The sequence below is a fragment of the Curtobacterium sp. MCBD17_030 genome, from assembly GCF_003224255.1.
In the GTDB taxonomy this organism is placed as follows: Bacteria; Actinomycetota; Actinomycetes; order Actinomycetales; family Microbacteriaceae; genus Curtobacterium.
The window spans coordinates 1-49,824 of record NZ_QKLI01000023.1 but is presented as its reverse complement, the minus strand read 5'-3'; the positions used below and the strand labels follow the sequence as shown (position 1 = coordinate 49,824).

Genomic DNA, 49,824 nt, shown 5'->3' with positions numbered 1-49,824 from the left:
CCGGGGGGGCGTCGGGCGCCCCGCCGCCCGACGCCCCCCCGGCCCCGGCAGCGCGGCTGGCCCGGCAGCGCGGCTGGCCCGGCAGCGCGGCTGGCCCGGCAGCGCGGCTGGGTCCACGCACAACAGGAACCGGCCCGCACCACGACATCCCGTGGTGCGGGCCGGTTCCTGTTGTGCGGGTCCGGCTGGAGCCGCGCAAGCGCGCAGCGCCAAGCGCGCAGCGCAGCGCCGACCGCGCAGCGCCGCCTGGCGTCAGCCCAGCTTCTTCGCGAACTCGTCCGGCAGACGCTGCAGCGCCCACTCGATCGCCGCGGTCGTCCCGAGCGAGAACGCCGTGGAGACGTCCGAGTCGTCGATGACGATGGAATGCCCCGCCTCGACCGAGGGCACCTTCTGGAACAGCGGGTCCGAGGACGCCTTCGACGCGTCGACGTAGATCGGCAGCACGACGGTCAGGTCGGCGTCGAGCAGGTCGAGGTTCTCGTTCGACAGCGAGACCGAGAACTCCTTGCCGGCGGCCTCGTCGATCGCCTTCGGGATCGTGAAGCCGAGGTTCTGCATGAACGTGGCGCGGCTGTCGCGGGAGGCGTAGACGCCGAAGCCCTCCGACGTGTACGCACCGATCGCTGCGGTCTTGCCCTGGAACTCGGGGTGCGCCTTGCGGGCGGCGGCGTAGGAGTCGTCGAGATCGCTGAGGAGCTTCTTGCCCTCGGTCTCCTTGCCGAGCGCCTTCGAGATCATGTCGACCTGCTCCGTCGTGGAGGCCAGGTAGTTCTCGCCGCCCTTCGGGATCGCGACCGTCGGGGCGATGGCGGACAGCTTGTCGTAGCGGTCCTTGTCCCCCGAGGACTTCACGTCGAGGATCACGTCGGGCTTCAGCTTGAGGATCTCCTCGTAGCTGGGCTCGAGCGTGTTGATGATCTTCGGCGCCTTGTCGTACGCACCCTTCAGCCAGGGGCCGACGCCCTCGCCACCGAAGGCGAGCCAGTCGCTGGCCCCGACAGGCTGCACGCCGAGTTCGAGCGCCGTCTCGGCGTCTCCCCAGCCGAGGGCGACGACGCGCTTGGGCGCCGAGTCGATCGTCGTGGTGCCGAGACCGGTGGAGATGGACACCGGGAACGCACCGTCGGACGAACCGGCGGAGGACGACGAGGACGAGGGGCTCGACGAGGAGCAGCCAGCCAGGACGAGCGAGGCCGCGACGACGGCACCGGCCGCGGCGAGCACGCGCCCGGAACGGCGCTTGGAGAGGGAGGATCGGATCACGAAGGGTAGCCTAACCTAAGCGCTCCTCCCCCGGGAGGCTCGTGTGACGCCCGTGGATAGGCTGCGCCCGTGGCCATGACCTTCCCCGACGCCGACCGCACCCAGCTCGCCGTGCTCGGCTCCCCGATCGCGCACTCGCTCTCCCCCACGCTGCACGCTGCGGCCTACGACGTGCTCGGGCTGCCGTTCTCGTACGGGAGGCACGAGGTCGCCTCCGGTGGGCTCGCTGCGTTCGTCTCGGGGCTGGGTCCGGAGTGGCGCGGCCTGAGCCTCACGATGCCGTTGAAGCGCGAGGTGCTGCCCTTGCTCGACCGGACGACCCCGCTCGTCGACGAGCTCGGTGTCGCCAACACCGTCGCGTTCCGTCGCGAGGGTTCGTCCATCGTGCTGGCGGGAGCGAACACCGACGTCGCCGGGATCGTCCGCCCGGTCGCCGCACTCGGTCACGTGCCGGGTGAGGCGACGGTCCTCGGCGGCGGAGCGACGGCGGCGAGCGCCCTCACCGCCTCACTCCGGCTCGGAGCCTCCCTGGTGCGGGTGTTCCTGCGCGACACCGGCAAGGCGGGTGACCTGGTGCTGCTCGCGGCCCGACTGGGGGTGACGATCGAGGTGCACGACCTGCAGGATCTCACCTCGGCTGACCCGATGGGCTTCGTGGTGTCGACCCTGCCGGGAGGCGCTGCGGACGACCTGCCCCTCGTGCCGTCCGGCCCGGACGCGGTGCTGTTCGACGTGGCGTACGAGCCGTGGCCGACCCGGGCCTCGACGGCGTGGACGGCCGCGGGCGGTCGGGTGCTGAACGGCCTCGACATGCTCAGCGAGCAGGCGATCGGGCAGATCCGCTTCTTCCTGACCGGGGACGAGGACGAGCTGCTACCGGACGAGGCCGAGGTCCGCCGGGCGATGCGCGCTGCCGTCGGCTTGCCGGAGACGATCGGCTGACGGGGCGGCGCGCAGGCGTTCCCGAGACGGGCCCGTCTGCACGCGACACCGCCGAGCAGCTGAGACGCCGCCGACTCCGGAGGCGTCTCGGGCACTCGGCGGCGTCACGCACAGACGCCGGCGTCTCACACGCGCAAGTGGGGGCCAGCGACCCTCAGACCACGACGCCGTCGACGTAGTACCAGTGCCCGCCCTCGCGGACGAAGTCGCTCGTCTCCTCGAGCGTCCCGCGCTCGGTGTCGGAACGCCACCACGCGCGGAACGTGACGGTGCCCGAGGAGTCGAACGGGCCTCCCGACCGGGTGCCGACGACGTCGAGCCGCGTCCAGCGCTGCCCGGGGTCCAGGTCGACCGACGCCGGCCGGGTACGTGGGTGCCAGCTGCGCAGCAGGTACTCGGGCAGGCCGAGCGCGAAGGCCGAGAACCGCGACCGCATCAGCCGCTCGGCGGTCGGTGCAGGTGCGCCGGCGTGGAGCGGGCCGCAGCACTCGTCGTAGGGGTTGCCGCTCAGGCAGGGGCAGCGGTCGGTCGGCACCGCACCAGCCTAGGCAGCTCCCGCCCGCCGCCGCACGGCCTCGAGACGCCCCTGTGTGGGCGAGACGCCCCCGTCTGCGCGAGACGCCGCTCCGCAGGTGAGACGCCGCCGGGTACGGAGGCGTCTCGGCATCAGCACGACGTCTCGACCAGACGCCGGCGTCTCACCCACACCCAACGCGGCCGGACCTAGTCGACGAGCGACAGCGTCACCGTGATGTTCCCACGCGTGGCGTTCGAGTACGGGCAGATGGTGTGCGCGAGTTCGACCAGCCGCTGCCGCTCAGGTCCGGCGACGCTCGGCGCGTAGACGTCGAGCTCCACCGCCAGACCGAACCCACCCGAGCCGTTCCCGCCGATGCTGACCTCGGCGGAGACCTCGGCGCCGGCGGTGTCCAGCGTCAGCTCGCGGCCGGCGGCGTGCAGGGCGCCGAGGAAGCAAGCCGCGTACCCGGCGGCGAAGAGCTGCTCGGGGTTGGTGCCCTCGCCGCTGCCGCCCATCTCCTTCGGCGGTCGGGTGTCGAGGTCGATGCGGTCATCCTCGGTGCGGACGTGGCCGTCGCGGCCGCCTCCGGTGGCGTGGGCGGCTGCGGTGTAGACGATGTCGAGAGTCATCCGACCAGATCACCGGGAGTGGCTGGACGCTCACTGGGGAGGCCCAGGGGCGGGCTGTTCACCGGCTCGGCCGGTGCATCGCACCGGGCGTGTCCGGCGTCGGAGGCACGGTCGGGCCGGGCGTGCAGGAACCGTCCCCGGTCGCCGGACGGGCACGAGCCATCCGCAGCGCGAGCGGGTAGACATGGCACGTGTTCAGACTGGGGTGGCAGGTGGTGCGTGCGCGGTTCCGTGAGGACGTGTCGCTGGAGCGCTTCCGCCGGGCGGTGACATTCGGACTCGTCGTCGCCGTCGTGGCAACCGTGGTGCTCGGGGTGACCGCAGCGCACACGGGATGGGCCGGCGCGGGGACGGCGCGCTCCACCGTGGTCGTCGTGTCCACCGCACTGGCAGCCGGGTTGCTGACCATGTCCTGCTTCCCCGTGAAGCGGACCGCCGACCCGCCGGCCACCATCAACGGCCGGCAGGTGCGTCCGGACACGATGCGTGTTGCGCGCGACTCCGTCCAGCGGTACCTGCGTCGACGCATGCCGCAGGTACTCCCCGAGGACCGCGACGCCGTGCTGCAGGACACGGCCCTGATGCGACGGACCCTGGTGGTCGACGTCGTCCGTGCGAGCCCCGGGCTGATCGGCGTCGCACTGCTCGCGATCACGGGGCTGGTCGCGAGCGACGGGCACGGGCTGAACTTCATCCTCGTCGCCGGGTACACCTCGCTCATCCCGACCTCCGTCACCCGCCTGGGACGAGCGGAGCGGGCGTACCGGGCCGCTGCTGCCCTCCCGCCGTCCGAGCTCAGGTCGACCACCCCGACCGGCCGCAACCGCTTCCCGTCGGGCTCGAAGGTCGGCCTCCCCGGCGACTGACCGGACGGCGAGCACCTGCCACGGCAGCCACCTGCCACGGCAGGATGAGCACGTGGACACCCGAGCACTCTTCGCCGCGACCGCCCAGTCGTTCGTAGACCTCGTCACCGCGCTGCCCTCCCCCGCGGCGGATCCGGCCCTCTGGTCGTCCCCCGCGCTCGGAGTCTGGGACCTCCGGGCGCTCGTCGGGCACACGAACCGCGCCCTCGTGACGGTGTCGACGTACGCCGCCACCACGATCGAGCACGGCGCGGATCCGACCACGTCCAGGGCCGGAACGGTCCTCGACGACGCGGCCGAGTACCTCCAGGCCGCGACCCGCACGGCGACCGACCCGGACGAGGTCGCTGCCCGCGGTGTCGCCGCCGGCGCAGCACTCGGGACCGATCCGGAGGCCGCGGTGACGGCCGCTCGCGACCAGGCCCTGGCTGTCCTCGCGGCGGTCCCGTCGGGCACCCGCATCCCGGTGGTCGGCAGTCTGCTCCTGCCGGTCGAGGAGTACCTGCGCACCCGCATCGTCGAGTTGGTCGTGCACGGCGGCGACATCGAACGCGCCGCGACGGCAGCCGGTGCTCCCGTCTCGGCCTCCCCACCGGTGGAGGCGGTGGTCGCCTCCACCCTGCTGCTCGCCGAGGCCGGGGCGCGCCGCGGCGACGGCGCGCTGCTGCTCGCCGCCCTGACCGGTCGGGGTTCCCTGCTGGCCGGCTACTCCGTGCTCTGAGCGTCGGCACCGACGACGGCTGCAGCACCGGTGACGGCCCGTGCGATCCGATCGACGGCGTCGTCGACGAGGGCTCGGCGGGCCACGTCGTCGTCCTGTTCGGACTCGTACACGAACGCCGTCGCTCCACGGACCGCCCCGCAGTAGTCGACGATCCCGTGTTCGATCTGCGTCCGGATCGCCTGCTCGTAGCCGTGCCGCTCGTACGTCCCGGCAGCGTCACCGGCGACCGGCAGCAGGTGCACGGTGAGCCGCCCGAGGTTCCGGCGCTTCTCGCCGGCCGGGTCGATGTCGAACGCCCAACCGTTGACGAAGACGCGGTCGACCCAGCCCTTCAGGAGCGCCGGCATCGACCACCAGTAGACGGGGAACACCAGCACGAGGTGGTCGCTGGCGTCGAGCCGCTGCTGCTCGCGGACGACGTCGTCGGGAAGCGCACCGGTGCCGCGGTAGGCGTCCCGGTCCGCCGGGCCGAACCGCGGGTCGAACCCCTCGGCAGCGAGGTCGACCAGCTCGACCTCGCCGGGCTGCAGGGCGGCCTGCAGCTGTCGGGCGACGCCCGCGGTGAGCGAGTCCGGATCAGGGTGGGCGGTGACGATGAGGGCCTGCACGGCCGTCAGTCAAGCGGACCCGGCTGAGCCCGCACCGACGTCGGCGGGTCCGGGCACACTGGTCGCATGTGTGGCCGCTTCGTCGTCTCCGACACCACCGCTGACCTGCTCCCCGAACTCGTCGGCGAGCTCGCCGCGCGCACCGAGCACGTCGACGAGGACACCGGCGAGGTCCACGCCGGCCTCGCGCCGAGCTGGAACGTCGCGCCGACCGACCCCGTGTACGCGGTCCGGCAGCGGCACGGGCAGCGCGAACTCCCCCAGATCAGCTGGGGCTTCGTGCCGAGCTGGGCGAAGGACTTCCAGAAGCAGCGCCCGAAGCCGATCAACGCGCGCATCGAGACCGTGGCGACGAGCGGCATGTTCAAGCGTGCGTTCGCGACGAACCGGTGCATCGTCCCGGCGCAGGGGTACTACGAGTGGGTGGTCCGCGAGGACGGCAAGGAGCCGCACTTCGTCCACGAGCCCGGCGGAGCCCTCGCGATGGCCGGTGTCGTCAGCGCCTGGCCCGACCCCACGAAGCCCGAGGACGACCCGGACAAGTGGCGGCTGTCCCTCGCGATCATCACCCGTGACGCCCATGTCGCTCCGGGCGAGGTGCACGACCGGATGCCGGCATTCCTCACGCCCGACGGGTACGACGCCTGGCTCGGCGACGGCGCCGGTACGGGCGACCTGCTCGCCTTGCTCGACCGCGAGTCGCTGGAGGTCGCAGCGGGCCTCGAGCAGTACGAGGTCGCCCGGACGGTGAACAGCGTGCGGAACGACGGGCCGCACCTCATCGAGCCGTTGTCCTGATCGCTCCCGCTCCGTGGGTCGAGGCTCAGGGAGCAGCGCGCGAGGGACGACGACCGACCGTCAGGGCCCCGGCGTCCCGTCGAACAGCACACCCGACCAGGCCAGGAGGATCGGCCCGAGCACGACGACGAACACGCCGACCGCCACCACCACCGCGCCGACCCCCGACACGATCCCGGTGAGCAGTCCGAGGAGCCCCACGAGTCCGAGTGCCCGACGGGCGTCCCCGCCGCCCGCCACTGCGGTCGTCGCACTGGAGAACAGGGCGCTCATCGGGTCGTCAGCCATGCCCGCAGCGTAGCCCGGCTGCCCGGGGGTCAACCCCACCCGCATCCGGGAGGTGGCCGCATTCTCCGGCCGGACGGCCGCCGCGACGATGGACACATGACCTCGACGCAGCACACCACCACGATCGACACCTCGCAGCACACCACCCGATCCGAGCGTTCTGCCCTGACCTCCGCGGTCGGCGTCCTCGGCATGGGCGTCATCGTCCTGGCCCTCGCCGGCTGCAGTGTCGTCAAGCCCTACCTGCCCGAACAGCAGGAGCACTACGACACCTACGCCGACGCCCCCTCGAAGGCGAACTCGGAGGACCTCGCCTGGTTCATGCCCGAGTGGGTCCCAGCGGACGCGAAGGACATCGACGTGCGTCTCGACACGAGCAAGCCGGGCTACGTGATCGGCTTCACCTCGGCCGACGGTGTCGACACGAGTGGGTGCGAACCGGTCGACGGTGCGAAGGGTGGCCCGGCGATGACCGCGGGCTTCCTGCCGGAGAAGCTGCCGACCACCTCGCTCGTCACCTGTGGCGACGGGCGCCTCACGACCGAGATCGACGGTCGCTGGTACGGCTGGACCCCGGTCGAGCCGGTGCCGTCCGAGGGGAACAGCACCCTCCGCACCGAATGACCCGCGGCACGGCACCCGTCGCAGTCGGACGGGAGGCCCGGATCAGGTGCGCGTTCCCGCTCACGTGATCCGGGCCTCCCGTCCGGGACGGCTGTCTGACCGCCCCCTACCGGCGCCGCCGCGACGCCTACCGGTGCCGCCGCGGCCCGACCGGCCCGGCCGCCCCGGCCGGCCCCTCGGCCACCATCCGCCGCCGCAGCAGCAGCGCCGCCCCGGCGAGCAGCAGCGCGAGCGCCCCGAGCCCGAGTCCGGCGAGGCCCGTGCTGCCCGTGAAGGCCAGCTGCGCCACGTGGGCAACGGCCGCGATCTCGACCGGGTAGGTGACGGTGATCGTCGCGGTGACGACCTGTCCGGCGCTGTCCTGCACGGTGTAGTCGATCGCCTCGGTGCCGTGGAACCCACGTGCCGGCGTGAAGGTGACGACCCCGTCCTCGGTGTGCCAGGTTCCCGCGCCGCGAACGGAGACCCGGTCGGTCATGTGCCCGGTGCCGGGGTCGAACAGGTGCAGCGTGTCGGTGTCGAAGGTGGCACCGCCGGTGGGGCTGTCGTTGTCGAGCGGCTCGACGGTGACGGTGTGCCCGGTGCGTCCGGCGCCCCGGTCGTCGGTGGCGGCCGCCTTCGCGACGACCGTGATGGTCGCGGTCGCACGGGTGGTCTGCCCGGAGGCGTCGGTCACCGTGGAGTCGAACGTGTCCCGTCCTGTGAACCCGGCGGCCGGCGTGTAGACGTACGAGCCGTCCGCCTGCACCCGGACGGTGCCGTGCGCCGCCTTCCGGGCGAGGCTCGTGGTGAGCCCGGTGCCGGAGTCGTTCCGGAGCAGCCCGTGGCGGGCGTCCACGGCGAGCGTCGTCCCGGCGATCGTGCGACCGGAGTCGTCCGTCGCGGTGATGCCGACCGTGACGGTGACGGTGGTGTCGACGGTCTGCCCGCTGGCGTCGCGAGCCGTGTACGGCACGGTGTCGGTGCCGGAGAACCCGGCAGCCGGCGTGTAGACGAACGTGCCATCGGCCGCGATGGTCGCGGTGCCGTGGGCGGCCGTCCCGACGGAGCTGACGGTCAACTTCGTTCCGCGGTCGTTGCCGAGCACGCCGGGGCCGCGGACGGTGACGGCCGTGCCGGCGGTGGTGCGGGCGGTGTCGGCGGTCGCGGTCGGGGTGACGTCGATCGCGACCAGGGCGACGGCGGTGTTCTCCTCGGCGTCGTGGGCCGTGTAGGTGAACCAGTCGCGGCCGGACCAGTTCGCGGGCGGCGTGTACCGGTAGGAGCCGTCCTTCTCGAGTTCGACGACACCGTGCTGCGGCTGCGCGTCGAGCGATGCCCAGAGTCCGGTGCCGGAGTCATCGGACAGCACACCCCTCGCCTTGGACATCCGGACCACGCCGTTGGTCCGCGTGGTGCTCCAGTCGTCGACCGCGACGGCGCCGACCAGGACGGTGACGGTGGCCGTCGTCGTCTGCCCGGAGGCGTCGGTCGCCGTGTAGGTGAAACGGTCGGTCCCGGAGAAGCCGGCGGCCGGCGTGTAGACGAGCCCGCCGTCGGTGCCGACGGTGACGGTGCCGTGCCTGGCGTCGCCGTGTCCGGTGACGGTGAGGCCGGTGCCGGAGTCGTTGCCGGTGAGGGCGCTGCCGGCGATGGTCAGCGGGGTCCCACCGACGGTGCGCAGGACGTCGCCCGTGGCCGTCGGAGTGACCGTGACGGTGACGGATGCCGAGGCGGTGCCGCCCGTGGGGTCGACCACGGTGTACCGGAAGGTGTCGGTGCCGGAGTACCCGGCGGCGGGGACGTACGTGACGGTCCCACCTCCGGTGACGCTCACCGTTCCGTGTGCGGCCGTGCCCACACCGCTGACGCGCAGGGTGGTGCCGGAGTCGTTCGCGGTGACGGTGACGGCGACCGGGGCGTCGGCCGTGGTGGTGGCGGTGTCGTCGACGGCCTTCGGGGCGACGGTGATCGTCACGGTGCCGGTGGTGGTCCCGCCGCTGCCGTCGGTCACGGTCACGTCGAACCCGTCCGGGCCCGAGTAGCCCGGCGCCGGGGTGTACGTGTACGAGCCGTCCCCGCCGACCTCGACGCTGCCGTGGTCGGGGGTGCCGTGGCCGGTGACCTCGAGGTCGGTGCCGGTGGCACCGGTGAGGACGCCCTGTCCGGCGGGGACGACGAGCTGGCCGTCGGCGGTGGCGCTGGCGTCGGGCGCGGCGAGCACCGGTTCCACCGTGATGGTGAGGGTGCTCGTCGCGGTGTTGCCGATCGAGTCGGCGACGGTGACGGTGACGGTGTCGGTGCCGGACCAGTCGGCGGCGGGCAGGTAGGTGACGGTGCCGTCGGCGTCGACCGTCGCGGTGCCGTGCGAACCGTCGGTGACGTCGGTGACGTGCAGGCCGACACCGGAGTCGTTCGCGGTCAGCGCGGCCGAGGTCGCGGTGACCGGCTGGCCGGCGCTGGTGGTGCGGGCATCCTCCCCGGCGGCGGGCCGCACGGTGACGATGACGGTGCCGGTCGCCTTCTTCCCGGAGCCGTCGGTCACCGTGTAGGTGAAGCGGTCGGTGCCGGAGAACCCGTCGGCCGGCGTGTACGTGTACGAGCCGTCGGTGTGCAGGTCGAGCGTGCCGTTCGTCGGGGCACGGTCGACCGTCGCGGTCAGGTCGGTGCCGCGGTCGTTGGCCAGGACGCCGTCCGCCTTCGAGACGCTGCGCGGCGAGCCGGCCGTCGCGGTCACGGTGTCTCGCATCGCCATCGGCCCCACCACGACGATGACCGTCGCGGTCGCGGACTGCCCGGAGGCGTCGGTCACCGTGTACGTGACGGTGTCCGTCCCCGAGAACCCGGGCTGCGGCGTGTAGCGGACCGTGCCGTCGGTGCCGAGGACCACGTCGCCGTGGTCGGCGCCGCCCGCCTTCCTGACGCTCAGACCGGTGCCGGAGTCGTTGCCGAGCAGCGTGGCCGCCGGGATCGACACGGGATCGCCTGCTGCGGTCCCGACGGTGTCGGCCATGGCGACCGGGAGGACCGTGACGGTCACCGTCGACAGCCCGCTCGGGCGTCCGCTCGCGTCCGTCACCCGGTAGGTGGACGTGTCCGTCCCCGAGGTCCCGGCGGCCGGCGTGTAGGTGACCCTGCCGTCCCGCTCGAGCACGGCGCTGCCGTGTGCGGGGGCCCCGACGAGCTCGGTGTGGAGGCCGACGCCGGAGTCGTTCGCCTGGACGTCGATCGTGACCGGCCAGTTCGCCGAGGTCGTCGCCCGGTCGTCCGCGGTCGTGGGGGTGACGACGAGGGTCATCGTGGCGGTCGCGGGCGTGCCGGCGGTGTCGGTCACCGTGTAGGTGAACGAGTCGTCGCCGGAGAACCCGTCGACCGGCGTGTACTTGACGGCGCCGGTGGTGTCGTCGAGGACCAGGACGCCGTGGCCCGGTTCGGTGTGCCGGGTGATGTTCAGGTCGGTGCCACGGTCGTTGCCGAGGACCCCGGTGGCGCGGGTCATCCGGGTGAGGGTCTCCCCCGCACGGACGGTTCCGGAGTCGTCGGTCGCGACCGGGGCGACGGTGATCCGCACGGTGGCGCTGCTGGTGTTCCCGGCGGCGTCGGTCACCGTGTAGGTGAACGAGTCGGTGCCCGAGGTGCCGTCGGCCGGCGTGATCGTGATCGAGCCGTCCGCGCCGAGCACGACGGTGGTGCGCGTGCCGCCGGTCACGGCGGTGACGGTCAGGCCGGTGCCCGCGTCGTTGCCGGTGAGGGTGCCGGAGGTGACGACGAGCGGGCTGCCGGCCGTCGTGGTGAGGCGGTCGTCCTGGGCTTCCGGCCGCACGGTGACGGTGACGGATCCGGTGGACGTGCGACCCGAGCCGTCGGTCGCCGTGTAGGTGAAGCGGTCCGTGCCGGAGAACCCGTCAGTGGGCGTGTACGTGTACGAGCCGTCGGCGTGCAGGTCGAGCGTGCCGTTCGTCGGGGCACGGTCGACCTTCGCGGTCAGGTCCGAGCCCTTGTCGTTCGCGAGCACGCCGTCGGCCTTGGTGACCGTCAGGGTCGCGCCGGCGGTGGCGGTCGCGGTGTCGCGCATGGCCATCGGGCCGACGACGACCGTGATCGTCGCGGTGGTCGTCTGCCCGGAGGCGTCGGTCACCGTGTACGTGACGGTGTCGGTCCCCGAGAACCCGGGCTCCGGCGTGTAGCTGATCGTGCCGTCCGTGCCGAGCGTCACGTCGCCGTGGGACGTGCCGACGGCCTTCGTGACCGTCAGGCCGGTGCCGGAGTCGTTGCCGAGCAGGGTCGCGGCCGGGATCGACAGCGTCTTCGTGGCCTGCGTGGCCTGGCTGTCGTCCGTCGCGACGGGCGTCACCGTGACGGTGACGGTCGCCGGGGCGGTGGTCCGGCCGGCGGCGTCGGTCACGGTGTAGGTGAAGGAGTCGGTCCCCGAGGTACCGGCGGCCGGCGTGTACTGCACCGTGCCGTCGGTGGCGACCGCGACCGTGCCGTGCGCGGGTTGGCCGACGACCGCGGTGGTCAGGCCGGTGCCGTGGTCGTTCGCCTGCACGTCGACGACGACGGGGTGGTCGGCGGGCGTCGTCGCGGTGTCGGCCGTGGCGGCGGGGCGGACGGTGATGGTCATCGTGCCGGACGTCGTCGCACCGGACTGGTCGGTCGCGGTGTAGCCGAAGCGGTCGGTGCCGGAGAAGCCCGCGGTCGGCGTGTACGTGTACGCGCCGGTCGAGGCGTCGAGCACCAGCGTGCCGTGGTCGGGCGTCGTGGAGTTCGTGATCGTCAGGGCCGTGCCGGAGTCGTTGCCCAGGACGCCCGTCGCCCGGGTGGTGGTGCTGACCGAGCTGCCGGCGTCGACCGTCGCGGTGTCGTCCGTGGCCTTCGGGGCGACGCGGACGGTGATCGTGACGGTGTCGGACTTCCCGTTGCCGTCGGTGATCGTCACGTCGAAGGCGTCCGGTCCGGAGTAGCCCGGCGCGGGAGTGTAGGTGGTGGTGCCGTCCGTGCCGACCGAGACGGTGCCGTGCCCGGGGGTGGTGTTGCCGGAGACGGTCAGCCCGGTGCCGAGGTCGTTGCCGAGCAGCCCGGGGGCGGCGACCGTCGTGGTCTGACCGGCGGTGGCGGTGATGGTGTCGGCCTTCGCGGTCGGCAGGACCGTGATGCTGACCGTGCCGGTGATCGTCGCACCGGAGGCGTCCTTCGCCGTGTACGTGAAGGAGTCCGTGCCCGAGAAGTGGTCGTCGGGCGTGTAGGCGTAGGCCCCGTTGCCGGCGAGCGTCAGGGAGCCGTGCGCCGGCGTCGAGTTGCCAGCGAGCGTCAGGCCGGAGCCGTGGTCGTTGGCGAGCAGGCCGTGGCCGGCGTCCGCGGTGACGGTCGAGCCGGCGTGCACGCTGAACGCGTCGTCGGTGGCGGTCGGGGTGACCGTGATCGTCACGGTGCTGGTCGAGGTCTGCCCGCTGCCGTCGGTCGCGGTGTAGTCGAACTGGTCGGTGCCCGAGGTGCCCGCCTTCGGCACGTACGAGAAGCTGCCGTCCGTGCCGGCCATCGTCAGGGTGCCGTTGGCCGGGTCGGTGTGCTTCGTGACCGTCAGCCCGGTGCCCTTGTCGTTCGCCAGCACGCCGGCGGCGGGGACCGTGAGGGTGGTGTCGACCGGGGTTGCGTAGGTGTCGGACGTGGTCGAGGCGTGCACGAGCTTGAGCGTGTTCGTGAACGTGACGACGACGTCGGTGCCGTCGGTGCCCACGGCCTGCGGGAACGCGAACGCGGCGGTCTGGCCGGACCCGGATGCGACGGCGGTGCCGCTGTTGACGTCGACGGCCTTCCACGTGGTCGTGTAGTTCGCCAGGTCGGTGGTGCCGACGGCGGTCTGCGTGACCGTGTACTTCTTGCCCGGCGTGGTGAGGATCGCACCGGCCTTCTGGTCCTGCAGACCGGTGGCGCTGCCCGTGGTGCTGGCGCTGGTGCCCTTGCTCGTCGCGGTGATGCCGTCGCCGGTGATCGCGAGCCCGAACTGGTCGGTCGCCTTCCACCGCTGGTCGATGCTCGCGCGGCCGGTGACGGTGTCGGCGTAGTTGCAGGTGGCGAGGTCGCTGGCGCTGTAGTTGCCGACGACCGGGAAGCTCCGGACCTGGGCGCCCGAGGTCGGGTCGAGCTGCATGAGCGTCGTGGTCGTGGTGGTGTTCGGCGCAGTGCCGGTCGTGACCGAGTTCGAGACGTAGAGGTAGCCGTCGGACGAGAACGCGATGCCCGGGCTGTTCGTGCCGGCCGGCAGCGTCGCGATCTCGGTGGTGGTCAGCGCCGTCGTGCCCGCGGTGGTGGGGACGGTCTCGGTGTCGACGCGGTAGACCTTGTCAGCCGCGACGACGAAGAACAGGCCGCGCGAGCTGAACGCGAAGTCGCCGTTGCCGGACTTCAGGCCGTTGATCTGCCCGACCTGCCCGATCGCTTTTCCAGTCGCCGGGTCGTACGCCATCAGGGCGCCGGTGTTGTCGCCGTAGTAGTAGAAGCCGGTGACCGGGTTGACCGCACCGCGGATGACCGGGCGGGGCTTGTCGGTGGCGATGTCCCCGGAGACGGCCTTCGTCGCCGGATCGTAGGTCCGGAGCGTGGCGTACGTGCCGTTCGCCGCAGCGAACATCGACGTGCCCTCGCGCGAGATCCCGAGACCGTTGTTCGCGTGCTCGCCGAGCACAGCCACCGGCACGGTCGTCCCGGCGCTGGTCCCCTTCGTGATGTCGATCGCGATGACCGAGCCGGCACTGTTCGTCGCGTAGAGCGTGTTCTGGTCGCAGACGAAGTGGCTGTCCTGCGTCGCCTGCACCGCGGCCGAGGCGGGGGCGGCCGAGAGGACGGCGGCGGCGCTCAGGCCGGCACCGACGAGCAGCGCGGCGCCCAGCATGGCGAGCGGGCGGAGGCCGAACGTGCGGCGGGGCAGGGCAGTGCCGTGGGGAGCAGGCAGCATCAGTCACTTTCGGGTCGAGACAGCGAACCTGGCGCGCTCGAGGACCCGAGGGAATCGGAGAACGACCGTTTGCGCCGAGCTCGATCCTGACAGCCTTGTCCGCATTGATGGGGACACGAGGCGTCCCCAATAGGGGGGACCAGCCTGAAAGAACGGGGTACAGACCCCCAGACTGGGGTCGCCCCAGGGCCAACGTCGAAGCCCCGCCGGTGTTCCGGCGGGGCCTCGGTCGTGCTGTTCCGGAGGTCATGCTCCGGGTGGTGCTTGGCTACTGCGTTCGATCCCTCGTGGTCGGGTGATCGTGATCAGACGATCAGTGCCGGTCAGTCGACCGGTCGGATGACGGACGGGAGCACGATGTGCAGACGCTCGGCGAGACGCGACTGTGCGTCCTCCAGCGAGCGGAAGTCCCCGACGTACTGGCCGAACGTGTCGGACACGAAGTAGTGCCCGTCGCGCTTGTCGACCGTGCCACCGAAGTAGCCGCCGTAGTTGGCGGACCAGAGGCCGGGTTCGACCTCGGCCCACGAGAGGGAGGCGCGGGAAGGAGTGTGGGCCACCTGGGCCTCGAGGACGGCGATCGTGTCCACCGTGTCGGTGTCCAGCGTCACCTCGACCTGATGCACGTCGTGGCTGATGATCGTCATGGCCCTGCTCCTTCACGTTCTGGGGTACATCTGCTTGCGTGTCAACGCTACGGGCGACCGCCACCCGCCACCAGCGACCCCCGTTGATTCACGGGTTCTCCTGATCCGCTCGGGTATCGAAGCCCGGAAAACCGGGACGAGACGTCACGTTTCCGGGGTACAGGGGACCAACCGGGGTACTCGCAATCTGGACCGGGTCCACAGAAGGCGGGACGGGCCTCCAGTCCGACTGTCAGCCCTGGGACGGATCCGGCCTGGAGGCCCGCCCCGGTAGCGTCGCTCCCGTGACCCCCGACCGGCCCGAGCCCGACGTGCGTGACGTGACGTCGGCTGCGGTCCGGCGGATGGCCGCCTCCGGTCGTGCGCTCCGCCGACGTGGCGGCACGAGCGCCCACGCGACCGGCCGCAGTCGCCGGATCGCCGGGGCACTGGCCGTCGCGTACGCGGTGGCGGTGGTCCTCATCGGCTTCTGGGGCACGCCCGTCGATTCGCGGGCGCAGCCGTGGATCGACCGCCTGATCGGTGCCGCCCACCGGCACGGAGCGCCGAGCTGGTTCGGCTACCCGGTGATCGAGTCACTGGCGAACGTGGCGTTCTTCGTGCCGCTGGGCTTGCTCGTGGTCCTGCTCGCCGGTGCGCGGTGGTGGTGGGCCGGTGCGGGGGCGGGCCTGCTCGTCAGCGCCACGATCGAGACCGGGCAGGCACTGTTCCTGCCGGCACGGTTCGCGACCATCGACGACGTCGTGGCGAACACGATGGGCGCGGTCCTCGGGGCGCTGCTCGGGGTCGTGCTGCTCGCGGCGGCGGCCCGGCGACGGCGGGGCTGACGCACTCTCAACGGCCAATTTGCACCAACCTGCCCGCCGTCGCGCGACGAGCGTCAAGGTGCACGCGCCTACGGTCGGAGCATGGCCTCGACCAGCACCACGATGGAACAGCACATCGCCGTCTTCGGAGGCAGTGGCAGCGGGAAGACCGTCCTGCTCTCGTCGTTCTACGGCGCCGCCCAGGAGCCGAAGGTCCGGCGGGCGAACCGGTACGCCGTGACCGCGGAGGACCGTGCGCAGGGCCGGACCCTGCACCGCAACTACCTCGGCATGCGCGACAGCTCCACGGTCCCGAGCGCCAACCGGTTCAGCGCCTCCGCGTACCGGTTCGTCATCGAGCCGTCAGCCGACGACCTGCCGAAGGGCCGCTCGAAGCAGAAGGCGGCGAAGCCACTGGGCATCGTGTGGCACGACTACCCGGGCGAGTGGTTCGAGGAGGACCCGAGCTCGGCGGACGAATCAGCCCGCCGGATCGAGACCTTCCGGTCCCTCCTCAGCGCGGACGTCGCCGTCGTCCTCGTCGACGGACAGCTGCTCGCCGAGAACGCCGGAGAGGAGGAGCGCTACCTGAAGGCCCTGCTCACCGACTTCCACACCGGGCTTTACGCCCTGCGTGACGACGTCCTCGAGGACGGCAAGCGCCTGACCCGCTTCCCACGCATCTGGACGATCGCGCTGTCGAAGGCCGATCTGCTGCCCGACCTGGACGTCGAGGACTTCCGCGAGCTCGTGATCGGCAAGGCCGGCGGGGAGCTCGACGAGCTGCGCAGCGTGCTGCAGAGCTTCGTCGAGGACCCCGACGCGCTCGACGTCGGTGAGGACTTCCTGCTGCTGTCGTCCGCCAAGTTCGAGCCCGGGAAGATCGACGTCACCACCCGAACGGGTGTGGACCTGCTGCTGCCGATGACCGCGATGCTGCCGTTCGAGCGCTTCGCGAAGTGGGCCTCCACACGGCAACGCGGTGCCCAGGTCGCCGAACAGCTGCTGAAGTTCGTCGGACCGGTCGTCGGGTTCCTCGGCACGTCCAAGCTCGTGAAGTCGAACCTGGTCGGCGCCGCCGTCAGCATGATCGGCGGCGGACTCGGCTCGAGGGCAGTCAGCTTCGCCGCCAAGAAGGTCGCGAAGGTGAAGGACCAGGCCGAAGCCGAACGGGAGTTCACCACCCGGGTGCTCGCACGCTTCGCCGAGGACTTGGACCGCGGGGTGGACGACCGTGTCCTGCGCCGAGGAGACGACGCATGAACTTCATCTGGGCCACCCGCGGCCGCACGTGGGGCTTCCGCTTCCTGTCGACCGAGCAGCCCGGCCAGGACCCACTGGCCCGCTTCGAGGAGGCGTTCGCCGGCGTCCGGGACGCGCCGGCCACGATCCGGCGGCGGACCGGGATGCTCGCCGTGCGGTTCCCCGACCCCGAAGGCCGGCGGGACCGATCCGGTCGACCGATCCCCCACGAGTTCGTGCTGACCCCGCCGCTCAGCGACTCGGTGCGCTCGGTCGAGGACGCGGTCGCGCAGGTGTGGCCGCTGGTGCGGGAGCGGTACGCGGAGGTGTGGGAGTTGCCGAAGGCGCCGGGCTCTGTGTCCGACATGTGACGATCACCCGTCAACTCCATGGAGTTCGGCGTCGACGGCTCCTCACGGCGCCAGACCTGCACGTCGAGGTCGTACGGTCAGCAGGTGAACCCGAATCGCAGACAGTACCGTCGCCCGTCCGCTTTCCCGTGGTGGCTGTGGGTGGCAGCCCCTATCGCCGTGATCGCCGTGGTCGCCGTCCTCCTGATCGTGACCTGATCCGGAGCTCGAGTTCGACCCCACGAACGACGAAACCCCCGGAGCCTCTCGGCCCCGGGGGTTTCGTTCAGTGAGCTGAAGCTCAGACGGTCTCGCGCTGGCGACGGACCGAGCCGCGCACGACGAGCAGGCCGCCACCGAGGACGACTGCGCCACCGGCGACCCAGAGGGCCAGGGCGGAGACGGTCGAACCCGTGAAGGCGAGGGAACCGTTGGTGCCGTTGGAGCCAGCAGCAACCGCGGCGGCGTCAGCCGGCGCGATGGTGAAGGACGCGACGCCGACGACACCGGAAGTGGCGCCAGTGGCGGTCAGGTTGTAGGAACCCGAGCCACCCACGGGGAGGGTGACGCGGACGGGGAGGGAGCCGTCGGCGCCGGCGGTGTACGCCTTCGAGACGGTGGTGACCGGCAGAGCGCCGAGCGTCGCGGAGGAGACACCGGCACCGGTGATCTGCACGTTGACGGTCTCGTTGTTCTGGAACGCGCCCTCGCTGAAGTTCACGATGACGACGCCACCGGCGACGTAGTTGCCGGAGACGACAACGTTGGAGTCGGGTGCGTAACCAGCGGCGTTGGCGGCAGCCGGCGTTGCGAGCAGTGCGGCGCCAGCCAGCACGACCGCGGCGATGAGCTTCTTCATGAAGTTTCCCCTAGTGATCTGATCTGACAGACCCTGATACCAGAGCCCTGCCTCCGCAGAAGTCAATCCCCCACAGCCAGAGATGGCGAGTGCGATTGGCGAAGTTCCCTCAATCTAGCGGACTTTCACAGTTCGTTGCCACCCTTCATGCAACGGATTCGTGAACAGGGGCTGGACCGGCTCTCAGCTTGCGGGTGCTTCCTCAGCCGTTCAGGTCGGGCACGTCACGCCTGATGGGGAGAACCCCAGGTCACGGGCAACGTCCTGTCACGGATCGCCCTCTTTCGCGAAGCCCGAGGCACCAGCTGAGTGCGGGTAGACATCCACTCAGGTCCTCTAACGCCCCCGGACTGGGGGCACGGCCGGGTGCGTAGTCTGGCGAAACGCCGTTTCGCCATGCGCCGAGGACGCTCCTCCAGTGCCCTATTCTCCGCACGCTCTTCGGCGTCAGCCGACCGGGACCGGCTCGCCGCAGTCGAATCGCAGCGGCTCGACCTTGGTCTGGCGGACGCCTGGTGTTGACTCCGCCTGCACGCCGGCCTTCGCGAACTTTGCCTCCCCGAGGAACGCGACGCGGAAGGTCGTGCTCTGGCCCGGCGCGAGCAACGTCTCGATCTGCGCCACCGGGTGCTCGCCGTCCATCGCGGTCCGCAGGGCAGCGCCCTTGCCGTCCTGAGAGGCGCCGAGGTAGATCGCGCCCGGGGGCGCGTACACCGCCATCAGGGTCTTGATCTTCCCCGGCTCGGTCCCGAAGTCGCCCCCGCCAGTGACGTAGCGCGGGAGGCTCATGGCAGCATCGACGGGCGCCGCATTCTTCAGCGTGACCTCGACCACCGAAGTTGGTCGCCCGTCTTTTCGGCATACGGAGCTGCCGACGGACACCTTCTTGTCGAGGTAGTAGTCCATCTTCGCGGCGGTACCGTCGTTGAGGTAGACGCCGAACTCACGGGTCTGCGCCGATGCGGTCGGGAGGCCACCGGCGACCGCGGTGCGCGCGATCTGCTTCTGCTCCGCCTGGTTCGCGCTCCAGAGCCGGAGACGCCCCTCCTTCGTACCGTCGGACAACGCAGCGATAAACTTCTTGGTGTCGAACCCGCCGCTCGACACCTTCTCGAAGACCGCACTCGCCGCCGACGCGAAGAACGCGTCCTGGACTGTCGTGTCCGGGTACTTGGCATAGACATCACTGAGCAGGAGCTTCGCGGCATTGCCCGACGTCAGCGTGTCCCCGGTCGGTAGCTGCACCGGACCGGTGGCTCGGAGGATGTAGCCGAGGGTCACCGGATCGATCGCGAGCACCCCGTCGACCTGCTGACCGAACTTCTGCTTCCACATCTCTCGCGCGAGCGCTCCGGTCACGTTGAAGCGCGGCGTAAGGTTTACATCCTGCATGTACCGTCCGGTGATGTCGCCGTACAGGCTGGTCGTCTGGGCCGACAGTGGAAGAACAGGCTTGTGATACGGCCCGAAGGACGCCCCCGCGGCCTGGTCCCCGAGGCTAATCGCTCCGTCCTTCACCTGCAGCAGGGCCACAGCTCCGGGGATACCGCCACCGGCACGCAACTCGGCGTTGTTCTGGAAGAGCAGCACATAGGCACGATCGCCGTCGTGCCCGAGCATCCCCGGCGCGAGCTGCACGACCGTGTTTGCAGTGGCAGCCTGACGCGTCACCGTCCCCAGCGCGTTCCGGAGTTGATTGACCGCCGACGTCACCGGCGACAGTGTCGCACTTGTGTCGATGGCATCAGCTTCGCCGCCTGCCTTCACCAGCGTCTTCGTCACACGCGCAACTGCCGGCTGAGCATCAACGAGCGGCTGCAGGTCGATGCGTCCGTTCTCCGGGACAAAGGCGTCGCCGTTGAGCTTGCCGAGGACCTCGGAAACCGGTCGGACAGCCCCGGCGGCGACGTCATCGACGACGACAGCAACCTCACGTACTGCACGAAGGTTCGAACCGAAGAAAGGAGTGTGCTGCGCCAGTCCCCAAATCGGATCGCTGGTGAGGCTGCGCGCCGCCGACGCGTGGTCTTCCAACCGCTCAACCGTCTGTTCCACCGCGGACGTGTTGCCGTTGGTGATCTCGGATCGGAGCGTGCTCACGAGGGCAACAGACTGCTCTAGGTGACGTTTCGCGAGGAACCCTCGCGCACCTAGCCAGGCGACGGCGAAGATCAGCAGGAGGACGAGCACAAGGACGATCCACAGCGCGATCCGGGCCCTAGTCCCCCGGCGTACAGCGGTCCGTCGCGACTCGGGCAGGTCGGACATAACTCGATCCTAATGTGCAAAGACTGCCTCCGCATCCGTCAGGCGGACCATGCTCACGTCAACCCAGTAAGCCTCCACCTGCCCGGGTTCTCGTCCCGGTCAGTGGCGCCACCCCCGTTATCGCAACTTGGAGCGCGGGCTGTCCTAGTGGCGGAACTCCCGCCTTCGCTTTAGGAACCGATACGCGCTGGCGTACACCGATGGCGAAAGCGCTGCAACCGTAGCCATCATCCCCAACCGGCGGTCTAGACGCCACACAGCCACAAGCTTGGTCAGGCTGATTCCACGCAGAAGCGCCCCCCTGGCACGTCTTAGCTCCGCTTCATCCCTGAGAGCCATCGCTGCGTGCAATGCCCGCAGCCTAAACCAAATCCGAGCGAACTGGAGGTCCGCCATGTGCGAATGAGTCATTGCTTTAGTTTCGAACGCAGACTCAACGGCCGCTAAGCATGCGTAGATGTTAGCCGGCAATTGCGCTTTCGAATTGGTGATGGAACCGGCACGCAACCTGTACTCGTAAGTCACCTCCGGTATCATCACAACAACCTCTGCTAATGCCAGGAACCCGGCCACCCCCGCTAAGTCTGACTGAGAGCTGAGGTCCGGGAAAGGAGCGGCGCGGACGAGCGACGTCCTCAACACCTTGTTCCAAAGGTACCCGTGAAGCTGGGCACGCGCGACAGCTCGCAGACAATCCCTCGCACTCAACGCCCCAACTTGCTCGTGGTGATCAACAACAATCCACTGCGAAAGGTTCGTTCTTGATTGAGATACAGCGCGCGAAACCACGATATCCGCCGATGCGCTTGCGAGGTGCGGAAGGTACACGGACACCGCGTCGTCTCGCAGCACGTCGTCACTATCAACGAAGAGGACATACGGAGTATCAACAGCCCGAACGGCCAGATTGCGCGCTGCAGCCACACCGACATTGGTTGGCAGCAAAACCAGCGAAGTATGCGGGTGTTCGGCTGCAAACACTTCGAGCAAGTCGGGAGTGCCATCCTCGGACGCATCATCAACGACGAGGAATTTGAAACCACTTGACGTCTGAGCAGCTACAGATTGTAGCGACTCACCAATCGATTCACGGTCATTATGCGCCGTCATAACGACGGTAAGCAACGGAGCATCCACTGAGTTTTCCAATCACCAACCTGATCTATCGAGCCCCGGCACCTACGTCTCAGCTCTCCTTGTAAAAGGTCCTATCTCCCGAGCATCCGCCTCGCGAAGACATTAGCGGCCATGGTGTCGCCGCGCCGTGGAATTAGGAAAGCCCCAACTGGCACCGCGAATAGGATCTTCATCCACATTAGATTGAGACCCGCGGAGACTACATTACCCACCACTGTAGCCCAAGCCGCACCCATCGCTCCGTGATCCGGCACCAGAACCACGACCAAAGCAGCATTGATAACGCAAGCTACTGCGAGCGACATGCTACGCATCTCCGGCCTGCCGCGCGCGCTAAGGCCAACGCCGGCCAGAGAGCCGGGGTTCCCCAGCACGACCGCCAACAGAAGCACGAATAAGACCGGGGTAGCGCCCGTAAATTCTGCACCGAACAGGAGAGGGAGCCCCCAAGGACTAACCAGTGCGACCAAGGATGCGATCAGTACCGTTGCTAGGTTTGAGAGGCGAGTCGACTGCACCAAGCGGTGCGTAACCGGTCCGGCGGACTCGGCAGCAAAGACCACGCCTCGAAGGGTTGTATTGAAAACGAGAACCACAGCAGATATGCTCACGCAGACGGAATACAACCCCAACTCTCTCGCCGACGATAACGGCGTCATGATCGTTTGGTCAAGATATGTGAGCAGAATGCCGCTCAGCGAGCCGATCCACACGCGAGAGCCGTAATGAAAGAGTTCGCCATAGCGAGGCTGCGCGTTACCTGGAGCGTCGCCCCAAGCTGCTCTCGTCAGGGGAGCATAAGCCACAATTCCCACAAACAGCGTAACAGACATTGCCACTGTTGCAGATAATGGATTCAGGTTGTCCGACAGGAACAAAAGGCCAACCCAGACCAAGCGCATGACAGCCCCAACGACGCTCTCGAGCGCCGTTAGCTGCCAGAGCCCTACTGCCCCCGCAGCAGCGCGAAACACTCCCAACAGGAGCGCTGGAGTAAGTGACAAGGCGGAGATCGCAATCAGTTTCGCTATTCGATCATTACCACCAGAAAGGATCGGAGCGAGCACCCACAACCCGACTGTAGCAAGTAAGCCACCAATTAGTATTGCCAAGCAAGATTTCCAGACGGTCGCCTGGCCTCGTCCCCGAGCGACGAAGTAAGTGACGGCTTCCGGCAGCCCGAAAGTGATGCTGCTTATAGCGAGCAGCAACGGCGCGGTAGCAGCAGCCACCGCTCCCCGTTGCTCAAGACCCAACCCCTGAGCCAAAAGAGGCGCGCAGAGAAACGCAGCCATAGGCGGTACGGCATTGGAAATCATGCTCAACCTGATTGCACGGGGAGCGCGGCCGGCAGTACCCGCCATCAGGCAGCGCCCTCTGGTCCGACGGCTTCAGCGTCATGAAGCCGTTTGATCTTGGACCAGTCGTCCGCGTTGTAGGTCGTAGCAATTTGCGCGTCGTTACCGCTCCTACTGACATTCGTCGCGGCAAGGGACCCGAAACGCTGGATAAGCGGTATCGGAGGGAAGTACTGCGGGTCCGCAACCACTTGTCGCACACTCATGTCATGCCGTAATGCAACAGCATGTAGCCAGACATCGTCCGCCCGGGGAGCAGATTGCTTGAATTCGAATCCTGCGGCGCGCAGAACGCCCTGAAATTTGGAGGAGTAAAGCACGCCCGAGACGCCGGTGGCGAAATTGAGACTCGACGCGTCGGCACTTCGGCACTCCGGCCACGAGTTGTAGGGCGCCGCGCCGCCCCTTTCTTGATCCATGGTGAACCGATGAGCTCGGTAGGCGATGACATCCGCCGAGTCTTGTGTACGAGCAGCCTGGACGATCTTGTAGAGCCAGTCTACGGGATAAAGCACGTCGTCGTCCGCAGTTACAACAGAGACATCCGGGCTGCGCTGCGACTGCACATACGGAATGATCTTCTTATACGGCCCTATGTCCTCGGTCCAGAATATCTCGAGCCCGCGGCGCTGCAGGCGGCGAAGGCTACGAGGTAGCTTGCGAATTGGCCTCTCGTCGAGCCAGAGCAGTAGCCGACGCGGCCTGATTTGCCCCCGGGCGATCGATTCGATAGTGAGGAAGACAAAGCCTTCACGGATGCCGTAGGTTGTCAACGAGACGTCCGCGCCAGCGTCACCTAATACGGTGCTCCTCGAAAGCAGGTTCTGTAACGCGAGACCGAAAACATGAGTAGCTGCCGCGGAAAATGACGCCAACCGGGAGGTTAAGGGACGTTTTCCCAGGTTCTTGAAGAAACTCGTCATTTAGTTCCTGTCATGTTGTTAGCACTGTCATATCCTGGCCTGCGTAGGCCGAAATACCTCAATGACTGCGCCACCCTCCAACGAAACTCGTGAGCCCAAGCGGACGACCACGGTTCATTGAGTGCGACTGCGAGCGCTCGTCGCCCGCTTCGGACAGCAGCAACATGTTTACCCCAGGGTTTTGCGCCGCGGCTCACCTGGCCATCATGCAAGCGATACCAAACGAGTTCCTGCTCGAGAGCTGCGAGGGGACCCAGAACGCCCATGCGGAGCCACAGGTCGTAGTCCTCCATCTGCCGCAACAGCGGTTTGTAGCCACCTGCTGCTCTGTACGATTCTGCTCGGAACATCACCGTCGAGTGGACGATCCTATTCCGCTCCAGTAGCGATCGGCGTATGTCGTCGCCTGTCGCAGCCCCGAATGCACCAATAGGATCCCCAGCGGAGTTGATCCGCAAAGCCTGCGCGGCGACAAGCCCACACTGCGTATTTTCATCCAAGTACGCAAGTTGCGCCGCGAATCTGCCTGGTACAGACACGTCGTCCCCATCGATCCGAGCATAGTATGTCGCAGAATGTTCCTCGATGGCGGCGCTCAGTTGCGCGGCCACGCCGATACGCACGGCGGTCGACCTCACAATGACTCTCGGATCTGCCATCCATCCGCGGGATGGATCCGGCTGAATGCCATCATGCATCACAATCAGCACGCCCGTGCCGAGGGGAAGGTCCTGCAACACCGAGTACACAGCTTCGTCTAGCCAATCGTCCACGCGCACTGTGGGCAACAGTACCGCGACGCGGGCTTCATCGTCGCGTACGGGGCCGTTCTCATTGTTAGTCAAGGTGCACCGCCCGGGCCCAGGTAGGTTCGATAAGGGAGCAAGTCTCCATAATTCGCTAGGTGGAAGCCGAAATATAGAGCGCCGCCTGCTATCAGGATGAAACGCACGACATTCGCTCCTCGCTCCATCTTCGCAATCTGATTGGGTAACAGCAGGACCAAAAAAATGCCGAAGTAGTATTGCATTCGCGCCGCTGCCACCACTTGGATCCCCAGCACGAGGAAGACGAGGCTGAGAGCGACAATGCCTAGCCAAGAGTCCACTCCGGTTTTGCGGCTTAGGTATAGGCATAGTATGACGAGAGCGATCTGCGCCACAACTAGCAGATAGGTGCCCAAACCGGCCGCGTCGGCACTCGTCACGTACGCCTCATACCGAGGACTGATTCGCGCCAGCCAACTGCTGACAGTGGGGATAGCGAAAACTGCAGTAGAGAAGATGCCGGTCAATATAGAAATGCCGAGAACGGACCACCCGTTTGGCTTCCATCTGTAAGCCACCCACTGGAAAAGGGCGGCGAGCCCAGCTGTCGTGTGAAAGAGCGTCGCCACAATGTTCAGCGCTATGAACATCAATCGACTACGTCCCAAGTAGGTGCCCGCGAGAAAGTTCAGGGAGATTGCGATTCCTTGCCTCACGATATTGAACGGGCTCACATAGAAAGCAAGAAGTACGTAGAGCAGGATCGCCAACCCGGGGTCCCTGCTTTCTCGCTTGACCGCGACATAGGCGGGTACCACCGTGAGCAGGGCAGACGCCCAGAATATGGCGTGCGGTGATGCCGTAAGTTCGCGCAGGAACAAGCTCAGAGTTGAATATCCGACTTCTTGCTGGGAAGCTTGGATTTGAGGCCACCAAGGCAGGCTAGGCACGAGCGAGGTGTATAGCCGGTTGTACATCGAGAAGTCCGTACCGACGTCAGACCGAAGGGCCGAGAATGACACCAACACTGCGACGGCTAGAACGTCGAATATTGTCCATCGCGTCCCGCGATTCACGTCGCCGAGCAGATACCGCCGCCCGCTTGAGTCTCGTGAGGCACTGACCAGCTTCGAGACATAAGCGCCAAGCCAAGCTCCAAGCCCTACAACATAGTAGGTGATCAAGACGGGTATCTCCACGCGGCAGGAACGCCGACGGCGACGGCCCCGACGGGAACATCTTTGACCACCACTGCGTTTGCACCTATGCGCGCTCGTGAACCGATCTCACAAGGCCCGATCACTCGAGCCCCGGCACCTACGAACACCTCATCTCCCAGCGTGGGAGATGTATTGCCGCTCCGCGGGCGCCCGGTCCCGCCGATGGTGACTCCCTGCTGAAGCACGGCGCTTCGCCCAATAACACAATCAGGTCCGATTACAACACCGACTGGATGATAAAGCACCAGCCCTGGCCCGACACTCGCCTGCCACGCTAGATCTGCGCCGGTGATCACTTGGTTAAACTGTTTCACGATGCCCGCAGGGAAAATCAGCCGCTTTCGCCCAAGTGCTTGAGAAACCCGGAAGAGGAACGTCGCTAGAAATCGCGTCGTCAGGACGGTGGCAGCGACGGAGGCGCTTCCATCACGGCCCTCCAGATTAGCCCGCAGGTCCTGCATCAAACTCGTCGCGCCAATGGCGTTTCTCAATCGTGTCCTCCCGTCTCTCAAGCCTGAGGGATTAGGCCTTGGCGCAAGCGTCGACAACCGCTCGTCTTCGCCATGATGGTCACCAGCGCCAAGGACTGACGCGGGTGCTGGATAGCCAGCGGCGGGCGGCTCGTAGAGCCGCTTCAACTGTTCGCGTTGACGCCGTTCGCTCATCTGGTCGAGCAGCGAATCATTCCTGGCTGATGCTCGATCTTTATGGGGTCCGTCGACCAACAGCTGAGAAACAGCTGTTGCGATACTATCGACGGTTTCGTACTGTGCAACCGTTGAACCTGAAAAGGCATGAATTGCTCGCGCTACAACGGGTAGTCCTCGCGCTGCGGCATCCAGCACGCTCAGCGGAAACCCCTCGTAAGCGGCGGAATGGACGTACACTGATGCGCTGTCCAGTTCGGAAATCAGCCGCTCAGACGGAACCCAGCCCGTCACTCGGACACCCTCTGCCTGAAGCGCTCGCCGTCCGGTCGGGTCGCCGTCTCCTACCCAAACAGCTTGCACTCCAGGCACTTCACGACGGACAGCCCGGAGGGTCGATAGGAAGAACGAAGGATCTTTTTGAACGGATATGCGCCCTACCATGATGATTGACGCAGCAGTAGCGGGCCTCGCGGACCTCCGAATCGGCACTGTGGGCACGTTCGGGACCAGTATTCTTTCTCTTCGACGATTCAAGCGCTTCGCAAGCAGGTCTTCACGAGGCGAAAGAACCGCGAATCGTTGGGGGCGCAAAGCCAAAAGCCACTCGGCCCCCGCGAACAATCCCTTCTTCAGGGCGCTTGACATCTCAAACGCGAAACCGTGAGGCTGATAAATAACCTGCGGGAGCCTCGGCATCACACGGACGTAAAAGCCCGCCCAGCTAGAATGGGCATGAATCAAATCGATACCCGGCGCCCGGACCGCGCTGTGGATCATCCGCAATCGAGCGACGTGAGTATCAGGAAGTTCATTTATCTGAGAGAACAGTGATTCTTGCCTCTCGTCATTCAAGCCGCGGCCGGTCGCAAGAAGCCGATGTTCAAATTGAGGCGAGTTCCTCACGATTGTCCTAATCGCGCGTTCCACCCCGCCTTCGTAGCATTCCGTAACGTGGAGGATCACACGCAGCTCGGGAGCACCGTTCATGATCTAGCCCTTTCTACGGCTCAGGCGTACCTGCGTGGGAATGCGTGTAGTTCGAAGAAGCGTGCTCTCGAAGCACACACCCCTCTCCGTTCCGCTGAGGTACGAAGCGAGCTCGATGTTGCTCTATTGACGGTGCACCGATGATTCAGCACCTCCACTTCGATTTCGTGGCAAGCCGTGGTGGGCCACTGCTCTAGGTGGCTTAGAGCAATTATGATCGAGGTGCTCAATGCGCACTCTCCCCGGGAGCGAGCACCGCTCGAACCGTCTTCCAAAGAATCAGGAGATCTCCGGTTAGAGACCAATTCTCGACGTAGTAGAGATCTAGGCGGATGGCGTCTTCCCATCCGAGGGAAGATCTTCCCCCTACCTGCCACAAACCGCTCATTCCCGGCTTCAGCAGTAGACGCCGCCGCGCGGCGGCGTCGTAGAGGGCGACCTCGCCTTCGCGCTGAGGACGAGGACCTACCAGGCTCATCGTGCCAAAGAGCACGTTGAACAACTGGGGAAACTCGTCAAGCGAGTGCTTACGCAGCACCCGCCCAATTGGGGTGATGCGCGGGTCGTTCTCCAATTTGAACAGAGGGGTGTCCCCCCGTCCCTGTTCGGCGAGAAGAGCGGCCAACTCGTCATCGGCATTCACCCGCATCGACCGGAACTTGAGCATGTTGAAGGGCGCGCCATTCTGACCGACACGTTCCTGCCGGTAGAGCACCGGCCCTTGGCTCGTCAGCTTGACGACTAGCGCAAGGACGATCAACAGCGGGGAGAGTGCCACGATCAGCACAGCCGAGCCCACGAGATCAAAAGCACGTTTGACTAGAACCGTCCTCCCATCGTAGCGAGGCATTTCGACGTGGATCAGCGGAAGGCCGGCTACCGGGCGAGTGTGGATTCTCGGCCCGTTGATCTCGGTCAGACTCGGAGCGACGATGAGGTGCTCGCGCCCTCCTTCGAGCTCCCAGCTGAGTTCACGAACGGCCTGCGCGCCGAGGTCGTCGGAACTCGTGACGGCAACGGTATCGGCTCCTGCCGCGCGGAGCGCTCGGACGGCGTCGGCGATAGGACCAAGTACAGGTATCCCTGACAGTGGCAACGTCGTGCCGTTCTCGCCAATCGGAACACAGGCACCAACGACGCGGTAGCCCTCTTCCGGATGCCGGCTCAGTTCCCTCGCGAGGTGTTCTACCGACGTGAGCGAACCGACAAGGACGACCTGGGCCGAGTATCTGCCGTTACGTCGCTGAGCATTGAGCCATTGCCGCCACATCCACCGGGTGAGGAGCAGAACCAGGACGCCAGTCGGGAAGGCGATGAAGACGTATCCTCGGGCGATGTCGAACTTGAACGCGTAAGCGACGATAGCCACAAAGGCGAACAGGCGGATGGCCGAATCGACTACGCGGCGATACTCGCCAGCGCCACTACCGATGTAGCGCGGATCTCGAGTGTCGTAGAGCGCCAGCACAATCATCCATGCGACAACGATGAACACGGAGACCGCGGTGTAGCCGAGTGCCAGGTCAGCAGGGCTTCCGGCTACGGTGCGCCTGTCGAAACCGAACCAAGCGATCTGGACCCCGAAGGTCACCCAGATGAGGGCGAGCGCATCGGTGATGACGAGGCGACGGCCGTAGACGGTGGCCCAGGCGCCCTGCCTCTGAGCCGTCCGGTGTGTCACCGTCACCATGTCGCACCGCCGTCGGCGGACACTGACACGGTATCTCCTGCCCACAGCCAAACGTGGTCATCGACGCGGTCCAGGCTCAGCGGCTCTGAGGTCGCCACGTCCGCATCGCATCCGATCGGAGTCGTGGACGTCTCCGGCGTGACGTCCACAGCCGGCAGCGACTCGATCTGCACGCCATCGCAAAGCTCCGTGTTGATGCGCGCGAGCGTGTACGTCATGCCCGCGTCCGCCACGGAGCGAACACCACTGAGCGGCACGTCCACCCACTCGCCTGCGCCGCCACGCCACTCGAGCTGCCCGTCACAGATCACGACGGAGGTCGACTTGCCCTGGTACGCCTCGATCGGCTCGCTGCAGGGCGGTTCTACGACGCCGGTGGCGAAGACGATGCCGGCCGTCGAGACACCTGCGCCGGCCGCGCCGGGGCTGCCGGCCGTCCAGGTCACGCCGTCATCGGTACTGGTGCGGACGGTGGTGGTGCAGTCGTCGCCGACGCCGGCCAGGACCGTCAGGTTCGCACTGGAGGCGCGGATCGCCATCAGCGACGACACGTCCGTTCCCAGCGTGACCGGCTTCCAGGTCGCACCGGCGTCGAGGGTGTGCTCGAGGGTGGGTGCAGGACCGCCGCACGTGCCGTCGGTCGCGCGCCATGCCTCCTGGCCGTCGACCGCGGAGAGGGACCGACGTGCGCCGGCGGCGTCAGCGGTGGGCGTCGGCGAGCTCGTGCTGGAGCGGGGCGAGCTGGAGAAGGTCGGGATGGGGCCCGCCGGGTCACCCGAGTTCGGCGCGGTGCGCCCCAGTGCGAGCGTGACGAGCGCGATGTCGATGACGACCAGCACGACGATCACGATGGCGACCCAGATCAAGGTCGTTCGTGTACGCGTCGAGCCGAGGTTTCGGGTCCCCCGGCGTGCGTTCATGTCCCCCGACCTCGCTTCAGCGCTCGGCGCGACTCAGCGCGCCGAGCTTCTTCCCGCCGCGCTTCGGCGGCTTGACCTTCGGTGTGTTCTCGTCCTCTTCGAGGCCGTAGCCGTACCCGTAGCCGTACCGGCCGTAGCCGTAGGCGCCCGGACCGCGGACGGGCATCATCGTGATGACGAAGCCTGCGATGGGCGCGCCCACGCTCTCGAGTGCGGAGACCGCAGCGGCGAACTGGCCCTTGTGCGTCTTGCCCGAGGCCACGGCGACGATCGCGCCGGAGGCCTTCTTCGCCAGGATCGCGGCGTCGGTGACGGGCAACAGCGGTGGGGCGTCGAACAGGACGTAGTCGAACTCGCCCTCCAGGCGTTCGATGAGGTCCTGCATGGCGCGGGAACCGAGGAGCTCGGACGGGTTCGGCGGGATCTGACCGGCCGGCAGCACGACGAGGTTGCCGCGGCCCCAGGGCTGGGCGACGTCCTCCAGCTCGGCGCGCCCGATGAGCACGTCGGTGAGGCCGGCGTTGGTCTCGACCTCCATGTACTCGGCGACGCGGGGACGGCGCAGGTCCGCGTCGATCAGGATGACGCGGAACCCGGCGCTGTCGAGGGCGATCGCCAGGTTGGCGACCGTGGTGCTCTTGCCCTCGGACTGCACGGACGACGTCATCACGAAGGTGCGGGCGCCGGTGCCGATGTCCAGGAACTGCAGGTTCGTGCGGAGCGTGCGGAACGACTCGGCACGCGGGCTGCGCGGGTCGACCTGCACGATCAGCGGACGCTCCGAGGCCTTGCTGTCGAAGGCGATGCCGCCGACGACCGGCTTGTCGCTGATCTTCTCGACGTCCTGCTCGGTGCGGACACGGTTGTCCAGCGTCTCGCGGAGCACGGCGATGCCGACGCCCAGTGCGAGGCCGACCAGCAGGCCCAGGGCCACGTTGACGGGGACGTTCGGGCTGACCGGACTGCTCGGCACGTCGGCCTGCTTCACGCGGGTGAGCTTGACGCTGCTCGAACCCTTCTCGTCAGTGGCCTCGATGTCCTCGACGACGTTGGTCAGGCTCTGCGAGGTCGCGTTCGCGATGTCCGCGGCCTGGACCGGATCCGTGTCGTTGACGCTGATCGAGATCAGGGTCGTGCTCGTCGGCGCGGTCGCGGACACCATCGTCGCGAGCTGATCGGCGTTCATGTCGAGCTGGAGCTTCGAGATGACCGGCAGGAGCACGATCGGCGTCGACACCAGGTTCGAGTACGTCAGGACGCGCTGCTGGGTGAAGGTGTTGCCCTGCGCCAGGTCGCTCGCGCTACCCGAGGTCTCCGTCGAGACGAAGACCTGCGCCGAAGCGGAGTACACCGGCTTCTTCAGCAGGGAGAAGCCAGCGGCAGCGGCAACCCCGACGAGTGCCAAGACCAGGATGAGGACCCATCCCTTACGTAGCACGGTGATGTAGTCGCGTAGTTCCACGCGGCCCGCCTTCCCCGACGATCCCGCCGCTCGCCCGTGGTCCCAACACGAGTGCCCGGGGATGTCCCGGTGTACGGCATTCAAATAGTGCCACATGATCGAGCAACGCTCGGCTGTATCGGCCGTTCTGGGCCTCCCGTCCTCTACGGTGAGCCCATGAGCACCGAGTCCGACGTGACCCACGCCGAGCCCGACACCAGTCGCCAGCGGGACCTCGTGATCCTGCTGGTCGCGCTGGGCGTGGCGGTCATCCTGGCCCGGGTCGCAGCCGGCTTCAGCACCGCGGGGAAGATCCAGCCGCCTGTGATGCAGGTCCTGGTCGCCGACTTCGCCGTCTGGCTGCCGCTCGTCGCGGGCATCGTCTGGGTGTTGCGCCGATCGGCGGGCACTGACCACGCGGCGCGCCTGCGATTGGGACTCGGCGACGCGATCTTCGCGATCGGCATCGTGATCCTGTGCCGGGTGTTCGACGTGTTCCTCGGTCTGGCGTTCACCGGCTCGACCGGTCTCGCGCCGGCGCCGACCCTCGGCACGCCGGACATCGGCCTGCTCGTCGTGTCGGCCATCGGCATCGTGCTGGTCAGCCCGTTCCTGGAAGAGGTCTTCTTCCGCGGGCTCTTCCAACGCCGGATGGCCGCTGAGCTGACGCCGCGGACCCGCTTCCTGGCCGTGCTGCTCACCGCGTTCCTGTTCGCGGTCCTGCACGTCCTGCTCGGGGCCGGCGGGACCCAGCTCGAGGGCTTCCGGGTGTTCCTGACGATCTTCGCCCTCGGGTCGTTGACCGGCACCCTGGTCGCGATGACGAACCGCATCGGCGGCGCCATCCTGGCGCACGTGCTGTTCAACGCGGTCGCGGTCATCGCGACCTGGCCCCGCTGAGCTGACCCGCGCCTCCCGGCACGCGACAGCGACAGCGACAGCGGAACCGCGACCGGAGGATGACCCCGGTCATCCCCGCAGCGGTCGCGCCGAGCACCGGGCGGAGGAGATGTTGGACGCATGTCCAACGGAAGCCACTCCACAACGACCACTGCACGCGCCATCGGCGTGCTCACCATCGCGGCCGCCCTGGTCGCGGCGACGACCGGCTGCGCCATGATCCGGCAGCAGACGGCGGACGCCTGGTCGGTGACGTACCAGGTCACCACGGACGCCCCTGCCGGAACAGCCCTGACCGACGTGTCCGTCCGCGGGGCCGAGCGGCGGGGCGACGCACCGACCGCGCACCGGTACCCGCAGGTGACGACGACCGCGCTGTCGGCCGGTACTGGCGGATCGCGGTGGCAGCAGAAGGCGATCGTCCTGACCGGCGACCGCGCACGCGTCGCCGTCACGCCGCCACCGGAAGCGACCGCCACCTGTCGGGTGCTGCTGGACGGCAAGCGCGCGATCGCGGAACGGCAGGGGCAGCCCGGGAGGCCCGTCACCTGTTCCGTGACGGCACCCCCGTTCCCGGGGTGACCGGTCGGTGCGACCGGGCGGCCGGGGCGCCCGAGGTCAGCAGGTTTCGGACGATCTCCGCCGCGAGACCGAGGGGGCGGTTGACGTCCCGGCTGTTCGTCCAGCGAAATGCGGACAGACATCCGCCGGCGATCGCAGTACGAATACGCAAGGAGGTTTCGAAAACCTCCCGCGAGTTCGGGCAGCGTCGCCCGGACCGCCCATCGTGGAGGATCTGTCATGACCAGAACACCATCGATCGGACGTCGGATCAGGCGTCTCGGAGTCGTCACGTCGATCGCCGGGCTCGTGCTCGGCGGAGCGCTCGTCACCGCCGGACCGGCGAGCGCCGCGACGACCTGCGCACCGACCTGGAGTGCGTCGACCGCGTACTCCGGCGGTGCGAGCGTGAGCACCGGCAGCACGAACTACACCGCGAACTGGTGGACGCAGGGCGATGACCCGGCGACCCACTCCGGAGCCACCGGCTCCGGGCAGCCGTGGACCTCGGCAGGGAGTTGCACCCCCGCCAGCACCGGCGGCGGGGGCACCGGCGGCGGCGGGACCGGAGGCGGCACCGGCGGCGGCACCGGGACCGGCGCCACCACCGGGACCCTGTTCAGCCCGTACAAGGACGTCACGGTCAACCTGAACTGGAACACCAACGTGATGCAGACCGCGATCACCGGCAGCACGATCCCTGTGGCAGGCGGGTCGAACAGCCTCGCGACGAAGGTCCCGAAGCTCCGGGCACTCTCGCTCGCCTTCGCGACCGGGACGTGTGGCAGCGAGAACTGGGGCGGTGTGGCCGGCGACGCCTTCGCGAAGGCGAACGTGCCGGCGCTCGACGCCGCGGGTGTCGACTACGTCGTCTCGACCGGTGGTGCGGCCGGGTCGTTCAAGTGCACCTCAGGGGCCGCGATGAACGCCTTCATCGCCCGCTACGCCTCGCCGCACCTGGTCGGCATCGACTTCGACATCGAGAGCGGCCAGTCGGCGGCGGACATCCGGTCGCTCGTCAGCTCGGCAGCGGCCGCGCAGGCGCAGTACCCGAAGCTCCGGTTCTCGTTCACCCTCGCCACCCTCGCGGCGTCGAACGGGTCGTTCGCCGGACTGAACAGCACCGGGGACACGACCGTCACGGCGATCAAGGCCTCGGGGCTGACGAACTACACGATCAACCTCATGACGATGGACTTCGGTGGGGCGTCCTCGGCGGTGTGCGTCGTCACGAACGGTGCCTGTGACATGGGTGCCTCGACGGTGCAGGCGGTCAAGAACCTGCAGCACACCTACGGCACTCCGTCCAACAAGATCGAGGTCACGCCGATGATCGGCGTGAACGACGTCGTCAGCAACGTGTTCACCCTCGCCGACGTCGACACGGTCTCGGCGTACGCGCGGGCGAACGCACTGGCGGGCGTGCACTACTGGTCGCTCGACCGTGACACCCCGTGCGCGCAGAGCACCGCCTCGGCGACGTGCAGCTCCCGACCGGACGCTGCCCTGTCGTACACGAACCGGTTCCTCACCGCCCTGGGGAAGTGACCTCCGGAGCGTCCGACCATCGACGGGCCGTTCGGCGTGACCTCGGTCGCGCCGGGCGGCCCGTCGTCGTTCCCCCGCGCAGGGGCGGGCCGGTCTGCGGGAGGTGATCCGGGCCTCCCGGCTGGTCCGCTGAGCGCCGCTCGAGGGACACGTTCTCCTTGCGGGCTTCCACGTACGAGCTATGAGGCCCTACAGTTTCCACGTTGTAACGCGGCCCTCTAGGGGGGTGGCCGCGGGACACGTACCCGCACAAGGCGGCCAGACCGCCGACGAATGACCGGACGACGCCGTCCACGAGGAGCACACACCCTTGCGTCCCAATCCCACGCAGACCCGGAGGCGCAGACGCGTCCTCGGGTCGTCCCTCGCCGGAGCCCTGGTCGGAGCGCTCGCGCTCGGCGGGCTCGGCATCTCCGCACTGCCGGCAGCAGCCGCCCCGGACGCCCGCACAGTGGTGTCCGGAGAGGCCCGCTTCCAGGTGCTCTCCCCCACCCTGATCCGCACCGAGTACGCCGGTGACGGGCAGTTCACCGACCAGGGCACGTTCAACGTGGTCGGGCGCGACGACTTCGCCGCGACCCCGTTCACCAAGACCGTGCAGGACGGCTGGCTGACGCTCGACACCGGCTCGATGACCGTGCAGTACCGGGAGGGCACCGGCGACTTCAGCCAGGACAACCTCCGGGTGAAGCTCACGACCTCCCTGGGCCAGGCCGTCACCGGCTCGCCCTGGGTCACCGCCGAGACGCCCTCGTGCGCGGTGGGCACGCTCTGCGAGGGCGAGGCACTCGCGCTGCAGGGCCTGGCGTCCGCGAAGGACCACGCCGGGTACACCGGATCGGGCTTCGCCGCCGGGTTCGAGAACGTCGGCAACTCCATGACGTTCCGTACGACCGTGCAGCAGGCCGGGTCGTACGACCTCGCCATGCGCTACGCCAACAACCAGGGCGGCGACGGCAAGGTCGAGACCCGCACCCTGAGCATCGTCGTCGACGACCGCGCTCCGGTCGCCCTCAGCCTGCCGGCCGGAAAGAACTGGGACGAGTGGAAGCAGACCACCGCAGCCCTCGACCTGACCGCCGGTCAGCACACCGTCAAGGTCGTCCGCGGTGACGGCGACTCCGGTCGGGTGAACGTCGACAGCCTGGCGATCGTCCCCTCGGGCGCTGCCTACCCGGCGCCGACCGCTGCGAACCCCGGCCAGGACTGCGCCTTCGGCGTGGTCTGTGAGGCCGAGGACGCCGGCAAGGCCGGCAATGCCCAGGTCGCCAGCGACCACAACGGCTTCTCCGGCGACGGCTTCGCCTCCGGCCTGTGGGGCGGCGCCGACTCGACACTGACCACGCACGTCACGGGTGTCCCCGCCGCCGGCGACTACGCCCTGCAGGTCCGGTACGCGAACGGCACCGGGAACTCGCCGGCGCTGACCGTCGCACCGACCGGACAGGAAGCCACCACCGGCACCTTGGCCCCGACCAGCGGCTGGGACTACTGGAACACGGTGACGATCCCGGTGCACCTGGCCGCGGGCGCGAACGACATCGCACTCGGCTGCCCCACGGTGGACAACAACTGCAACGTGAACGTCGACACCATCGCGGTCGTCGACACCGCGTCGCCGGTGCTCGCCGCGCACACCCCGCTCGGCGGCTACCGTCGTGACCTCGACACCGCCAACGGCTCCGTCAAGACCAACCCGGGCCTGCTCTACCAGGACGGCTGGTCGCTGCTCGACGACACCGCCTCGGCGCTGTACGACACCGCGACCGAGAAGACCACGCCCCGTGGCGACCACGGCGGCAAGGGCTACCAGGACGGCTACGTCTTCGGGTACGGCACCGAGTACACGACCGCGCTGAAGGACCTGGCGACCCTGACCGGGCCGTCGAAGCTCCTGCCGCAGTGGGCGTACGGCGTCTGGTACTCCGAGTACTACGACCGCTCGCAGCAGGACTACCTGGACATCGCGAAGAAGTTCAAGGACGAGGGCGTCCCCGTCGACGTCATGGCGATCGACACCGACTACAAGATCGGCAGCCCGACGAACGAGGGTGACAGCAAGTGGGACGGCTGGTCGGTCGACCCGGCCCGCATCCCGGACATGACGAGCCTGCTCGCCGACTGGCACGCCGAGGGCATCCACAACACCCTCAACATCCACCCGTCGATCTCGAGCCAGGACCCGAAGTTCGCACAGGCCCAGGCCACGGCGAAGGGCAAGCTCACCAAGGGCGACGGGGACCGCTACCTGTTCGACTGGTCGGACCCCGACCAGCTCAAGGCCTACTTCGACCTGCACACGTCGCTGCAGCCGGAGGGCGTCGACATGTGGTGGCTCGACTGGTGCTGCAGTGAGAACTCGAAGTACTCCGCCAACGGTGTCACCCCGGACGCGTTCATCAACCAGCAGTACGCGAAGTACACGGACGAGCAGCTCAAGGGCCGCGGTCTGGCGTTCTCCCGCGCGTACGGCTCGCTGACCGCGGGCGGCTACGGCAACCCGCAGGCCGTCCCGACCGGACCGTGGGCCGACAAGCGCACCACCGTGCACTTCACCGGCGACACCACGTCGACCTGGCAGGAACTCGCAGCGCAGGTCGGCTACACGCCCGGTGAGTCGGCAGCGACCGGCCTGTCCGCCATCAGCCACGACATCGGTGGGCACAACGGCGGCCAGTACGGCATCGAGGGCAAGGAGCCGGGCACGACCCAGCTCCCGCCCGACATGTACGCCCGCTGGGTCCAGTTCGGTGCCTTCCAGCCGATCGACCGCCTGCACAGCAACCACAGCGACCGGCTGCCCTGGCAGTACCCGGACGAGGCGAACGCGTCGGCGAAGCAGTTCCTCAACCTCCGCGAGGACCTGCTCCCCCTGACGTACACGCTCGCTGCCGACGCCACGGCGACCGGCACCCCGATGCTGCAGCCGCTCTACCTGCAGTACCCGGAGGCGCAGGAGTCCTACGCCCAGGCCGGCTCCGAGTACCTCTACGGCAAGGACGTGCTGGTCGCGCCCGTCACCACCGGCAACGGTGACGACGGCACCGCCACCCGTTCCGTGTGGTTCCCGGCCGGCGACTCGTGGACCGACTGGTTCACCGGCAAGACGTACGAGGGCGGCACGACGGCCGACGTCACGACGGACCTGACCACCATGCCGGTGTTCGTCCGCAGCGGCGGCATCGTCCCGACCCGCTCGCACCACGTCGCGAACGACGCCGCACCGCTCGACGCGGTCACGGTGACGGTCGCGACCGGCGCCGACGGCACCTTCGCCCTGCACGAGGACTCGGGTGAGGGTCAGCCGACGAAGGCCACTGCCCGTGCGACTGGCGACTCCGCGTCGACCACGATGCGGTTCACCCAGCAGGCGGACGGCGGCACGCTCGACATCGCCCCCGCCGACGGCTCGTTCACCGGCCAGGTGCGCGACCGCTCGTGGACGGCGACGTTCACGAACGCCGAGCGCCCCGTGTCGGTCACCATCGACGGCGCCCCCGTCGCCGCGTCCGACTGGACGTACGACGCCGACAGCCGCACCATCACGGTGCCGGTCGCCGAGCGCTCGGTGACGGACCGGACCGTCGTGCGGTACTCGAGCGTCGCTGCTGCGGTGCCGAGCCTCCAGGTCGCGTCGCCGCAGGTCACCGCCGGTGGCACGCAGACCGTGACCGGCTCCGGGTTCCCCGCGAACGCGACGGTCACGCTGTCGACGACGCCGGCCCTCGGTGGCGGGGTCACCGTGCGCACCGATGCCGACGGCACGTTCAGCAGCGACCTGGCGGTGCCGGCCACCGCCTCCGGTCGGGTGACGGTGTCCGCTTCGGTGGGCGGCGTCGTGCTGGCCCGGGTCGCGTTCACGGTGACCGCGGCACCGCCGACGGCATCACCGTCGCCCACGCCGGGCTCCCCCACTCCCACGCCGGGTGACCCTGCGCCGGGCTCGCCTGCGCCGGGTGCGGGTGCGGGCGCCGGACCGGGTGCCGGTGGCGGTGCGGGTGACCAGCCGGGAGGCTCGTCCTCCGCCGGTGACGGTGCCCTCGCCTGGACGGGTGCGAACGTCGTGCCGATCGGGATCCTGGCCGTGGTGCTCCTCGCCGCGGGCGGCCTGCTCCTGGCGCAGCGGATGCGACGCCGCCGCGCGCAGTAGCGCAGGAGACGCAGGAGCGCTGCGCTCCTGAACGCTGGAACGGCGGGGTACCCGGGAACGGGTGCCCCGCCGTTCGGCGTCCCCGGCGGCAGACGGGATCGTCCGCCCCTCTTCGGGTCGACGCACCGGCGCGGCGGACCGCGAACCAGTAGCCTTCCCTGAACATGTCCCGCCCAACCAGCGTCATCGACAATCCCCTCGTCCGGCAGACCCCGATCACGGGTCTGCTGGCCCTCGGTGCGCTGCTGAGCCTGGTGCTCCCGTCGCTCGAGATCAGCCACGCCGGGCTGTTCCTCGCGAGCCTGGTCGCCATCGGCGTCGCGACCCTGCTCGCTGCCATCTCGCTGTGGTTCCCGCGCGCGGTCGCGCTCATCCCGATCCTGTTGGCGGTCGACTTCGTGTCCCTCGCCCTGTTCCGCACCGGTACCGGTTCCGGAGCGTCGGTGTTCACGTCCCTGGTGGTCCTGCCCGTGGTGTGGTGGGCCTCCCTCGACGGACGTCGCACGATCGTCTACTCGGTCCTCGGCGTCACGCTCGTGATCCTCGCTCCGTACGTGCTCCTGCCGGACAACGCGCCGCGGGCCAGCGAACTCGTGCGCCTCGGCATCACCGTCGTCGTCTTCGGCACCGTCGCCGTCATCGTGCAGGAACTCTCCCGCCGAGCCCGCCGCTCCGTCCGCTCCGCCCAGGCCCGCGAGGACAAGGTCCTCGAGGAGATCAGCCGCGCCGCCGACGTCCAGCGTTCCCTGCTGCCGACCTCGAGCGACGGACTGGGCGACTTCGTCACCGTCGCGGGCACCTGCCTGCCGGCGAAGAGCGTCGGCGGCGACTTCTTCGACTGGTACCGCACCGAGAACGGCATCGCCGTCGGACTCGGCGACGTGATGGGCAAGGGCGTCGGCGCCGGACTCATCGCCGCCGCGGTCCGGGCCACGATCCGGAGCGCCCGCACGGTCGACGACGCCTCCGAGGCCCTGCGCCGTGCCTCCGACGGCCTCGCCGCCGAGGGCGCCGGCACCGACGTCACCTTCACCACGCTGTTCCACGCCCGCATCGACGACGACGGGTCGCTGCAGTGGGCGGACGCCGGGCACGGGCTGAGCTTCATCCTCCGTGCTGCCGGAGGGGTGGAGCGACTGCGTTCGGTCGACCTGCCGCTGGGGATGGGCCTCCGGGACGAGTGGGCGACCACCACCGGGACCCTCGAGCCTGGCGACCTGCTCATCTCGTTCAGCGACGGCGTGCTCGACCTGTTCGGCGGGCGCGACGACGCCGTGGACTCGGTCGCCGAGCTCGCCCGAGCCGACCGGGCGCCGGCTGCGATCGTCGCGGCCCTCGCCGAGCGTGCGGCCGAGGTGCCGCACGACGACGACGTGACCGTCATCGCGATCCGCCGCGAGGCCGCCGTCACTGAGGTCACCGAGGTCACGGCCGCGCCGCTGTCCCGCTCCCGCGCCGTCTGACGGGCGGGTGCCCGGCCGGGCTACGCCGACCAGTCCGGACGGACGAAGCCGCTCTCGTAGGCGAACACGACGGCCTGCACCCGGCTCGCGGCCCCGACCTTGCCGAGCACGCTGCTGATGTGGGTCTTCACGGTGGCCTCGCTGATCCAGAGGTCCTTCGCGATCTGCGCGTTGCTGGCCCCGCGGACCAGGGCGGTCAGGACCTCCCGCTCGCGGGCGCTGAGTGACGCCAACACCGGGGCGTGCTCGGCCGGTGGGACCGGGGCCGACGTGTCGGCAGCGCCGCCGGCCGTGCCCCCGCCGGACCGGGCGCCGAGCAACCGGTTCTCGAGCAGCGCGCGGGTCATCGACGGCGCGATGAGGGTGTCGCCCGTGTGCGCCGCGCGGACCCCGGCGGCGATGAGGTCGGGGCCGGCGTCCTTGAGCAGGAACCCGAGCGCCCCGGCCTGCACGGCATCGAGCAGGTACTCCTCGTCGTCGAAGGTGGTGAGGATGACGACCGCGCCCGCGGTGCCTTCGGAGACGATCGACCGGGTGGCCGAGATGCCGTCGAGCACCGGCATCCGGACGTCCATCAGCACGACGTCGGGGCGGAGATCGGCGCAGACGGCGATCGCCTCGGCCCCGTTGGGCGCCTGGCCGACCACGGTCAGGTCGGGTTCGGCGTCGACCATCATCCCGAGACCCGTGCGGACCACGGCCTGGTCGTCGACGATCACCACGCGGATCACGACGCGACCGCCCGACGACCGGCCGGAGCAGGAGGAGCAGGAGCAGGAGCAGGAGCAGCGCCAGCCGGACCGGTAGCGACACCCGACCCCGCCGTGTCGGGCCGGAGGCTGCCTGCGGACTGGCCACGGGCCTCCCGTGGCGCCTCGAGCGTGACACGCCACCCGCCGCCCTCGGCCGGACCCGCGTCCAGGACCCCGCCGATGGAGGCGGCGCGCTCCCGCATCCCGCGGATCCCGGCGCCACCGGCGGCGAGCTCGGGGACCCGGGGGCTGCCCTCGGAGCCGCCGTCGTCCAGGACCTCCAGGCGGATGCGGTCCTCGGAGGCGGCCAGGCTGATCCGTACCGACGAGCCGTCGGAGTGCACGAGGGTGTTCGTCAGGGCTTCCTGGCAGACGCGGAGGACGGCGAAGTCCTGCATCACGCCCAGGCTCTCGGGCACACGCAAGTCGGCCTCGACCCGGACGCCGGTCGCGCGGACGCGGTCGACGGCGTCCTCGAGCGCGCTCCGCAGCGACACCGGGGCGTCGGTCGTGCCGCCGTCACCGCCCGCGCGGAGGACGCGCACGACCTTCCGCATCTCGGACAGTGCCTGCTGGCCGGTGCCGGCGACCCACGAGGCGTACTCGGCGAACTCGGCCTGGTTCGCAACGCCGACCCGCACCAGGGCCTGCGAACGGACGACGATGGCGGCCATGTGGTGCGCGACGACGTCGTGGACCTCGCGGGCGACGGCGGTGCGTTCCTCCGAGGCGATCCGGGCCTGGTCGGACTCCCGCAGACGGACGAGCTCCTCGTTGCGGCGCTGCAGCACGAGCTCGGAACGACGACGACGGGCGGTGGCACGGCCCAGGACCGCGCACGCCACGAGCAGGATCCCCATCAGGACGTTGGTCGACCAGTCGGCGTTGGACACGAGCGCCCTGCCGAGCAGCAGCGCGAGGGGCCACCGGGTGACGGCGAGTACCCAGGAGTCGGACGACATGAACGCCAACGGCAGGAACATGGCGGACAGTGCCGGCACCGCCACGACCGCCAGCACGGCGAGCACCCTCCGTCCGGCCGCGCACGCCAGGTAGACGGCGATCACGAGCGGGATCAGCCGCACGGTCAGCACGTCGAACCGCCACGTCGGCCACGCCACGACGACCCCGACCACCACGAGCAGCGGGTACGGCAAGCGCTGGCCGACCACGATGCAGAGCGCGACGAGCGCCGCTGTCACCCGGTAGTCGTCGAGGCGCGTCGGGTACCAGCCGGCGCGGTGCAGCCCCTCCATCGCGAGGAGCGCGACGGCGAGGAACGCGACCCCGGCCAGGGCAGGACGCGCCCACGGCGGGATCGAGAGAGGACGCATGGCGTGAGGCTAGCCGCCCGAGGCTGCTCCGCGCCTCCCCCGAAGGACGGAAGCGCCGGGTCCGCACGATCAGTCGAACGGACGGGAGGCCCACCACCTTCCGCCGATGCGCCGCCCGCCCGCCACGTCAGAGGCTGGACCCGCCGCAGTGAGCGGCCCACCGCAGTCCGCGGCCCACCGCAGTCCGCGGCGTCGAACGGAGCACGTGATGCAGAAGAAGACCGCTGTCAGCCTGGCCACCCTGGCCCTCGTCCTGGCCATCGCCGGGACCGGTGCCGCGGCGGCGACCATCGGGGGCCCGGACGCATCGTCGGACGCCGTTCGTCCCGCGACCACGTCGACGGTCGTGCAGACCACGGTCGCGACCTCGGACGACGACGGGTGGCCGGGGCGGCTACCGGACGCGGACCGCTTCCGGACGCTCTCGCGGTCGGACCAGCACGCGGTGCTCCGGCGGGTCGACCGGCTGCTCGGGGACCTCGGCGGGTCCCGTGCCAGCGAGGGGCTCGTCCGGCAGCTCGGTGACTACCGGAGTGAGCTGGCGCGCGTGCTGCGGTGAGTGCGGCGGCGCGCGCGGCTGCCGGCGTGCGAGCCGTGTCGCCCACCACGAGGCTCGGCACGATCCGGTCACGATCGGCACCGGCGGCCGGCACGTGCCGCACACTGGCCGGATGACATGGGGGAAGACAGCGCTGGCGATCGGGATCGTCTGCGCGATCGGGGCCGGCGCCGCCGGCTGCTCGGTGGCCGCGGTCGGACGCTGCGTCGACTACGTCTCGATGACCCCGGCGGAGCAGGCACGGCAGGCGACCCTGGTCGTCGACGCCGACGTCCGGTCGACCGACCGCACGGTCGAGGCCTCGGGCCGGTACCACGTGTACGAGGCCACGGTCACCGCGTCCCGGAAGGGTGGGAAGCTGCACGACCGGATCGACGTGATCGCGACCTCCGACCAGTGCACGACGAGCGGCCAGCCCGTCGAGTACGTCGACGGCGACCCGCTCGCCGAGCCCGGCAGCTACCGCCTGTCCCTGACGCGGGTCCGGGGCGGAGGCCCGTGGCAGCTCGTCGTGCCGGGTGCCGCTGAGCGTCTCGACGGCTGACCGCAGCGGCTCAGACCTCGACGTCGCTACCCATCGTCACCGTGCGATCGAGCGGCAGCCCGAACCGCGCGGCCGGGTCGGCAGCGTTGTGCGCCATCGCCACGAACAGCTTCCGCCGCCACGACACCATGGCACCCTTGCCCGCGCCGGTCCGGAGCGCTCCGCGTGAGATGAAGTACGACGCCGTGGACATGTCCTCCTGCGCCAGGTCGAGCACACCCCCGGCACACGCGGCACGCATCGCGGCGGGCAGGTCCTGGTCGTCGGAGAACCCGAACGTGATGGTGATGTGGTCGATGCCGTCGTCGTCGTAGCCGAGCTCGTCGCGTCGGAACGCCTCCTCCAGCGCCACGTGCGGCACGTTCGCGGTCAGGACGGACACGATGATGACCCGCTGGTGGACGACGCCGTTGTGCTCCACGTTCGCCCGGAGTGCGAGCGGGGTCGTCTCCTTGTTCGGGTGCGGGAACACCGCGATGCCCGGGACGCGCGGGATGTGGTCGGCGTTGACGGTCTCGATGAACTCGGCCAGCGAGCCCTCACGCTTCCGGCGCTCGATCTGCACGAGCTGCCGGCCGCGGTGCCACGTCGTCATGAGGGTGATCACGGCGAGGGCGATGAGCAGCGGCACCCATCCGCCGTGCAGGACCTTCGACAGGTTGCCGGCGAGGAAGGTCAGTTCGAGGCCGCCGAACACCACGGCGACGGTGACGAGCTTCCAGGTCGCCCAGCGCCAGAGCGGCTTCACGACGACGAGCAGCAGCAGGGTGTCGACGACGAGTGCGCCGGTGACCGAGACGCCGTACGCGGTGGCGAGTGCGGCCGAGGAGCGGAAGGCGAGCATGATCGCCATCACGCCGATGAAGAGCAGCAGGTTGACGGCCGGCAGGTAGACCTGGCCGCCCTCGCGCTTCGAGGTCTGCCGGATGGTCAGCGGCGGCAGGAGCCCGAGCTGCACGGCTTGACGGGTGAGCGAGAACGCGCCGGAGATGACGGCCTGGCTGGCGATCACGGTCGCCGCGGTCGCCAGGATCACGACGGGCAGCTGCGCCCAGTTCGGGAACAGCAGGAAGAACGGGTCCTTCGTCGCGGTCGGGTCCTCGAGCACCAGGGCCGCCTGACCCAGGTAGTTGCAGACGAGCGCGGGGAACACCACGAAGAACCAGGCGCGGAGGATCGGCATCCGCCCGAAGTGGCCCATGTCGGCGTAGAGCGCCTCGGCTCCGGTGATCGCGAGGACGACGGCGCCCATCGCGATGAAGGTGATGAACGGGTGCGCGAACAGGAACGCGATCGCCCACGTCGGGGACAGCCCCTGCAGGACGCCCGGGTGCTCGACGATGCGCGGGATGCCGGCGACCGCGATGACGATGAACCAGAGCATCATCACGGGACCGAACGAGGCGCCGACCTTCGCGGTGCCGAACTTCTGCACGATGAACAGCCCGACGAGGATCACGGCGGCGATCGGCACGATCAGGTGCTCGACGGACGGGGCTGCGGTGCCCAGACCCTCGACCGCGGACAGCACCGACACCGCCGGGGTGATCACGGAGTCGCCGTAGAACAGGGCCACCCCGACGATGCCGATGACCAGGAACACCGTGGTGCCGCCCGGACGGTGCGCGTGCAGGCGTCGGGCGAGTGCGGCGAGCGCCATCACCCCGCCCTCACCGTGGTTGTCGACGCGCATGAGCACGAGCACGTACTTGATCGACACGACGATGGTGATCGACCAGAAGAGCAGCGAGATGACGCCGTAGACGTCCTCGGGGACGGGTCGGACGATGCCGCCGTCCACGGAGAACACGGTGCGCATCGAGTAGAGCGGGCTGGTGCCGATGTCGCCGAAGACGACGCCGAGCGCAGCGAGGGCCAGGCCGGCCTTGCCACGGTGCCCACGGGCCTCCCGGCTGGCGGGGTGCTGCGCGGCCTTCGCGGGGTGCGTGGCGTCGTCGCCGGGACCGGCGTCACCGGGCTGGGCATCGCGCCCACCCGAGGGGCGGTCGGACGACTGCGACGATGCGCGGGTCTCGGTCACAGCAGGTACTCCAGTCCGGGCCGTACGGGTGTGACGGCCGCGCCCATCATGCACCCGCGGAGTGACAGCGGAGCGCCGGGAGCATCCGCGCCTGCGCCCAACGGCTCTACCGGTCCTGCTCCGGCACCGTCACGATCCGGTTCTGGTACGCCCAGACCACGGCCTGCAGGCGGGACCGGACGCCGAGTTTCGGCAGCATGCGTGCCAGGTGTGACTTCACCGTGGACACCTCGACGACGAGCTCCGCGGCGATCTCCTCGTTCGACATCCCCTGCGCCAGCAGGAGCAGGACGTCGCGTTCACGGGCGGTGAGGACGCCGTCCACGCGGTCCCCGGTGACCGGCTGCAGGCTCCGGCGCGAGGCGAACTCGCGGAGCACCCGGCGGGTGAGCGCCTGGTCGAGGGTGCCGTTGCCGGCGGCGACCTGGCGGACGGCGCCGATGATCACGTCGGGTTCCGCGTCCTTGAGGAGGAACCCGGACGCTCCGGCCTCGAGTGCGCCGAACACCAGGTCGTCCATGTCGAACGTGGTGAGCATCAGCGTCGGCACGGCCGGGTCGGCGTCGGGGCGGCAGAGTTCGCGGGCGACCTCGATGCCGTTCCGGACCGGCATCCGGATGTCGAGGACCGCGACGTCCGGTCGGGTGCTCCGGGCGAGCTCCAGGGCCTGTCCGCCGTCGGCTGCGACGGCGACGACCTCGATGTCGGGTTCCGCGTCGAGCAGCGCGGAGACGCCGGCGCGGACGAGGGGCTGGTCGTCGGCGACCAGGACGCGGATGGTGCGGCCGTCGGCCGGGCTGTCGGTCATCGGGGGCCTTCCGTCGTGGTGCCGGGGTGCGCGGTCGCGGCCTGCGGGGCGGGGGTGGGCAGGGCCTCCCGGCCGAGACGCAGGCTGACCGTCCAGCCGCCGGTGTCCGTCGGGCCGACCTGGAGGATCGCCCCCACCAGTTCCGCCCGCTCACGCATGCCACGCAGTCCGTTCCCCCCGGCCGGCGTGCTGCCGAGTGCGGGGACGGTGGCCGGCCCGTTCTCGACGCGGATCGTGAGGTGGTCGTCGGCGCGGTCGTCCATGGTGACGGTGCACGGCGATCCGGGGGCGTGCAGGGCGGCGTTGGCGAGGGCCTCCTGGACGGTGCGGTACGCGGCGAGCTGGGCGAGCGGGCCGACGCCGTCGCCGAGTGGACGGGGCGCGGCAGGTCCGGCCGTGGCGGGTTCTCCGGTCGTCCCGGGCAGGACGTCGAGGCGGACGTCGCTGCGGAACCGGGCCCGTTCGACCAGGTCGACGATGCCGGCGACGGTCTCGACCGTTCGCTCGGCGGGGCTGTCGTCGCGGAGCAGGCCGACCAGACGGCGGAGGTCCTCCAGGACGGCGGTGCTCTGCTCCCGCACCTGGCGGACGCCCTCGTGGGCGCGCTCCGGGTCGGTGTCGATCTGGCGGTCGATGACGGCGGACATCAGGGCGATGCCGGACAGGTGGTGGGCGGCGATGTCGTGCAGCTCCCGGGCCATCGCGGCACGTTCGCGGGAGACGGCGGCGTCGATGCGGGCGTCTTCCTCCCGGTCGACGGCGGTGGCCTCGGCGGTGCGGGCGGCGCGGACCTCGCGGCGGGAGCGGACCACGAGGGCGATGAGCACCGGCAGGCCGACCGTGCCGAACGCCTGCAGGAAGCCCTGTCCGAGCGAACGGCTGATGCCGATCCCGACACCGGCCCGACCGGCGCCGTAGGCGGAGTAGAGGACGGAGCCCTCGGCGACGATCACGAGCGCTGCCGCTGCGACGAGCGCTGGCCACAGTCGGGCGAGCGGGACTCGCAGCACGGCGAGGACCACGGCGACCACGACCGGCAGGAGCAGGAGGCCGTGCAGGGTCGTCGGTGCGACGGCCGCGAGGACGGGCACCACACTGACGGCGACGAGCGTCGCCCGCGGTGCCCGACGCGCTGCGAGGAGGACGGCGGACTGCACGAGGAGGCCGAGCGCCAGGACGAGCCAGGGGCCGCTGGAGACCGCCGGGTACGCCCCGGCAGGGACGATGGAGTCCGGGTCAGCCGCATCGAGCGGCGGGAGACCGAGCAGCAGCCCGAGGCCGACCACGAAGGTACCGAGCGGGACCAGGACGTCGGTGCGCCGTTCCCGTGCAGTCGCGGGGCGTCGCCCGGGGGCAGCGCCCTGGGCCTCGACCTCGGGGCGCTGTGCGCGGGGCTCAGCGGGTGCCATCGTGCGATCCTACGAGGCCCTTGCGTGCCGCAGCCGGGATCGGGGCGTCGATCGGCAGCGCCCGACGTGCCGGGTCGTAGCCGAGCCGGCCGCGGGTGGCGATGAGCAGCACCACGGCGGCGACGGTCGACATGATCGTCAGTCCGATCATCAGGGTGCCGGCGGTCATGCTCGGGTACATCTCGGGGAACAGCGACGAGATCGTGTTGTTCACGCCGACGTGCAGCAGCAGGGCCAGCGGCAGGCTCTCACCCGTCTTGTTGAACACCTGGATCATCACGACGTTGAACGTGATCGTGAAGAGGGCGAAGACCACCGGCTCGCTCCAGTGCGCGTTCGGCCATCCGCCCCAGTCGCTGAGGTAGAGCGGCATGTGCCAGAGCGCCCAGATCGGTCCGAGGATCGCGGCCGCGCCGAGCGCGCCGAAGCGGTGCTGCAGGCGGGGCAGGGCGAAGTCGCGCCAGCCCGGCTCCTCGCTGAGGCCGGTCGAGAACAGCTGGATGACGAGCCCCGGCACCAGGGCCGAGAGCGCCAGGGCGGAGGGGGCGTGCACGTCGCCGCCGGCGAAGGGCACTGCGGACAGGACGATCAGGGCCGGGACGACGACGAGCGCCAGCGCGTACCAGTACCAGGCGACCCGCCAGCGGAACAGCCGTCCCACCCAGCGGCGGAGGCCGGCGCGACCGTCGGCGACCGCGGTCACGATGAACGCGCTGCCCAACGGGCCGAGGAGCGCGCCGGGGAGGACGCCCGTGAACTGCGCACTGCCGAGGACCTCGGGGAAGTGGATGTCCCACACGCCCAGGCCGTGCGGCGACAGGATGTACGGCACCCAGGCGAGCCAGCTCAGGCCGAGGGCGAGGGTGAAGAAGGTCAACAGCGGGTGCCGGGTGATGACGCCCCGGACGCCGCGGCGGTCCTGCTGCGCGGTGCCGGTCGTGGACCGGGCTTCGATGGTGTTCGTCATGACATCGACGCTAGGAACTCCGGTGCTCCGGAACGACCGGCGGAGGGAGGCACCTGCCGGACTTGCATCCAAAGGAGGAGCCCCGCTGTCCCCGGGGTTGTGCCACGCTGTCCGAGGACCGGGAGGGGACGGGATGGACGAGGCAGTGCTCTACGACCTGTGCAGCCGAGCGCGGTTGGTGCAGCTCCGCACCGGCGGCGCAGAGGCCGGGCTCCGCGGGCTCACGGACTGCATCGCGGCCGCGTCCGGCGCCCCGGAGCGGTACACGCACATGCGGCTGGCGCAGCTGATCGAGTCCGCCCCGCGTCCGGTCGGCCACCGGTACGGCCTGCGGCAGCTCGAGTCGGTCAGCACGAGCCGGACCACTCCGCCCGCGGACTACTCGGGTGAGCAGCGGCACGACTACGAGAAGGCGCAGACCGCATTGCTCCGGGCGATCGGCAAGGACAGCGGCGAGCCGGCGAGCGGCCCGGTCGCGGTCGCCCGCAACGTGCTCGAGCAGTTCGTCCTGCGCTGGTTCTGACGGCCGGCCGCAGCCGGGCACCGCACCTCAGGCTGCTGAGCTGCCCGCGACGTGCGCCAGCACCACCGGGTCGGAGCAGCCGCGCGCGAACCCCGCGATGCGCCGGTCGATGTCCCGCTGCAGCACGACCACGCCGATCCGTTCGGCGAGCGGCGCCAGCCATCTCGGACGGCAGGTGAAGTTGTAACGCCAGACCGCCAGGGTGTGTCCCGGCTGCCCCTCCGCGGGGCTGAACCGCCACCCGCCGCCCATCCGCTCGAAGAACCACGAGCCCTTCGTCATCTTCATGCCCACGTTCGACGGCGGGTTGTACGAGACGTACTCGCTCTCCATCGCCAGGCCGAACCGCTGCACCGTGTACGTCCGCACACCCTTGCCGGGGACGGTCGCGCCGATGAGGTGCTGCCGCCGGATGAACGGGTCCCACCGCTTGCGGATGGCGCCCTGCGTCTGCGAGACGGCGAACGCGACCCCCACCTCGACGGGGACGACGCAGCGGGACTCGACGACGGGCATGCGCTCATCGTGGCACGGGCAGGTCCCAGCTGACGGGAGGCCCGGGGCGGGCCCGCACTGCGCCTCCCGTCCGGCGGATGTCCGCCCGCCAGGAGCGCGCTCCGCGTCGCCTCCCGCTCACGCTGTGGTCACACTCAGGAAACCGTCTCGACAGACGGTCCCGCCAGCATCATCGCGTGACCCCACACCGATCCCGACGCAGGACCACCGCCCTGGGCGCCACCGCCCTCGCCGTGGCCACCGCCGTCGGCCGGGAGGAAGACGCCCTGTCTCTTATACACATCT

40 protein-coding genes are annotated in these 49,824 nt (G+C 69.2%); 16 read left to right on the top strand and 24 right to left on the bottom strand.

Annotated elements, in window-relative coordinates:
- Positions 1-252: 252 nt before the first annotated feature.
- Positions 253-1,266 carry an iron-siderophore ABC transporter substrate-binding protein gene (locus tag DEI89_RS15420; protein WP_258368974.1) on the bottom strand — a complete coding sequence of 338 codons (1,014 nt, stop codon included), beginning with the start codon at positions 1,264-1,266 and terminating at the stop codon, positions 253-255.
- Between the two features lie 75 nt (positions 1,267-1,341).
- Here DEI89_RS15420 and DEI89_RS15415 point away from each other — a divergent pair, with 75 nt between their 5' ends.
- Entirely contained in the window at positions 1,342-2,208 is an 867-nt protein-coding gene (locus DEI89_RS15415) for a shikimate dehydrogenase (RefSeq protein ID WP_110904948.1), read from the top strand.
- Between the two features lie 154 nt (positions 2,209-2,362).
- Here DEI89_RS15415 and DEI89_RS15410 read toward each other — a convergent pair whose 3' ends face one another.
- Both DEI89_RS15410 and DEI89_RS15405 read right to left on the bottom strand, forming a co-directional pair.
- The gene (locus DEI89_RS15410; protein WP_110904947.1) at positions 2,363-2,743 is read right to left on the bottom strand and encodes a YchJ family protein; all 381 of its coding nucleotides are present in this window, start codon (positions 2,741-2,743) and stop codon (positions 2,363-2,365) included.
- Between the two features lie 188 nt (positions 2,744-2,931).
- Positions 2,932-3,357: an organic hydroperoxide resistance protein gene (locus DEI89_RS15405; RefSeq protein WP_110904946.1), complete on the bottom strand. Its 426-nt coding sequence runs from the start codon at positions 3,355-3,357 to the stop codon at positions 2,932-2,934.
- A gap of 191 nt (positions 3,358-3,548) precedes the next feature.
- Between DEI89_RS15405 and DEI89_RS15400 the strand changes: the two genes are divergently transcribed.
- Together DEI89_RS15400 and DEI89_RS15395 are read left to right on the top strand one after the other, a co-directional pair.
- Positions 3,549-4,223, top strand: a complete 675-nt coding sequence (locus tag DEI89_RS15400; protein ID WP_110904945.1) for a hypothetical protein — start codon at positions 3,549-3,551, stop codon at positions 4,221-4,223.
- Between the two features lie 52 nt (positions 4,224-4,275).
- Positions 4,276-4,944, top strand: a complete 669-nt coding sequence (locus DEI89_RS15395; protein WP_110904944.1) for a maleylpyruvate isomerase N-terminal domain-containing protein — start codon at positions 4,276-4,278, stop codon at positions 4,942-4,944.
- Here DEI89_RS15395 and DEI89_RS15390 read toward each other — a convergent pair.
- Positions 4,929-5,555: an NAD(P)H-dependent oxidoreductase gene (locus DEI89_RS15390; protein WP_110904943.1), complete on the bottom strand. Its 627-nt coding sequence runs from the start codon at positions 5,553-5,555 to the stop codon at positions 4,929-4,931. The two genes, DEI89_RS15395 and DEI89_RS15390, sit on opposite strands and share 16 nt — an antisense overlap.
- Positions 5,556-5,621: 66 nt before the next feature.
- On the opposite strand from DEI89_RS15390, the gene DEI89_RS15385 reads away from it, so the two are divergent.
- Entirely contained in the window at positions 5,622-6,353 is a 732-nt protein-coding gene (locus DEI89_RS15385; protein WP_110904942.1) for an SOS response-associated peptidase, read from the top strand.
- Between the two features lie 60 nt (positions 6,354-6,413).
- Here DEI89_RS15385 and DEI89_RS15380 read toward each other — a convergent pair whose 3' ends face one another.
- The gene (locus DEI89_RS15380) at positions 6,414-6,641 is read right to left on the bottom strand and encodes a hypothetical protein (RefSeq protein ID WP_146236827.1); all 228 of its coding nucleotides are present in this window, start codon (positions 6,639-6,641) and stop codon (positions 6,414-6,416) included.
- Between the two features lie 96 nt (positions 6,642-6,737).
- Between DEI89_RS15380 and DEI89_RS15375 the strand changes: the two genes are divergently transcribed.
- Positions 6,738-7,265, top strand: coding sequence for a hypothetical protein (locus DEI89_RS15375; RefSeq protein ID WP_110904940.1), 528 nt, complete (start codon positions 6,738-6,740; stop codon positions 7,263-7,265).
- Between the two features lie 127 nt (positions 7,266-7,392).
- Here the strand turns inward: DEI89_RS15375 and DEI89_RS15370 are convergent, their stop codons facing one another.
- Positions 7,393-14,199 (bottom strand): Ig-like domain-containing protein, encoded by a 6,807-nt coding sequence (locus DEI89_RS15370; protein ID WP_110904939.1) that lies wholly within the window; start codon positions 14,197-14,199, stop codon positions 7,393-7,395.
- A 323-nt stretch (positions 14,200-14,522) separates the two neighbouring features.
- Positions 14,523-14,846 carry a hypothetical protein gene (locus tag DEI89_RS15365; protein ID WP_110904938.1) on the bottom strand — a complete coding sequence of 108 codons (324 nt, stop codon included), beginning with the start codon at positions 14,844-14,846 and terminating at the stop codon, positions 14,523-14,525.
- Between the two features lie 284 nt (positions 14,847-15,130).
- Here DEI89_RS15365 and DEI89_RS15360 point away from each other — a divergent pair, with 284 nt between their 5' ends.
- The 3 genes from DEI89_RS15360 (at position 15,131) to DEI89_RS15350 (ending at position 17,265) form a co-directional block, all read left to right on the top strand.
- Complete coding sequence (locus DEI89_RS15360) at positions 15,131-15,673, top strand: VanZ family protein (RefSeq protein WP_110904937.1); 543 nt, start codon at positions 15,131-15,133, stop codon at positions 15,671-15,673.
- An 81-nt stretch (positions 15,674-15,754) separates the two neighbouring features.
- Positions 15,755-16,915, top strand: coding sequence for an ATP/GTP-binding protein (locus tag DEI89_RS15355; protein ID WP_110904936.1), 1,161 nt, complete (start codon positions 15,755-15,757; stop codon positions 16,913-16,915).
- Positions 16,912-17,265: a hypothetical protein gene (locus DEI89_RS15350; RefSeq protein ID WP_110904935.1), complete on the top strand. Its 354-nt coding sequence runs from the start codon at positions 16,912-16,914 to the stop codon at positions 17,263-17,265. The genes DEI89_RS15355 and DEI89_RS15350 overlap by 4 nt, the downstream gene beginning before the upstream one ends.
- A 280-nt stretch (positions 17,266-17,545) precedes the next feature.
- On the opposite strand, the gene DEI89_RS15340 is transcribed toward DEI89_RS15350, so the two are convergent.
- From DEI89_RS15340 to DEI89_RS15300, 10 genes are all read right to left on the bottom strand, one after another.
- Positions 17,546-18,103: a hypothetical protein gene (locus DEI89_RS15340; protein ID WP_110904933.1), complete on the bottom strand. Its 558-nt coding sequence runs from the start codon at positions 18,101-18,103 to the stop codon at positions 17,546-17,548.
- Positions 18,104-18,550: 447 nt separating this feature from the next.
- Positions 18,551-20,371, bottom strand: coding sequence for a DUF4012 domain-containing protein (locus DEI89_RS15335; protein WP_110904932.1), 1,821 nt, complete (start codon positions 20,369-20,371; stop codon positions 18,551-18,553).
- Positions 20,372-20,515: 144 nt separating this feature from the next.
- The gene (locus tag DEI89_RS15330; protein ID WP_110904931.1) at positions 20,516-21,481 is read right to left on the bottom strand and encodes a glycosyltransferase family 2 protein; all 966 of its coding nucleotides are present in this window, start codon (positions 21,479-21,481) and stop codon (positions 20,516-20,518) included.
- A gap of 98 nt (positions 21,482-21,579) precedes the next feature.
- On the bottom strand, positions 21,580-22,827 hold the full coding sequence (locus tag DEI89_RS15325; protein ID WP_181421693.1) for a lipopolysaccharide biosynthesis protein: 1,248 nt from the start codon (positions 22,825-22,827) through the stop codon (positions 21,580-21,582).
- Between the two features lie 44 nt (positions 22,828-22,871).
- A complete protein-coding gene (locus DEI89_RS17455; RefSeq protein ID WP_146236825.1) occupies positions 22,872-23,789 on the bottom strand; it encodes a hypothetical protein in 918 nt (305 codons plus the stop codon).
- Between the two features lie 841 nt (positions 23,790-24,630).
- On the bottom strand, positions 24,631-25,632 hold the full coding sequence (locus DEI89_RS15320; protein ID WP_258368978.1) for an EpsG family protein: 1,002 nt from the start codon (positions 25,630-25,632) through the stop codon (positions 24,631-24,633).
- 104 nt (positions 25,633-25,736) lie between these two features.
- Positions 25,737-27,413, bottom strand: coding sequence for a glycosyltransferase (locus DEI89_RS15315; RefSeq protein ID WP_110904928.1), 1,677 nt, complete (start codon positions 27,411-27,413; stop codon positions 25,737-25,739).
- Positions 27,414-27,639: 226 nt separating this feature from the next.
- Positions 27,640-29,103 (bottom strand): sugar transferase, encoded by a 1,464-nt coding sequence (locus DEI89_RS15310; RefSeq protein WP_110904927.1) that lies wholly within the window; start codon positions 29,101-29,103, stop codon positions 27,640-27,642.
- On the bottom strand, positions 29,097-29,969 hold the full coding sequence (locus DEI89_RS15305; RefSeq protein WP_110904926.1) for a hypothetical protein: 873 nt from the start codon (positions 29,967-29,969) through the stop codon (positions 29,097-29,099). The genes DEI89_RS15310 and DEI89_RS15305 overlap by 7 nt, the downstream gene beginning before the upstream one ends.
- Before the next feature lie 70 nt (positions 29,970-30,039).
- Entirely contained in the window at positions 30,040-31,485 is a 1,446-nt protein-coding gene (locus DEI89_RS15300) for a polysaccharide biosynthesis tyrosine autokinase (RefSeq protein WP_110904925.1), read from the bottom strand.
- 156 nt (positions 31,486-31,641) lie between these two features.
- Here DEI89_RS15300 and DEI89_RS15295 point away from each other — a divergent pair, with 156 nt between their 5' ends.
- The 5 genes from DEI89_RS15295 to DEI89_RS15275 all read left to right on the top strand — a co-directional run bounded on the left by DEI89_RS15295 (position 31,642) and on the right by DEI89_RS15275 (position 40,086).
- A complete protein-coding gene (locus DEI89_RS15295) occupies positions 31,642-32,364 on the top strand; it encodes a CPBP family intramembrane glutamic endopeptidase (protein ID WP_110904924.1) in 723 nt (240 codons plus the stop codon).
- A gap of 120 nt (positions 32,365-32,484) precedes the next feature.
- Entirely contained in the window at positions 32,485-32,946 is a 462-nt protein-coding gene (locus DEI89_RS15290; RefSeq protein WP_146236824.1) for a hypothetical protein, read from the top strand.
- 219 nt (positions 32,947-33,165) lie between these two features.
- Positions 33,166-34,473, top strand: a complete 1,308-nt coding sequence (locus DEI89_RS15285) for a carbohydrate-binding protein (protein WP_181421691.1) — start codon at positions 33,166-33,168, stop codon at positions 34,471-34,473.
- 310 nt (positions 34,474-34,783) lie between these two features.
- Complete coding sequence (locus DEI89_RS15280; protein WP_110904921.1) at positions 34,784-38,623, top strand: TIM-barrel domain-containing protein; 3,840 nt, start codon at positions 34,784-34,786, stop codon at positions 38,621-38,623.
- Between the two features lie 164 nt (positions 38,624-38,787).
- Positions 38,788-40,086, top strand: coding sequence for a PP2C family protein-serine/threonine phosphatase (locus tag DEI89_RS15275; protein WP_110904920.1), 1,299 nt, complete (start codon positions 38,788-38,790; stop codon positions 40,084-40,086).
- Between the two features lie 20 nt (positions 40,087-40,106).
- Here the strand turns inward: DEI89_RS15275 and DEI89_RS15270 are convergent, their stop codons facing one another.
- Together DEI89_RS15270 and DEI89_RS15265 are read right to left on the bottom strand one after the other, a co-directional pair.
- Complete coding sequence (locus DEI89_RS15270; RefSeq protein ID WP_110904919.1) at positions 40,107-40,817, bottom strand: response regulator transcription factor; 711 nt, start codon at positions 40,815-40,817, stop codon at positions 40,107-40,109.
- Positions 40,814-42,172: a sensor histidine kinase gene (locus DEI89_RS15265; RefSeq protein ID WP_110904918.1), complete on the bottom strand. Its 1,359-nt coding sequence runs from the start codon at positions 42,170-42,172 to the stop codon at positions 40,814-40,816. The genes DEI89_RS15270 and DEI89_RS15265 overlap by 4 nt, the downstream gene beginning before the upstream one ends.
- Before the next feature lie 208 nt (positions 42,173-42,380).
- Between DEI89_RS15265 and DEI89_RS15260 the strand changes: the two genes are divergently transcribed.
- Both DEI89_RS15260 and DEI89_RS15255 read left to right on the top strand, forming a co-directional pair.
- Positions 42,381-42,731 (top strand): hypothetical protein, encoded by a 351-nt coding sequence (locus DEI89_RS15260; RefSeq protein WP_110904917.1) that lies wholly within the window; start codon positions 42,381-42,383, stop codon positions 42,729-42,731.
- Positions 42,732-42,843: 112 nt separating this feature from the next.
- Positions 42,844-43,275: a hypothetical protein gene (locus tag DEI89_RS15255; RefSeq protein ID WP_110904916.1), complete on the top strand. Its 432-nt coding sequence runs from the start codon at positions 42,844-42,846 to the stop codon at positions 43,273-43,275.
- Positions 43,276-43,285: 10 nt separating this feature from the next.
- Here DEI89_RS15255 and DEI89_RS15250 read toward each other — a convergent pair whose 3' ends face one another.
- The 4 genes from DEI89_RS15250 to DEI89_RS15235 form a co-directional block, all read right to left on the bottom strand.
- Positions 43,286-45,316: a potassium transporter Kup gene (locus tag DEI89_RS15250; protein WP_258368967.1), complete on the bottom strand. Its 2,031-nt coding sequence runs from the start codon at positions 45,314-45,316 to the stop codon at positions 43,286-43,288.
- Between the two features lie 106 nt (positions 45,317-45,422).
- On the bottom strand, positions 45,423-46,124 hold the full coding sequence (locus DEI89_RS15245; protein ID WP_110904915.1) for a response regulator transcription factor: 702 nt from the start codon (positions 46,122-46,124) through the stop codon (positions 45,423-45,425).
- Positions 46,121-47,533: a sensor histidine kinase gene (locus tag DEI89_RS15240; protein ID WP_110904914.1), complete on the bottom strand. Its 1,413-nt coding sequence runs from the start codon at positions 47,531-47,533 to the stop codon at positions 46,121-46,123. Before DEI89_RS15240 ends, DEI89_RS15245 begins: the two co-directional genes overlap by 4 nt.
- Positions 47,520-48,500 (bottom strand): CPBP family intramembrane glutamic endopeptidase, encoded by a 981-nt coding sequence (locus tag DEI89_RS15235; RefSeq protein WP_110904913.1) that lies wholly within the window; start codon positions 48,498-48,500, stop codon positions 47,520-47,522. Before DEI89_RS15235 ends, DEI89_RS15240 begins: the two co-directional genes overlap by 14 nt.
- A 133-nt stretch (positions 48,501-48,633) precedes the next feature.
- Between DEI89_RS15235 and DEI89_RS15230 the strand changes: the two genes are divergently transcribed.
- Positions 48,634-49,023, top strand: coding sequence for a hypothetical protein (locus DEI89_RS15230; RefSeq protein ID WP_110904912.1), 390 nt, complete (start codon positions 48,634-48,636; stop codon positions 49,021-49,023).
- Between the two features lie 27 nt (positions 49,024-49,050).
- On the opposite strand, the gene DEI89_RS15225 is transcribed toward DEI89_RS15230, so the two are convergent.
- Entirely contained in the window at positions 49,051-49,539 is a 489-nt protein-coding gene (locus tag DEI89_RS15225) for an SRPBCC family protein (protein ID WP_110904911.1), read from the bottom strand.
- Between the last annotated feature and the right edge of the window lie 285 nt (positions 49,540-49,824).

Coding starts and splice junctions, on each gene's coding strand:
- DEI89_RS15315 (WP_110904928.1), bottom strand. CDS start 27,413: ATGAACGGTGCTCCCGAGCTGCGTGTGATCCTCCACGTTACGGAATGC.
- DEI89_RS15235 (WP_110904913.1), bottom strand. CDS start 48,500: ATGACGAACACCATCGAAGCCCGGTCCACGACCGGCACCGCGCAGCAG.
- DEI89_RS15335 (WP_110904932.1), bottom strand. CDS start 20,371: ATGTCCGACCTGCCCGAGTCGCGACGGACCGCTGTACGCCGGGGGACT.
- DEI89_RS15290 (WP_146236824.1), top strand. CDS start 32,485: ATGTCCAACGGAAGCCACTCCACAACGACCACTGCACGCGCCATCGGC.
- DEI89_RS15310 (WP_110904927.1), bottom strand. CDS start 29,103: ATGGTGACGGTGACACACCGGACGGCTCAGAGGCAGGGCGCCTGGGCC.
- DEI89_RS15285 (WP_181421691.1), top strand. CDS start 33,166: ATGACCAGAACACCATCGATCGGACGTCGGATCAGGCGTCTCGGAGTC.
- DEI89_RS15405 (WP_110904946.1), bottom strand. CDS start 3,357: ATGACTCTCGACATCGTCTACACCGCAGCCGCCCACGCCACCGGAGGC.
- DEI89_RS15325 (WP_181421693.1), bottom strand. CDS start 22,827: ATGATTTCCAATGCCGTACCGCCTATGGCTGCGTTTCTCTGCGCGCCT.
- DEI89_RS15385 (WP_110904942.1), top strand. CDS start 5,622: ATGTGTGGCCGCTTCGTCGTCTCCGACACCACCGCTGACCTGCTCCCC.
- DEI89_RS15295 (WP_110904924.1), top strand. CDS start 31,642: ATGAGCACCGAGTCCGACGTGACCCACGCCGAGCCCGACACCAGTCGC.
- DEI89_RS15375 (WP_110904940.1), top strand. CDS start 6,738: ATGACCTCGACGCAGCACACCACCACGATCGACACCTCGCAGCACACC.
- DEI89_RS15415 (WP_110904948.1), top strand. CDS start 1,342: ATGACCTTCCCCGACGCCGACCGCACCCAGCTCGCCGTGCTCGGCTCC.
- DEI89_RS15380 (WP_146236827.1), bottom strand. CDS start 6,641: ATGGCTGACGACCCGATGAGCGCCCTGTTCTCCAGTGCGACGACCGCA.
- DEI89_RS15225 (WP_110904911.1), bottom strand. CDS start 49,539: ATGCCCGTCGTCGAGTCCCGCTGCGTCGTCCCCGTCGAGGTGGGGGTC.
- DEI89_RS15275 (WP_110904920.1), top strand. CDS start 38,788: ATGTCCCGCCCAACCAGCGTCATCGACAATCCCCTCGTCCGGCAGACC.
- DEI89_RS15330 (WP_110904931.1), bottom strand. CDS start 21,481: ATGACGGCGCATAATGACCGTGAATCGATTGGTGAGTCGCTACAATCT.
- DEI89_RS15265 (WP_110904918.1), bottom strand. CDS start 42,172: ATGCGTCCTCTCTCGATCCCGCCGTGGGCGCGTCCTGCCCTGGCCGGG.
- DEI89_RS15255 (WP_110904916.1), top strand. CDS start 42,844: ATGACATGGGGGAAGACAGCGCTGGCGATCGGGATCGTCTGCGCGATC.
- DEI89_RS17455 (WP_146236825.1), bottom strand. CDS start 23,789: ATGACGAGTTTCTTCAAGAACCTGGGAAAACGTCCCTTAACCTCCCGG.
- DEI89_RS15230 (WP_110904912.1), top strand. CDS start 48,634: ATGGACGAGGCAGTGCTCTACGACCTGTGCAGCCGAGCGCGGTTGGTG.
- DEI89_RS15355 (WP_110904936.1), top strand. CDS start 15,755: ATGGCCTCGACCAGCACCACGATGGAACAGCACATCGCCGTCTTCGGA.
- DEI89_RS15240 (WP_110904914.1), bottom strand. CDS start 47,533: ATGGCACCCGCTGAGCCCCGCGCACAGCGCCCCGAGGTCGAGGCCCAG.
- DEI89_RS15365 (WP_110904938.1), bottom strand. CDS start 14,846: ATGACGATCATCAGCCACGACGTGCATCAGGTCGAGGTGACGCTGGAC.
- DEI89_RS15370 (WP_110904939.1), bottom strand. CDS start 14,199: ATGCTGCCTGCTCCCCACGGCACTGCCCTGCCCCGCCGCACGTTCGGC.
- DEI89_RS15350 (WP_110904935.1), top strand. CDS start 16,912: ATGAACTTCATCTGGGCCACCCGCGGCCGCACGTGGGGCTTCCGCTTC.
- DEI89_RS15340 (WP_110904933.1), bottom strand. CDS start 18,103: ATGAAGAAGCTCATCGCCGCGGTCGTGCTGGCTGGCGCCGCACTGCTC.
- DEI89_RS15260 (WP_110904917.1), top strand. CDS start 42,381: ATGCAGAAGAAGACCGCTGTCAGCCTGGCCACCCTGGCCCTCGTCCTG.
- DEI89_RS15245 (WP_110904915.1), bottom strand. CDS start 46,124: ATGACCGACAGCCCGGCCGACGGCCGCACCATCCGCGTCCTGGTCGCC.